We start from the raw sequence: 48,303 nt of genomic DNA, 5'->3' as shown, positions 1-48,303 counted from the left end.
CCGAGTCTGGGGGGCTGGGAGATGTGTATAAGAGGGAGGTGGGTGGGTGGCGTGGTGGTCATCTGTCTCAGGGCTGTGCATCGGTCGTCGGGGCCGGCGGCACGCGGAGTCGGCCGACCAGGACGAAGGCGCAGGCGTAGAGGCCGACGAAGGTCCATGTGACCGCGGCGCCCCGGTGCCGCGGTGCGAGCGCCGGCCTGATGGCACCCATCGGGACGAAGCCGGCGAGCGAGCAGCCGAAGGAACACCCCGCGACGAGGACCCCGAGGAGGCCAGCGGCCAGGGGACGGGGTGTCCCGAGGCGGTCGAGCCCGCCCGGATCGGTAGGACGCGCGCGAGGGAGGAGGGGTTCCGTCGACGTTGACATGTTCGCTCTCGATCGCAGGACTACGTGACATCGGGTATGTTACCCACTCATGTCCCACTCCTCGAACCACGACCCTGCAGCAGACGACATCGCCGCGGCCCTCCGCTCCGGCCCGGTCCGCGTCGACCACACCAACGCCTTCGCCGGCCGGGTGGCGGTGGTGACCGGTGGCGCCTCCGGCATCGGCGAGGCCATCGCCCACGCGCTCGCCGAGCGCGGCGCCCGTGTCGCCGTCGTCGACGTCCGCGCGGAGGCTGCTGCCGCCGTCGCGGCCGACCTCGTCGGTACCGGGCACCTCGGTGCGGCCTGCGACGTGACCGACCAGGCTTCGGTGGATGCCGCGGTCGCGACCGTGATGGCCGCCACCGGCCGTGTCGACGTCCTCGTCAACAGTGCGGGCATCGTGGCCCTCGGAGCGGCCGAGGACCTGGGCGCCGACGCCTGGGCACGGACGCTCGACGTCAACCTCACCGGCACCCACCGGGTGGCGCAGGCGGTGGGGCGGCACATGCTCGACGCCGGGTACGGGCGCATCGTGAACATCGCGTCGCAGGCTGCGCACGTCGGGCTCGACGGACACGCCGCGTACTGCGCGTCCAAGGCCGGCGTCCTCGGCCTCACCCGGGTGCTCGCGCTCGAGTGGGGACGTCGGGGAGTGACGGTCAACACGGTGTCGCCGACCGTCGTGCTCACCGCGCTCGGGCGCTCGGCGTGGGCGAACGACGCGGGCCTGCGCCACCAGGACGAGATCCCGACCGGGCGGTTCGCCACCCCGGCCGAGATCGCGTCGGCCGTGCTCTTCCTCGCGGGCGAGTCCGCAGCGATGGTGAACGGTGCGGACCTCCGGGTCGACGGTGGTTTCACGATCCGGTAGCGCGGGCGGCGTTACGATCGCGGTGCCGTCCGCACGCCCGACGGCACCGCACCCGGGAGGCCCGCGCTCGATGTCTGACAGAACCCCGTCCGCATCGGCACCGGCCGTTCCCACTCCGGTCAGTCCGGACCGGCCCGGGTCGGCGACGCCCGCCCCTGAGGGCCAGCGGTCCCGGTTCCCGCTCGACACCGTCTACCAGGCCGCGCGGATGTACTACCTCGAGGACGCCACGCAGAACGAGATCGCCACCCGTCTCGGGGTGTCCCGTCCCACGGTGAGTCGGCTCGTGTCCGAGGCCCGCCGTGCCGGCCTGGTCCGGATCGAGGTCGTCGACCCGTTCCAGGACGAGACCGTCGCCCTGGCCGAGCGACTGCAGGTGGTGCTCGGGCTCCAGGCCGTGCACCTCGCCGCCGTCACGCACACCGCGACCCTGGGCGTGGACCTCGCCGAACCGGTCGCCGCCGCCGTTGAGGGGATGCGCCTGGCCCCGGGCGACGCCGTGCTGATGTCGTCCGGCAGCACCGTGCACGCGATCGCGCACGGAGCGATGCCTGCGATGCCCGGCGTGCAGCTCGTCCCGACCGTCGGTGGTCAGGCCGACCCGAACCAGTGGTTCCAGACCAATGAGATCACCCGCGCGGCCGCGGAGCGGTCCGGTGCGATCCCGACGTTCCTGTTCGCGCAGGCCCTGCCGTCGGAGGCGCTCCGGGCCTCCCTGGACGAGGACCCCGCGTTCCAGCACGTCGTCGGGCTGTGGAGCCGAGCGAAGGGCGCGATCCTGGGGATCGGCGCGCCGGTCGTGACGCGGGACGCGATGGCCCGCGGGCTGCCGGTCGACGACGACGTGTTCGACCGGGCGACCGGCGACGTCTGCCTCAACTTCACCGGCCCGGACGGTGAACCCATCGAGTTCCCCGGCAGCGACCGCATGGTGCGGACCTCTCGCGAGGTGCTCGCCGCCGTGCCCCACGCGGTCGGCGTCGCCGTCGGCGCGGTCAAGGTGCCGAGCATCATCAGCGCCGTGCGCGGCCGTCTGGTCAACGAGCTGGTCACGGACGCAGCGACGGCCAGGGCGCTGCTCGACGCGCTGGCCTGACCCGTCGGCGGCCCGGTCCGTCAGTGGTCCTGGCCGGCCGGGAGGCCCGGATCACTCAGCGCGCGTGCCGCACGTCCCACAGGTGGTGGACCGGGTCGTGCGCGTAGTACACCGCGAGGGTCGCGACCGTGAAGCCGCTGCCGTCGGAACGACGTCCGGTGCGGTCGAGCTGGTCGTCACGGACGGCGGCGAACGCCCGGGCGGCCCGACGGGCGGCGGCCGTCAGTTCCTCGGTGACCGCCGCGGGGTCCTGCTCGCCGTAGCGCTCGGCGACGGCGGTGGCGTCCTGGTCCCAGTTCGGGAAGAGCGGGTCGTCCTCGGTGAGCATCAGCTCGAGGCGCTCGGTCATCTTCCGGTGCACGTCGCGGACGTGGGCGCCGTACTCGAGCGGTGACCAGGTCGCGTCGTCCGGGCGCTGCCGGACGTCGTCGCGGCGCAACCGCTCCGGCCACCCTGCGGTGTTCGCGTCGATGAGCTCGGGCACGTCGCGGATCGTCGTCGTGCCGCCGTCGAAGCCGCAGTCCGGGCAGGCCGACTCGATGACCCAGGTCCAGTTCTTCGTGTCCGGTTCGATCGCCACGGCCAGACCGTAGCAGTCACCGGACCCGGCAGGGCGGTCCGTAGGGTGAGGCCATGCGACTGCTGCTCGTCCGCCACGGACAGACCCCCGCCAACGTGACCGGCCTGCTCGACGCCGAAGTCCCCGGGCCCGGCCTGACCGACCTCGGGCAGGAGCAGGCGGACGCGCTGCCCGCAGCCCTCGGCGACCGGGTGATCGAGCGGCTCTTCGCCTCGACCATGGTCCGGACGCAGATCACCGCCGCACCGCTCGCGCGTGCGCTCGGCCTGGAGCCCGTGGTGCTGCCGGGCCTCCGTGAGATCGAGGCCGGCGAGCTGCAGGGCAAGCGCGACACCGTGTCGGTGCAGACCTACCTCGCCGCGGCGTACGCCTGGGCCGCGGGGGACCTCGACGAGCGGATGCCCGGCGCCGAGGACGGCCACGCCTTCTTCGGCCGCTACGACGACGCCGTCCGGCAGATCGAGGCGACCGGCGCCGAGGTCGCGGCGGCCTTCAGCCACGGTGCCGCGATCCGGATCTGGGCCGCGGTGACGGCGCAGAACGTCCCGAACGACCTCGGCCGGAACCGGCACCTGGAGAACACCGGCGTCGTCGAGCTCGAGGGCTCGACGACGGACGGGTGGCGCCTCGTGGACTGGGCGGGCGAGCCGATCGGCGGCGACGACCTGGCGGACCTGAGCGCGCAGGACCCGACCGGCGAGCGGTTCTGAGGGGGCCGGTCCGAGCCTCCCGTCCGGGTCCCCGCACAACGCGACGTGGGCGGCTCCACGCAACGACATGTCGTTGCGTGGAGCCGCCCACGTCACGTGTTGCGGAACGGTCAGGCGAGCTGCGACGCCGACGTCAGCGGCACGATGACGCGGTGCGACTCGCGCAGCACGTCGAGGGTGCGCTGGACCTCGTCGGCGCGGTCCTCCGCCGTCCAGCCGAGGGTCTCGGCCATGACGTCGGCGAGCTCGTCGAGCAGGTCGATCGTGACGCCACCGACGAACGCGAGGTTCGTGCGGCGCAGCACCACGTCGACCAGGTGCACGGCCTGCTCGTGCTCGGCGAAGTACCGGACCTCGGCGCGGGTGAGCGTGGCGTCGGACTCGAGCGGCTCGACCGGACCGGTGACCAGCGCGTCGACGACCTCGGCGGCACGGGTGCCGTAGCGGTCGAGCAGACGGTCGACGGTCTCGGATGCGAGGCCGTCGCGGTGCGACTTGATCCACAGGGCTCGCTGCCCGTCGGTGGTGGGGAAGTCCTTGCCACCGCCGATCGGCATGCCGGTCGTGTCGACCTTGCGGGTGATGCCGAGCTTCGTCGTGACGTCGGTCGACAGGTGTGCGGCGAGGGCACGGAAGGTCGTCCACTTGCCGCCCACGAGCGACAGCACGGTGGTGTCCGGCAGGCCGGCGATCGGGGTGTCGACGATCCGGTAGTCGCGGGACACGAAGCCGGGGGCGGTGTCCTCGTGGCGGGGGAGCGGCCGGATGCCCGAGTAGCTGTAGACGATGTGGTCGCGCGTGACCTCGATCTGCGGGAACACGTGCTTCACGAGCCCGAAGAAGTAGTCGATCTCCTCGTCGGTCGTGACGACCGGCTGTGACGGGTCGGCGTCGATGTCGGTCGTGCCGATGAGGACCCGGCCCTTGAGCGGGTAGATGAGGACGATGCGGCCGTCGTTGTTCTCGAAGAACAGCTCGCGGCCCTTCGTCGCCTCGAGCAGCTCGGGGTTGTCGACGACGATGTGGGAGCCCTTCGTACCGCCCATGTACTTCGTGCCGCCGCCGAACGCCTCGTTGGTCAGGTCGGTCCAGGGGCCGGACGCGTTCACGACGACGTCCGCGGTGAACACGAACTCCTCGCCGGTCTCGCGGTCGCGGAGCAGGACACCGCCGTCGCGGGCGCCGACCGCCTCGACGTAGTTCGTCGCACGGGCGGTCGCGTCGGCACCGGTGCCGGTGCCGGCGGCCAGACCGTCCTTGAGGACGTCGAGCGCCAGGCGCTCCGGCTCGTGCACGGAGGCGTCGTAGTAGGTGCCGGTGTACTTCAGGTCGCGGTTCAGCGCGGGCATGTCCTCGAGCGCGGCCTTCTTGGTGCGGAAGACGTGCTTCGGCACGGATCCACCGTCACGCGAGAAGGAGTCGTAGATCGTCATGCCGATCTTGATCAGCATCGCGCCGCGCTCCTTGGTGGAGCGCTGCTTGTGCGTGAGCATGCGCAGCGGGGCGTTCATGATGCCGGAGAAGGTGGAGAAGACCGGCATGGTCGTCTGCAGCGGCTTGACGTAGTGCGGGGCGATGCGGATCAGGCCGTTGCGCTCCTGCACGCTCTCGCGCACGAGGCGGAACTCGCCGTTCTCCAGGTAGCGGATGCCGCCGTGGATCATGTGGCTCGATGCTGCGGAGGCGCCGGAGCCGTAGTCGCTGCGCTCGACGATGGCGACGTCGACACCCTGCAGGGCGAGGTCGCGGAAGGTGGCGATGCCGTTGATCCCGCCCCCGACGATGAGGACCTGTGCGTTCGGGCGTCCGGTGAGGGCGGTGACCGTGTTCCTGGGCTGCGTCTTCTTCGACATGGTCGTTCGCATCGCTTTCTGGGGTCGATTCCGTTGGTACTCCATCGATCGTGCGCTCGTCGGAACGCTTGGGCAACCTGCGTGCACGGACGTGCAGAACGGTTGTCGCGCCTCCGTCCCGTGGTGCGGCAGCGCCAACTGGAGGCGCGGACGGGGTTGCAGACTGCGTGCACGTCCGTGCATGCTCGGATCCATGAGCGATGCCGCCCAGCCCGTGCGCACCCAGCAGGCCCTGCGGGCCGCGCATCTCTACTACCTGCAGGACCTGACGATGGACGCCATCGCCGACGAGCTCGGCACGTCCCGCTCGTCGGTGTCCCGACTGCTGAAGTACGCACGGGACACCGGACTGGTCGACATCCAGATCCGCTCGCCACTCGACCAGGCCGCCGCGCTCAGCCGCAGCATCCGCGCACGCTTCGGCGTGCACGCGCACGTCGTCCCGGTGCCGGACCACACGAGCGACGTGGACCGGCTGGAGCGGGTGGCCCTGTCTGCTGCCCGGATCCTGACGCAGTACATCGAGTCGAACATGGTGATCGGCATCTCGTGGGGCTCGACGGTCAGCGCCGTCAGCCGGTACCTCGTGCCGAAGACGACGCACGGCTCCACGATCGTGCAGGTGAACGGTGCGGCGAACACCCGCACGACCGGCATCGTCTACGCCTCGGAGATCCTCCGGCGCTTCGGTGAGGCGTACGGCGCCCTCGTGCAGCAGTTCCCGGTGCCCGCGTTCTTCGACGACCCCGCCACGAAGGCCGCGCTCTTCCGGGAACGCTCGATCCGCCGCGTGCTCGACCTGCACGAACGGATGGACGTCGTCGTGTTCGGTGTCGGCGCCCCGCAGGCACCGGTGCCGTCGCACGTGTACTCCGGCGGGTACCTGGACCCGGCCGACCAGGACGAGCTCGTCACCGCGCAGGTCGTGGGCGACGTCTCCACGGTGTTCTACCGGGCGGACGGGTCGTGGAAGGACATCGGGGTGAACGCCCGGGCCGGTGCCCCCGACCTCGACACGATCAAGCGCGCACCGCGGCGGATCTGCGTGGTCGCCGGGCGGGAGAAGGCCGCGTCGCTGCGCGGAGCGCTGGCGGCGGGGCTCGTGACGGACCTCATCCTCGACGAGAGCGTGGGGCAGGCGATCCTGCAGAACTGACACCCGGTCCGGAGGTCGGTGCCCCCGCTCCGGGGTGAGCGTCCCGGTCCGGCTGTCGGGGGTCTGATCTACGGTCGGAGCATGGTGCTCCCTCCCGAAGCCGGTCCGTCCGCCGTCCGCTCCTCCGGCACCACGCGGCAACGACCCGTCGAACGGCAGGACACCCGCTCCTACCGACGACTGGCCGGGACGGACATCGACCAGGCGATGGCGTTCTTCACGTCCGACTACGACCTGAAGGCGCCGGTGATCCGCCGCACCCGCCCCGAGACGCTGTGGGACTTCGCCGGTGTCACCGACGAGCGGATGTCGCTCCGGACCTCTCGGTTCGGCGTCGACCTGCGCAGCCAGAGCCAGTCCGACGACGTCATCGTCGCGTGGCTCCGCAGCGGCAGCAGCACCATCACGTTCAACGGACGCTCCGTCGACCTGGTGCAGGGAGTGCCGATGGTCCTGCCGTCGGAGACCTACGACCTGCACCACCGTGACATCGGCCTGAACCTCGTGCACCTGGACCGGAAGTTCCTGACCGATCTGGTCGGCGACGAGACCTTCGCGTTCGAACCGCTCGAGCGCCCGGACCAGGACGGCCTGCGCGTCTGGCAGGAGACCGTCCGCCGACACTCCTCGACGTGGCTGCAGGTCGACACCGAGCTGTCCGCCATCGCCCGCCGGGACATCGCCGAGGCCTTCGCGACCGCCGCCGTCCGCGCGTTCCCGCGTCGCAGCAGCTGGCGCGCCGCGGTCTCCGGCACCGGGCCGGAGCACCAGCGCCTCCGTCGTGCTCTCGACTACGTGCACGCCCACGCCCGCGAGCCGATCGGGACTCCCGAGATCGCCGCGGCCGCCGGTCTCAGTCCGCGCGGTCTGCAGCAGTCGCTCCGCCGCCACCTCGACCAGACCCCGGGTGAACTGCTCCGGTCCGTGCGACTCGACGGTGCGCGCGAAGACCTGCGGCGTGCCGAGCGGGACGAGACCTCGGTGGCCGACATCGCCCGCGGGTGGGGCTTCGGGCACCTCGGACGGTTCTCGGCGGCGTTCCGGTCCCGCTTCGGCGAGCTGCCGAGCGACACGCTGCGATCGCGACCGCGTCACTGAGCAGCATTCGGTGGGAGCGCTCCCGAGTGCCGCCTCGCCGAACATCGTGACACCGAACACCTTCGACCCGGGCGATCGTTCGGCCTGACCGCACCAGCAACGAACACGCGGCTGAATAGTGGGGACCGAGCAACTGCCCACGAAGGAGTCCGTCATGCGCATCGGCATCCCCACCGAGATCAAGAACAACGAGTTCCGCGTCGCCGTCACCCCCGCCGGGGTCGCCGAGTTGACGATGCACGGACACGAGGTGCTCGTGCAGGCCGGAGCAGGGACGGGATCGGCCTTCGATGACGACGAGTACACCGGCGCCGGCGCCACCGTGGTGCCCGACGCCCGTCGGGTCTGGGACCAGGCGGAGATGGTCCTGAAGGTCAAGGAGCCCGTCGCCGCCGAGTACCCGCTGATCCGCGAGGGCCAGGTGCTCTTCACCTACCTGCACCTGGCAGCCGACCGCCCGTTGACCTCGGCACTCGTCGAGTCCGGCGCGACCGCGATCGCGTACGAGACCGTGCAGCTGCCGGACCGCTCCCTGCCGCTGCTCTCGCCGATGTCCGAGATCGCCGGCCGGCTCGCCGCGCAGGTCGGTGCGCACCACCTGATGCGCGCGAACGGCGGACGTGGCCTGCTCCTCGGCGGCGTCCCGGGGACACCGAAGGGCCGTGTCGTGGTGATCGGCGGCGGCGTCGCCGGTGAGCACGCGGCGACGATCGCCCTCGGGATGGGCGCCGAGGTGACGGTCTTCGACATCAGCCTGCCGCGCCTCCGTGCCCTCGACGCGCGCTTCGACGGACGGGTGACGACCCTCCGATCGAGCCCGCTCGCGATCGCCGCGGCCGTGGCGGACGCTGACCTGGTCATCGGGTCGGTGCTGATCCCGGGTGCCTCAGCGCCGAAGCTCGTGACCGACGCGATGGTCGCCGACATGCGACCCGGGTCGGTCCTGGTCGACATCGCCATCGACCAGGGCGGCTGCTTCGAGGGCTCGCGGCCGACCACCCACGACGACCCGACGTTCGCGGTGCACGACGCCGTCTACTACTGCGTGGCGAACATGCCGGGCGCGGTACCCCGCACCAGCACGATCTCGCTGACGAACGCGACGCTGCCCTACGCGGTGGCGATCGCGGACCAGGGGTGGGAGCGCGCGCTCGAGTCCGATCCCGCCCTCGCGCTCGGGCTCAACGTGCACGCGGGCCGGGTGACGAACGGAGCCGTCGCCGCTGCGCACGGGCTGGTGGCCGCCGCACGCTGAGCCCACCGGGGCCCGCCGGCGGGGCGGGGTAGGCTGCCGGGCCCGTCAGCGACGCGAAAGCGACAGATCGGCGCAGATCTCTCGTGTCGATCTGTCGCTTTCGCGTCTGCGTCGGGCGGGGCCGCGCCGGGCGGGCCGCGCCAGGGGCCCGTCCAGTCGGGCGACCGCGACCCACGCGAGCCCCCAGCCGAGCGTGAGCGTCGGCGAGATGCGCCGACGTCCGGTGACGGCCACGAGGACGCCGACGAGCCCAGCGACCGCGGCGACGACGACACCCCAGACGTCCTGGCCCAGGCCGAGACCCGGAAGCCCGCTGCCGACAGGACCGCGGCCGTGTTCGCCGCCGTCGCCACACACCCAGCCGAGGTGGAGCCCGAACGTCCCGTCGGTGACGATCGCCTCGACTCGGCCGGACGGCGTCGTGCGCCCCAGCACCACGAACGCCCAGGCGAGCACGCCGGGCAGCGCGACGATGACCGGTTCGCTGAGCCACAGGTACCCGAACTGCACGGACAGGATCCACGCCGCGTCGAGCATCTCCGGACGCTACGCGGTCCCGCTGCCGTTCGCCCACCGGTTGCCCAGGGTGCGTACGGTGGTGCCGTGACCGTCGAGTTGAACACCGTGTACGTGGACCGCATCGCGCCGACGGCGAGCGGCACGCTCGACGACAGCTTCCGGATGATCGAGGAGCACGGTGCCTCGGCGTGCATCGTGCTCGACCGGCCCGACGCCGTCGAGCTCGGGGACGTCGCGGTGGCCCTCGGGCTGCACGAGCTGGCCGTCGAGGACTCCGCCGAGGGGCACCAGCGGCCGAAGCTCGAGCGCTACGGTTCGACCCTCTTCGCCGTGCTCAAGCCCGCCGTGTACCGGGACGCCGAGGAAGAGGTCGAGTTCGGCGAGGTGCACGCCTTCGTCGGTGAGGACTTCTTCCTGGCCGTCGTGCAGGCGGACCCGCGCGGACCCAGGACCGTGCCGCGCGCCCTGCAGCGGATGAGCGGCAAGCCGGGCCTGGTCACCGCCGGGTCGCAGGCGCAGCTCTGGGCGCTGATGGACTCGATCGTCGACGACTACCGCCCGGTCATCGACGGTCTCGAGGAGGACATCAACCAGATCGAAGGCCAGCTGTTCTCGGGCAGCGCCGGGGTGTCCCGCCGCGTCTACGAGCTGTTCGGCGAGGTCGTCGACTTCCAGCGGGCAGCGCGCCCGCTCATCCGGATGATCGAGGACCTGCACCGCGGCGCCGAGAAGTACCACCTGCCGGTCGAGTTGCAGCGGCGGTTCCGCGACGTCCTGGACCACGTCATCCGGGTCGTCGAGCGCCTCGACACCTTCCGGCAGCTGCTGCAGAACGCGCTGACGGTCGACTCGACCCTGGCCGCGCAGAAGCAGAACGACGACACGAAGCGCATCTCCGGCTGGGCGGCGATCCTGTTCGCCCCGACGCTCATCGCGGCGATCTACGGCATGAACTTCACCCACATGCCGGAGCTGTCGTGGACGTGGGGCTACCCGCTGTCGATCCTCGCGATGGTCCTGTTCGCGGCGGTCCTGTACGCGGTGTTCAAGGTCAAACGCTGGTTCTGACCGCGACACCGCGTCAGTCCGCAGGGCGCCGCCGACGGACCGGGAGGCCCGGATCACCCTCCGCGGGTCGGGACCGGACCGCGGGGGCGAGCCGAGCCTCCCGGCCGTCCCGGCGGAGCGCTCCCACTACGCTTGCCGACATGCCACACAACGGTCACGCCAGCCCGGCCTGGGTGCTGAAGCTCGCCGTGGTCACCGGACTCGTCGGGGTCGCCGGCGGGGCCGCGGGGATCGCCGTGTGGCTCGCGCTCCAGCTCATCCAGTTCGTCGCGTTCGGGTACCCCTTCGCCGGCCACCACGAGGCCGCCGATGCACCGTCGGGCCTGAACCGGTTCCTGGCGATCCTGGCCGCCGGGGTCCTGACCGCGATCGCGTGGTGGGCGATCCGACGCTGGGGACGACCCGTCGTCGGCGTACCCGCGGCGGTCGCCGGCAAGCGGATGCCGTCGCTCGTGACCCTCGGCAACGCGGGCGTGCAGATCCTGGCGGTGGGGCTCGGCGCCTCGATCGGCAAAGAGGTCGCACCGCGGGAGATCGGCGCCTGGGCCGCCCAGCTGCTCACGGTCCGGGCCGGTCTGAGCCGGCGAGAGACCAAGGTGCTCGTGGCCTGCGGAGCGGCGGCCGGCCTGGCGGCGGTGTACGACGTCCCGCTCGGCGGGGCGCTGTTCGCGGTGGAGGTCCTGCTCGGCGAGCTCACCCTCGCCACCGCGCTGCCCGCGTTCGTGACGAGTGCGGTCGCGGCGTTCGTCGCGCGGCTGGTGATCCCGGACGAGGTGCTCTACCACGTGCCCGCGATGCACCTCTCGCCCTCGCTGCTCGTCTGGGCGGTCGTCGTCGGGCCGCTGCTCGGGTTCACCGGTGTCGGGTTCGTCAAGACCACGAACCGGCTGCAGGGCATCGCCCCGACCGGGTGGAAGCTCCTCGTGGTGCTGCCGGTCGTCTTCGCACTCGTCGGCCTGGTCGCGGTGCCGTTCCCCGAGGTGATGGGCAACGGCCGGGCCCTCGGCATCGCGGCCATGAACGCCGACCTCGACGGTCCGACCCTGCTCGGCATGGCACCACTCCTGGCGCTGCTGGTGCTCGGTCTGCTGAAGACCGTCACCACCGCCGCGACGATCGGCGCCGGCGCGGTCGGTGGCACCCTGACGCCGTCGATCGCGATCGGGTCGGCACTCGGCGGGTTCCTCGGTGCCGCCTGGCTGCTGCTCTGGCCGGTGGACGGCGGCAGCATCGCCTCGTTCGCGTTCATCGGGGCGGCCGCGTTCCTGGCGACGACGATGCGCGCACCGTTCACGGCGCTCGTGCTCGTCGTCGAGTTCACGCAGCAGGGGACCGACATCCTCATCCCGTCCCTCCTGGCCGTCAGCGGATCGGTCGCCGTCGGGTACGTGCTGGCCCGCCGCCGCAGCGCCCAGATGGCCTGACGACCCGGCCGTCGGCCCTCGCGGGGACGCTGCTGGGCATCCGGTGGACGAGCCGGACCGACCGGTCGTGCCGTGGTTAGCATCGGCGCCAGGACGCGGAGCACCAGGCGCCGCGGCGAGGTGAGGAGCCGGTCATGGCGGGATTCGACGACATCACGAAGAAGGCCCAGTCCTTCCTGCGGGACGGCAAGGTCCAGGACGCGCTCAAGAGCGAGAAGGCCGAGGGCGTCAGCGACAAGGTGTTCGACGGTGTCGCCGACGCCGTGAAGAAGGCCACCGGCGGCAAGTACGACGACAAGATCGACAAGGCCCGCGACGAGGCGGACAAGCGCGTCGGCAACGAGTAGCCCGGCGCGGCGCTGGCCCGACTGGACTGCACCGGGAAGAACGACCACGATTGACGGGTTGTCTGCCGGAGACGCACAGGAGGGCCAGCACCGTGACGATCGTTGCACCAGCGCCGACGGACGACTCCGTCGAGCCGCTCACCGAGGACGAGGTCGCCCGCATCCGGGCCGACTTCCCGATCCTGCAGCACGAGGTGAACGGGCAGCCGCTCGCCTACCTCGACTCCGGGGCCACGGCTGAGCGACCCGTGCAGGTCCTCGACGCCGAACGCCGCTTCCTCGAGCACGACAACGCCGCCGTGCACCGCGGCGCACACACCCTCGCCGCGCTGAGCACCGACGCCTACGAGGACGCCCGGGCCACCGTCGCCCGCTTCATCGGCGCCGCGAACCCGTCCGAAGTGGTCTGGACGGCGAACGCCACCGACGCCCTCAACCTCGTCGCGTACGGCATCCGGAACGCCAGCGCCGGCCGCGGTGGTCCCGAGGCCGACCGGTTCAGGATCGGTGCCGGGGACGAGATCCTGGTCACCGAGGCCGAGCACCACGCCAACCTCGTGCCGTGGCAGGAGCTCGCCGCGGCCACCGGTGCGACGCTCCGCTGGGTGCCGGTGGACGACACCGGCTGCTGGAGCGCCGCCGACGCACTCGCGCACGTCACCGACCGCACCCGGCTCGTCGCGATCGCCCACGTCTCGAACGTCACCGGCATGATCGCCCCGGTCGCCGAGGTCGTCGCCGCGGCGCACGCGGTCGGGGCCCTCGTCGTCCTGGACGCCTGCCAGTCCGCGCCGCACCGTCCGCTCGACGTGCGCGCACTGGACGTCGACTTCGCCGCGTTCTCCGGGCACAAGATGCTCGGACCGAACGGCATCGGCGTGCTGTGGGGGCGCCAGGCCCTGCTCGACGCGCTGCCGCCGTTCCGCACCGGTGGGTCCATGATCACGACCGTGACGATGGAGCACACCGACTTCATGCCGGCACCCGAGCGCTTCGAGGCCGGGACCCAACCCGTGTCCCAGGCCGTGGCGCTCGCCGAGGCCGTCCGGTACCTGGAACGGATCGGCATGCAGCGGGTGCAGGCGCACGAGGAGCACCTGGCGCAGCGGATGCTCACCGGGCTCACCGCGGTGCCGGGCATCACCGTCGTCGGGCCGCCCGCCGGGGTCGCGCGCAGCGGCCTGGCCTCGTTCGTCGTCGACGGGGTGCACGCCCACGACGTGTCGCAGTACCTCGACGCGCAGGGCATCGCCGTCCGGTCGGGCCACCACTGCGCCCAGCCGCTGCACCGCCGGCTCGGCCTGACCGCCACCAGCCGGGCGAGCACCTACGTCTACACGACCGAGCAGGACGTCGACCGCTTCGTCACCGCCGTCAGCGAGATCCGCGGGTACTTCGGCGCCGACGCGGAGGACGCCTCGTGAGCAGCCTCGACAGCCTGTACCAGCAGGTCATCCTGGACCACGCCAAGGCCCGGCACGGTGACGGCCCGCTCGAGCACGCCGACGCCGAGCACTTCGAACGGAACCCGACGTGCGGGGACGAGATCACCGTGCGGCTGCGTCTGGAGCCCGGCACCGACCGCATCGCCGAGGTCGCCTGGCAGGGGGACGGGTGCTCGATCTCGATGGCGTCCGCTTCGGTCCTGACCGACATGGCCGTCGGGCGGACCGTTCCGGAGCTCCTCGCCGTGACCGAGGAGTTCCGCACGATGATGCGCTCCCGCGGTGGCGGCGAGCCGAACGAGGACGTGCTCGAGGACCTCGTCGCGTTCCACGGTGTCTCGAAGTTCGTCATGCGCGTCAAGTGCGGGATGCTCGCCTGGGTCGCCGCCGAGACGGCGGCGCAGCAGGCGGTCGCGGCGCGCTGAGGCGCGGTCCCGGCCGAGGGCGCGGATCGGCGGCAGCCCACCGGACGGGAGGCGCGGTGCCAGCGGGTGCCGTGCCTCCCGTCGCCGTGTCTCCCGTCTGACGCGCCCGCCTCCGACGCCGATCAGTCGGCGACGTCGGCGACGTCAGCCGGGTCGGGCTGCCGGTCGGCTCCATCGCTGCGGAGCGACCGGACCATGCTCCGCAGGAGTCGTCTGGCGGCTGCGCGGTCGTCCTCGTCGAGGTCGCCGAGCATCCGGTCCTCGACGGAGCGGACGGCAGCGGTCGCCGCGGCCAGGTCCCGCCGCCCACGATCGGTCAGTCGTGCCGGCATGACCCTGCCGGCACGGGCCTCGGTGGGCCTCGTGACGACTCCGTCCCGCTCCAGTGTCCGCAGGAGGACGTTCATCGACTGCCGGGTCACGAACGTGCCGCGGGCCAGTTCGGAGTTCGACGAACCCGGGCGCTGGGCGAGCAGTTCCAGGCAGGCGTAGTGCGTCACGGTCATGCCGAGCGGCCTGAGGACGGCCTCCATCGACGCACGGAGCGCGCTCGCGGTCTCCTTGAGGAGGTACCCGATCGAGGTCGGCAGGTCAACGCCGTGTCCGTCTTGACTCATGTCAGAAGTCTGACATACGCTCGTCCATGTCAGAAGCCTGACATCAACAGAAGGAGCACCCCATGCCCGTCACCGGCCCCGACTTCGTCTCCCTGCAGGTCCGCGACCTCGACGCCTCGCAGGCGTTCTACGAGCGGTACCTCGGCCTGGTCCGCTCGCCCGCCGGCCCCCCGCACGCCGTGGTCTTCACCACGACACCGGTCGCCTTCGCGCTGCGGGACATCGTCCCCGGAACCGACCTCGCCGCGGCGGACCAGCCCGGCGTCGGCGTCGCGCTCTGGCTGCACGGCACCGAGGTCCAGGCGATGCACGACGCTCTGCAGGCCGACGGCCACCGCATCGTCGCCGCGCCGATCGACGGGCCGTTCGGTCGGACGTTCACCTTCGCCGACCCGGACGGCTACCACGTGACGCTGCACGACAAGGCCTGACGCGGTCGTCGGCCCCGCGCGCAGCGCAACGAGCGCGGGGCGGCGGACGTCGGCGTCACGGGGCGTCACGGTCCGTGACGCACCCCCGGTACCCGTCGTACGGTCGCGTCGTGACCACGAACCGCGAGCCCCGGCAGATCCGCTTCAACGCGTTCGACATGAACTGCGTCGCCCACCAGTCCTCCGGACTGTGGCGCCACCCGCGCGACCGTTCCCGGCACTACAACGACCTGTCCTACTGGACCGACCTGGCGAAGACGCTCGAGCGCGGTGCGTTCGACGGCATCTTCATCGCCGACGTCCTGGGCACGTACGACGTGTACGGCGGCACGAACGAAGCGGCGCTCCGCACCGGGTCGCAGGTACCGGTGAACGACCCGATCCTGCTCGTGTCGGCGATGGCGGCCGTCACCGAGCACCTGGGGTTCGGGATCACCGCCGGCACCGCCTACGAGCACCCGTACCCGTTCGCCCGACGCATCTCGACACTCGACCACCTGACGAAGGGCCGCGTCGGCTGGAACGTCGTCACCGGGTACCTGCCGAGCGCCGCACGCAACATGGGGCAGACCGACCAGCTCAGCCACGACGACCGGTACGACGTCGCCGACGAGTACCTCGAGGTCCTCTACAAGCTGTGGGAGGGCTCGTGGGAGGACGACGCCGTCATCGAGGACCGCGAGACCGGCGTCTTCACCGATCCGGCGAAGGTGCACCCGATCGAACACCACGGCAAGCACTTCGACGTGCCGGGCATCCACTTGTCCGAGCCCTCCGTGCAGCGTTCACCCGTCATCTACCAGGCCGGTGCGTCACCGCGCGGCATCCGCTTCGCGGCCGAGAACGCCGAGGCCGTGTTCGTCGGGGCGCCCACCCTGCCGCAGCTCGCGGTGACCGTCGGCAAGATCCGGGACGCACTGGAGGCTGCTGGTCGCGACCGGTACGCCGCCAAGGTCTACACGCTGCTCACCGTGATCACCGACGAGACCGACGAGCTCGCCCAGGCGAAGTACCGCGACTACCTCTCGTACGCGTCCGAGGAGGGCGCGCTCGTGCTCAACTCCGGCTGGATGGGCGTCGACCTGTCGCAGTACGACCTGGACGAACCGCTCGGCAACATCGAGTCCAACGCCATCCAGTCGGCCGCCGCGAACTTGTCCGCCGCGACGGGTGAGGACGGCACCACCTGGACGGTCCGCGACATCGCGCGTCAGACGGCGATCGGCGGCCTCGGCCCGGTCGAGGTCGGCAGCGGGGCGACGATCGCGCAGCGGCTCGTCGACATCCAGGAGCAGACCGACGTCGACGGGTTCAACCTGGCGTACGCGGTGACTCCGGGCACGTGGGAGGACGTCATCGAGTTCGTCATCCCGGAGCTCCGGGCCCGCGGTGCCTACCCCGAGGGGTACCGCGAGGGGTCACTGCGGAACAAGCTGTCCGGGCGCGGGGACCGGCTGCCGGAGGAGCACCGCGGAGCGTCGTTCCGGGTGCGGGAGCCCGCGTCGGCGTGACGGACTGACCGCCGGAGGTCCGGCCGGCGCCCCGCCGACCGGCGAGGGCACGCAGGGCTGACCGGCGAGGCCACGCAGGGGCTCGGTCGTAGGGTGGGCGGGTGATGGAGTCGACGACAGCCGTGCGGGTCGCCGAGCCAGGGTCGCGGGAGTTCGATGCCGCCTGCATCGACCTCTGGGTGGCGGCGGTCGCCGCACGTGACGGTCGCCCCGAGGACCCGGCAGTCCGGGCACGAGCGGCGGAGAAGTTCGCCGCCGGACGCGTCGCCTTCGTGGTCGCGCCGGGGGCAGACGGCGCGGTCCGTGGTTTCGCCCTCGTCACGACACCGGGCAGCGGTGGGGGAGCGAGCCCGTCGGACGCCGCGTACCTGAGCCTGCTCGCCGTCGATCCGTCGGCGCAGGGCAGCGGTCTCGGCCGGGCGCTCCTCGTCGCCGCGGTGCAGGAAGCCCGCGCCGCCGGACACGAGCACTGCATGCTGCACGCGCTCGAGGACAACGCCCCCGCCCTCCGCCTCTACCGCAGCGCGGGGTTCCGGCCGGTCGGCGAGCCGTTCCCGCACGCGCTGAGCGGCCGACCGACGCGGACCTACGTGGTCTGACCCGCGCCTCTCGGCCGGGACGGCACGACCGGCGCCCAGTCGCCCTGCCCGGCGACCCGACCGTCCCCGGAGGACCGACCCGTCACTCGACGCCGGACCCACGGGACGACGTGGTCGCGGTAGTACCGGAGTTCCTCGCCCACCGACGTCTTCGTCGGGTCCGGCACGCGCGGGACCGCGGCCTCCGGACCGTCGGCGATCGCGTGCAGTGCCAGGTCGGCGACCCGCTGGTGTCCGAGCGGGTTCATGTGCAGGCGGTCCTCGGACCAGAACTCGGCGCGGCCGAGGTGCGCGTCGCGTGAGACGTCGACGAACGGCAGCCCGCGCTCGCGACTGAACCCGGTCAGCGCCTCGGCCCAGGCGTCACCGCGGGCGTTGATGAGCCGTCCGAGGGGCAGCCGTGCACTCGGGTCCGCGGGGCTGAGCAGTGCGAGCCGGATCCCATGGGCGGCGACGACGTCCGCGGCCTCGGCCAGGCGTCCGAGCAGCGCGTCGACGTCGTAGCCGGGGCGGAGCATGTCGTTGCCGCCGCCGCAGAAGGTGATGAGCGTCGGTGCCGGGTCGAGGGCGAGGGCGGCGTCCAGTTGCCCGTCGAGGACCCCCGCGAGCAGACGACCGCGGATCGCCAGGTTGGCGTACGACACCGGCCCGGACAGGTGGTCCGCCAGGCCGACTGCCAGGCGCCCCGCCCAGCCGGGGAACGGGACGTCCCCGTCGTCGCCGACACCCTCGGAGAAGCTGTCCCCGATGGCGACGTAGCGGACGGGATCGGTGCGGGCGGGCACGGCGGACATGGTCCTCCTCGGTGAGACTCGGTCGTGGCGTCATCCATCGTGCTCCTCATGCGCAGGCCGTGCTGAGGGAAGGCTGCCCTCACCACGAAATGCCCGGTCAGGGCAGCCTTCCCTTGCTGGTGCGATCAGCTGACAAGTGCTTTCCTTTCCTCATGTCGACCGCTGCTGACCTCGCGCTCCCCGTCACCGGGCACGACGACGCTACGAGCGCCGCCCGCCTGAACTGGTTGCGCGCCGGGGTCCTGGGCGCCAACGACGGCATCGTGTCCGTCGCCGCCGTCCTCGTCGGTGTCGCCGGGACCGGCGCGGCCGCCGGACCGGTCCTGGCCGCGGGTACTGCTGCCCTCGTCGGTGGCGCCGTGTCGATGGCGCTCGGCGAGTACGTGTCCGTCAGCGGCGCCCGTGACGCCCAGCGCACCGGGCAGGCCGCACACCAGGCACAGCTCGAGGCCGAGTCCGAGGACCAGGCCACCATCGCCGCGCACTACCGCGGGCTCGGGGTCTCCCCGGACGTCGCCGACACCGTCGCCGCCGAACTCGTGCGCCCCGAGGTCCGGGGCCGCCGTGCCGCCGCCGCCCTCCGCGACGCCGAGGACGAGGTCGTCAGCCCCTGGCGCGCCGCCTGGGTCTCCGCCGCGACCTTCACCGTCGGTGCCGCCCTGCCGTTCCTCGCGATGCTGCTCGCCCCGGCGTCGAGCCAGATCCTCGTCACCGTCGTCGCCGTCCTCATCGCGCTCGCCGTCACCGGCACCACCGGCGCGACCCTCGGTGGCGCACCCCGCGGTCGGGCGACCGTCCGCGTCGTGCTCGGGGGAGCACTCGCACTCGCTGCCACCTACGGCGCCGGGACCCTGCTCGGGGCACACGTGTCCTGACGCGCGTGCGCGGCGCTCGACGGGCGGGTCGCGTCGCGTCGCGCACGTCGCCTCGCGTCGTGCGCGTGGGTCCGGCCCGAGATGCCGAAATGCCGGCATCTCGCGGGTCGAGACGCCAGCATCTCGGCACCCGGACGATCTGCGTGCGGTGAGTTGCGACATCACGTGACGCGCGGCGGTGAGGTGGGACGTGGGTGCGGGAGCGCGCCGACGGACGGGAGGCCCGGACCGCGTGACCGACGTCGGTCACGTGATCCGGGCCTCCCGTCCGGCACGGCGCCGGGTCAGTCCCCGGCGGTCAGCACCGCCTTCGGCACCCGGTGCAGCGTGACGGCACCGACCGCATCGAACGGGTGCAGCGGGTCCGGAGCGCCGGACCCCGTCGGCCCGCCGAGCTTCGAGTCGCCCACGGCGCTGAGCACCGCGTAGGCGTCGTCCGGGGTCCAGCCGTGCTCGTCGACGAGGAACGCGAAGGCGTCCTCGTACCCGCGGCGGATGCTCTCCTGCACCGGCTCGCCGAGCCCGACGAAGAGCCACTCGTCGTCGGTCTCGATGCGTGGCGCGCGGAGCGCGGGGCCGCCCTTGACCAGGTCGACGGAGACGACGGCGGTGCCCTGCGCTTCGATCGCGACGAACGAGGACTCGCCCTCGGCCATGATCGCGTGGATGTCGCCGATCGACAGCAGCGCGCCCGGTACCCGGACCGGCAGGTACACCGTCGAGCCGGGGCGGGCCTCGGTGACGTCCATGTTCCCGCCCTCGGCGTACGCGGGCATGATCGTGGAGTTCTCGCCCTCCGCCGGTGCGGTGCCGATGCAGCCGATCATCGGCCGGACCGGGAAGGCGTGCCTCTTCGAGACCCGTACGACGCCGCCCTCGATCGGGCAGCGGCGGGTGAAGACCCGGTCGCCCATCACGTGCTGCAACGCTCCGGAGCCGGGCAGCGAGACCGACCAGCCGTGCGTGGTCAGCTCGATGTCGTGGATCGTCACCGCGAGGGTGTCGCCCGGTTCAGCGCCCTCGACGTACACCGGACCCGTCACCGGGTTGATCGGTGCCTGCAGCTGGGCCATGTCGTGGTGCTCGTCGAGTTCGGCGTAGACGGCGTCGGTCGTCTCGAAGCCGATCGTCTCGCCGGTGCCGGGGGCGATCGTCAGCACGGGCTCCCGGTCGGCGGAGTACCCGGGACGGCCGAGCGTGTTCGGCAGGTGGTGGTCGGCGGTCATCGGTGGTCCTCGTCCGTCGAGATCGGGCTGGCGGTCGTGCTGCTGGCGGGTGCGCCGGTGGGGTCGCCTTCACCCAGGGTGCCCGGCTCCTCGGAACCGACATCGGTGGAACGGCCGGTGGAGCGGTAGTACAGGAAGACGCCGGCGCCGACGATGAGCCAGACGATGCCGCCGACCTTCGCCTCGACGGCCGCGTTGAGCAGCACGTACCCGATGATCAGGAACCCGATCAGCGGCACGACCAGGTGCAGCAGCCAGTTGCGCGACTTCCCCTTCACGATGTGGTGCACGAACACCGACACGTGCAGGAGCATGAAGCCGAACAGGGCACCGAAGTTCACCAGCGACGAGATCGTGTCGATCTGCCCGACGAAGAACAGCACCAGGATCGCGGACAGCACCGAGACGACGAGGATCGCGTTCTGCGGGACCTGACGGCCGTTGAGCTTGTGCAGGAAGGCGGGCAGCTGCCGGTCACGGCTCATCGAGAACAGCAGGCGGCTCGTCGCAGCCTGCGCGGCCATGGCGTTCGCGATGCCCACGGCCAGGACGTTGACCGCGAAGAACGCCGTCGCCCACCCGCTCGACGACGCCTGCTCGACGATCGTGAAGAACGCGTTGCCCGCCTCGCTGTCCGAGAAGGAGTCGCGGCCGGCTGCGAGGGCGCTGGCGAGCCAGGTCTGCACGACGAACAGGAACGCGACGATGACGAGCGCCAGGATCATCGCGAGACCGGCGCCGCCGCGGCGGCCGGTGGACTCCTCGGACAGCGTGGAGATGCCGTCGAAGCCCAGGAAGCTCAGCACCGCGATCGACAGCGCGGAGGCGATCAGTGGTGCCGACACCTTCGCCGGGTCGAACACCTGGTCGGTGCTGAAGGACGCTCCCGGAACCGTGCCACCGGTCAGGGCGACGATCGCGATGACGACGAAGACGACCACGAACACGAGCTCGATGAGCAGGAAGATCCGGTTCGCCAGCTTCAGGGACGACACCCCGGCCAGGTTGATGACGGTGTTGATCGCCACGAAGACGAGCGCCCACAGCCACCGCGGGGTGCCCGGGAAGATGCCGACCATGCTCTCGGCCGCGAACACGTAGAGCAGGGTCGGGACGAGCAGGTAGTCGAGCAGGATCGCCCAGCCGGCGAAGAAGCCCGCCGTCGGGTGGATACCACGGCCGACGTACGAGAAGACGCTGCCGGCCAGGGGGATCGACTTCGCCATCTGGGCGTAGGCCAGGGCCGTGAAGATCATCGCGACGAGGCCGACCAGGTAGACGAGCGGCACCATGCCGGACGACGCGTTGTAGACGGTGCCGAAGATCGCCCACGGGGCGATCGGCACCATGAAGACGAGCCCGTAGACGAGCAGGTCGGTGGTGGAGACGGAGCGTTTGAGCTCCTGCTTGTAGCCGTAGGCCTCGAGCTGCTGCTGTGCGGAGAGCTCGCTGTGCTGCTGCGACATGTCGGGTTCCGTTTCGGGGAGGAGGGACGGTGCAGGGATGGGCGGGTCAGCCGGTGGGCTGGGCGTCGTGCTCGGCCAGGAAGGCGCCGATGACGCGACGGAACTCCTGCGGCTGCTCCAGGTGGGTGCAGTGGCTGGCGCCGGGGAAGACGTGCTGGCGTGCGTCCGTGATGTGCTGCACGAACGGCTGCCAGGTGGCGGGGGTCGCTTCGTCGTGCTCACCGGCGACGACGAGGGTCGGGACGTCCACCTGGTCGAGGCGGTCGATGACGGACCAGTCCCGCAGCGAGCCGATGACGTGGAACTCGTTCGGCCCGTTCATCGTGTGGTAGACGGTCGGCTCCGCTTCCATCTGCTCCTCGGAGGCCACGAAGTCCGCGGGCATCGGGACCACTCGGCAGACGTGGCGCTCGTAGAAGACCTGGGTGGCGGCGAGGTACTCCGGGTCCTCGACGGTGCCCGCGGCCTCGTGCCGGGTGAGGGCGTCCTGCACGTCGTCGGGCAGCTGCGCACGGAGTTCCGCCGCCCCGTCGACCCACAGCTGCATGGATGCGGGGGAGTTGCAGATCGACAGGCTCGCGATGCCGCCCGGTCGTCGGACGGCGATCTCGGCTCCGAGCATGCCGCCCCACGACTGCCCGAGGACGTGGTGCTCGCCGAGGTCCAGGTGTGCGACGAGCGCGAGGTACTCGTCGACGAAGAGCTGCGGCTGCCAGAGGTCGGCGGGGGCGTCGGGGCGGTGGCTGCTCCGGCCGCAACCGAACTGGTCGTGGTGCAGCACCGTCCGACCCGTCTCGTCGGCGAAGGCCTCGAGGTTCCGGAGGTAGTCGTGGGCCATCCCCGGGCCGCCGTGCAGCACGACGAGGGGCAGCGCACCCGGGACGGGGCGGTCGGGTTCGGTGATCCGGTACCAGGTCTCGCCGTCCTGGAACGGCATCGTGCTCTCGGTGATGCGGGACATGGGGTGAGCATGGCCCGTTGAAAGGTCCCAGGCAAGACCTTTTCCGCTCGTTTAACGTGGCCGTAACAGGACACCCGGGCGACCGGGGTCAGGGTGGAGGGCGGAAGGGGTGCCGGTGACGGATCGCGCGACGGAGACCCGGGTCGACGAGGTCGAGGACCGGCTCGTGACCGCGGTCGCCGTCGGCGAGTACCTCCCCGGCTCCCGGCTGCCACCCGAACGTGAACTCGCCGGCCTGCTCGGGGTCGCCCGCGTCACGGTCCGCGGCGCGCTCGCCCGGCTCGTCGACCGCGGGTTGCTCGAGACCCGACGCGGCCGGGGCGGCGGGACCTTCGTCCGCGACCAGGAGGCCGGCGCCGCCTCGGACTCGGTGGGGCGCACGCTCCTGGCACGGTGGGCGGGGATCCAGGACACGGCCGACGCGATCGCGATCCTGCACGGTGCGCTCGCCGCGGCCGCCGCCGAACGGATCACCGCGGACCAGGCGGCCGGACTCCGGGAACGACTCGAGGCCTTCCGCACCGCGACCTCGGGGTTCGCCAAGCAGCAGGCCGACGCGGTCCTACACCGCAGCATCATCGACGCAGCGCAGAACGACGTGCTCCGCACCACGCTCGCGTCGCTCGAGTCGCAGATCTCGATCGCGGCTCCGGCGCACCTCTGGGGGACCGTCGACGGGATGGCGGCGATGGAGGCCCGGGCGCTGCGGGACCACGAGGAACTGGTCGACGCAGTCTGTGCGGGACGGGTGGCGGACGCCGGGCGCATCGCACGGCAGCACGTGGGGATCGACGTCGAGTTGCTGGAGCGCGCGATGCTCCGGGCGGGACAGGTGCCGACCGGGCCGGTGTGACGATGCCGGACGGGGAGGGCCGGGACACGGGAGGCCCGTGGCGGAGTCGCCACGGGCCTCCCGTGCTGCTGGTGCTGCTGGTGTGGTGCTGCCGGTGTCGTCCGGGTCAGACGTCGCGGCGCTTGGCGACGGTCATCGCCAGGGCGTTCACGACGACGACCTCGGCCAGGAGCACACCGGCACCGCTCCAGCCGTTGAGCGTGATGCCCTTCGGCGCGGGGGCACCCGAGTCGAACTGGTACAGGTGGGCACCGGCCGCGTCGGGCAGGAACTGGGTCACGTCGTTCAGCCAGTCGAGGTTCGCCAGCCCGGCGACGAGGCTGATGACCACGGGCAGGACCAGCAGGATGCCGAGCGTGATCGCGATGCCGCCCGCGCTCGAACGGACGAGCAGGCCGATACCGAAGGCGAGCAGTGCCAGCAGGGTGACGTCCACCGACGCACCGAGGATCGGCATCCAGACGGACGGGTCGGCCAGGTCGGGTTCGAGTCCCTTGCCGACCTGCAGGGCCGTCGAGATCGCGACGCCGATCCAGTTCGCCACCGCGCTGACGACGAAGGTGGTGACCGCGAGGACGGTCGCCTTCGCGACCAGGGCGCCGAGCCGACCGGGGTCGGCGGTGAAGGTCGACCGGATCTGTCCGGTGGCGTACTCGCCGGTGATGATGAGCACACCGAGCACGCCCACGACCAGGGCGGTCAGGTAGACGCTGATCGTGTTGATGCTGACGATCATGGCGTTCGCGCCGACGGTGCTCTGCTCGGCCCGTCCCGGTTCGAAGGCGGACCCGAGCAGGACGGCCAGGCCGAGGGTCAGGACGGCGATGACGGCGTAGCACCAGAACGTCGACCGGATGCTCCGGAACTTGATCCACTCGCTGCGGACGAGTCGGGTGTAGCCGAGGTGCACGTCGCGCGAGGACAGGTCCCCACGGTGGCGGTGCTGCTGGGTCGTCGGCTGGTCGGTCTTCTGCGGGGCGCTCATCGGGCTCCCTCCGATCGGTACTCGACGTCGTCGCGGGTGAGGGCCATGTAGGCCTCTTCCAGGCTCGCGCCGGTCGGGGTGAGTTCGTGCAGGACGACGCCGGCGCGGGCGGCGATGTCGCCGACGGTCGGTGCGTCCGGTCCGACGACGAGGAACGAGCCGTCCTCGCGCTGGGTGACCGTCGCGTTCGGGCCGATGGCGGTGAACAACTGGTCCGGCATCGGGGTGCGGACGACGACGCGCGCCAGGCTCACGTTGCCCGCGTGGTCACCGGCACCGGCGACGAACTCGGCGATCGGGGCGTCGGCGAGCACCTTGCCACGACCGAGCACGACCACGCGGTCGGCGGTCTGGGCCATTTCGCTCATCAGGTGGCTGGAGAGGAACACGGTCCGGCCCTCCCCGGCCATCCGACGGGCGAGCTGTCGGACCCAGAGGACCCCGTCGGGGTCCAGGCCGTTCACGGGCTCGTCGAGGATCAGGGTCTGCGGATCGCCGAGCAGCGCTGCGGCGATGCCGAGCCGCTGCCCCATGCCGAGCGAGAAGCCGCCGACCCGCTTGCGGGCGACGGACTCGATGCCGGTCATGTCCATGACCTCGTGCACCCGCCGCTTCGGGATGCCGTGCGTCGCGGCGAGCGCGAGGAGGTGGTTGTACGCGCTCCGACCGGAGTGCACCGCCTTCGCCTCGAGCAGTGCGCCGACCTGCCGGAGCGGGTCCCGGTAGCTCCGGTACGGGCGACCGTTCACCGTCGCCGTGCCGGAGGTCGGCTCGTCGAGCCCCATGATCATGCGCATGGTGGTCGACTTGCCGGCGCCGTTCGGGCCGAGGAAGCCGGTGACGCTGCCGGGGTGCACGACGAACGAGACGTCGTCGACCGCGAGCTTGGGGCCGTAGCGCTTGGAGAGGTGCTGTACTTCGATCATCGCCGCCCACCGTACGGGGACGCCGGAGCCGGCCGCCTCCCCCTGGAGGCGGAGATCGCGGCCACCTCGTGATCCTGCCGAGCGCCCCCCGTCGGCGACGGACGAACACCGGTGTCCTGCGCCGAACCCTCCCGCCACTTCGGAACGATCGTTCCAAGGCGGGTGTGATGTCACATGGTCGTCACACAGGGGAAACGGGCGGCGCGACCGAGGTCCGTAGCTTCGTGCCCAGGCAGACGCCGACCTCACCCTCTCCCACTCCGGAGGACGTCATGGCAACAGAAGTCGCGGCACCCGTCGCAGCGCCCCACGCCCCCCTCACGCCGACCGCCCCTGCGGGCGCCGGCCTGATCAAGCCCGGTTACGACCCGGCCCTCACGAACGAGGACCTCGCCCCGCTGCGGAAGCAGACCTGGACCAGCTACAACGTGTTCGCGTTCTGGATGTCGGACGTGCACTCCGTCGGCGGGTACGTCACCGCTGGCTCGCTCTTCGCACTGGGGATCGCCAGCTGGCAGGTGCTCGTCGCCCTGGTCGTCGGCATCCTGATCGTGCAGGTCTTCGCGAACCTCGTCGCGAAGCCCTCGCAGCGCACCGGGGTGCCGTACCCGGTGATCAACCGGGCGGTCTTCGGGGTCCTCGGCGCGAACGTGCCTGCGATCATCCGCGGCCTCATCGCGATGGCCTGGTACGGCGTGCAGACCTTCCTGGCCGCCCAGTCGCTCAACATCGTGTTCCTCAAGTTCATCCCCGGCGCAGCCGCCCTCCTGGAGCCGTCGTTCCTCGGGTTGAACGCGCTCGGCTGGATCTCCTACGCCGTCCTCTGGGTGGCACAGGGCGCCCTGTTCTGGATGGGCATGGACGCGATCCGGAAGTTCATCGACTGGGCTGGTCCCGCCGTGTACGTCGTGATGATCGCGCTCGCCGTGTACCTCGTCGCGACCGCCGGCATCGGCAACATCTCACTGACGCTCTCGGTCGGTGCGCCGATGTCCTTCGGTGCGAGCGTCCCGGTGATGCTGTCCGCGATCGCCCTGGTCGTCAGCTACTTCTCCGGCCCGATGCTCAACTTCGGCGACTTCTCGCGGTACGGCAGGTCATTCGCGGCCGTCAAACGCGGCAACATGCTCGGCCTGCCGATCAACTTCCTGTTCTTCTCGATCCTCACCGTGCTGTGCGCCAGTGCGACCGTCCCGGTGTTCGGCAAGCTCATCACCGACCCGATCGAGACCGTACAGGCCATCGGCGCCCCGTTCGCGATCCTGCTCGGCGGACTCACCTTCGTCACCGCGACGGTCGGCATCAACATCGTCGCCAACTTCATCAGCCCCGCGTTCGACTTCTCGAACGTCGCACCCCGCCGGATCAGCTGGCGGATGGGCGGGATGATCGCCGCGATCGGGTCCGTGCTGCTCACCCCGTGGAACTGGTACGGCAACGACCAGGCGATCCTCTACACGCTCGGCGTCCTCGGGGCACTGATCGGCCCGCTCTTCGGCATCCTGATCGCCGGCTACTACATCGTCGGCAAGCAGCGGGTCGCCGTGGACGACATGTACTCCAAGGACCCGGCCGGCCGGTACTGGTACCGGAAGGGGTTCAACCCGAACGCCATCTGGACGCTCGTCACGACCGGTGCGGTGTCCGTCGCCAGCGCTGTGCTCCCGCCGGCCCTCGGGGTCGTCCCGTGGCTGAGCAGCTACAGCTGGTTCATCGGCTGCGGCCTCGGGCTCGTCGTCTTCTGGGCGCTCGAGCGTCGGTCGCCCGCCATGCCGCTCCTCGACGCAGACGACCCGACGGTCGACGACGGCGCCGCCCTCGGCCGCGCCTGACCGCCCTCGGTCGCGCCTGACCGGGGGACCCTCCCTGCACAGGGGCACCGGCGCACCGACTCCGGCAGGTGCCCCTGTGGACAGCCGGGAGGCCCGCCACCAGCCCGCGAGGATCGTCACCGCCCACGCTCCACCCGCTCCACCGGAAGGACCCACGATGCGCATCCGCGTCGTCAACCCCAACACCACCGTCTCGATGACGGCGGCCATCGGCCGTGCCGCAGCCGCTGTCGCCGGACCGGGAACGGTCATCGAAGCCGTCCAGCCCAGCATGGGTCCGGCGTCGATCGAGAGCCACTACGAGGAAGCGCTGGCCGTGCCGGGGCTCCTCGAACAGGTGCTCGCCGGGGAGCGCGACGGGGTGGACGCCACCGTCGTCGCGTGCTTCGGGGACCCGGGCATCGACGCGGCGCGCGAGATCGCCCGCGGCCCGGTGATCGGCATCGCCGAAGGGGCGTTCCGGACCGCCGCGATGCTCGGTCGGCGCTTCGGCGTCGTGACCACGCTCGAGCGGACGACCGGCCGTGCACGCGAACTCGCCGACCGCTACGGCTGCGCGTCCCTGCTGACCGAGGTCCGGGCGTGCGAGGTCCCCGTGCTCCGGCTCGACGACCCGGCCTCCGGCGCCCGGCAGCTCGTGGTCGACGAATGCCGTCAGGTGATCGCGAACGGCGCCGACGCCGTGGTGCTCGGTTGTGCGGGGATGGCGGAGTTCTGCGCATCGGTGTCCGACGAGATCGGGGCCCCGGTCGTCGACGGCGTCAGCGCCACGACCCTCCTCGCCGAGACACTCGTCCGACTCGGGCTGACCACCGGCAAGCACGGTGAGTACGCGCCGCCGCCGCCCAAACGGTTCACCGGGGCGCTCGCGTCCTTCGAGCTCGACGGCACCCGCGCGATGGTCGGAGCGGACGCATGACGAGCCTCCAGACCGCCGCGGTGGCGGACGCCGTCACGCCCCCCGACCTCGTGCTCCGTGCCCGCCGAACGTGGGTCGACGGCGCCTTCCGGCCCGCCGCCATCGTCGTCCGCGACGGGCGTGTCGCGTCCGTCGAGCCGCTCGACACCGACGTCACCGGGCACCACGACGCGACAGTCCCCGACGCCCACGTCCTGCTGCCCGGGCTCGTCGACACCCACGTCCACGTGAACGAGCCCGGGCGCACCGAGTGGGAGGGCTTCGCGTCCGCCACCCGCGCGGCCGCCCTCGGCGGGGTGACCACCATCATCGACATGCCGCTCAACTCGATCCCGGCCACCGTGGACGTCCCCGCGCTGCAGGTCAAGCGCGCCAGCGCCACCGGACGCGTCGCGGTGGACGTCGGGTTCTGGGGCGGAGCGGTCCCGGACAACGCCGGCGCCCTCGCCGGCCTGCACGACGCCGGGGTCTTCGGCTTCAAGTGCTTCACCGCCCCGTCCGGGGTCGACGAGTTCCCGCACCTCGACCCGACGCAGCTCCGGGCCGCGATCGCCGAGGTCGCCGCCCTCGACGCGCTCCTCATCGTCCACGCCGAGGACCCGGACCACCTCGTCGAGCACGACGCCCTCGGCCCGCGCTACCAGGACTTCCTCGACACCCGACCCGTCCAGGCGGAACGGTCCGCGATCGCCCGCGTGATCGACGGTGCGCGGGAGACCGGTGCCCGGGTGCACGTCCTCCACCTCTCCGACGCCGGCGCGCTCCCGATGATCCGCGCGGCGAAGGACGACGGCGTGCGGATCACGGTCGAGACCTGCCCGCACTACCTGGCCTTCGAGTCCGGCTCGATCCCGGACGGTGCCACGGCCTACAAGTGCTGCCCGCCGATCCGCGACGACGCCAACCGGGACGCACTGTGGGCCGGCCTCCTCGACGGCACCATCGACATGGTGGTCTCGGACCACTCGCCCTCGACCGCCGACCTCAAGGTCGACGACTGGGGCCTCGCCTGGGGCGGCATCGCCGGCCTGCAGGTGGGCTTCCGAGCGCTGTGGACCGAGGCCGCGCGCCGGGGGTTGCCCCTCGAGGCGGTCCTGCCCGCCGTGACCACCGGACCGGCGGCGCTCGCCGGGTTCACCGACCGTGGCCGGATCGTGCCGGGTGCGCTTGCACACTTCGCCGTGTTCGACCCGGACGCCGAGTCCACGATCGACGTCGACGCCCTGGCACACCGGAACCCGGTGTCCGCGTTCGACGGGCTCCAGGTCCGCGGCCGGGTCACCCAGACGTGGCTCCGCGGGCGGCGTGTCACCGGCACCACCGACGGCGTCACGACGGTGGACGTGGTCGCCGGGGAGCTGGTGGACCGTGGCTGAGACACTCACCGCCGCCGACGTGCACGTCGGGTCGACGCCCGACGACGTCCTGTGGGGGCAGCTGCCGAGCCGCGACGACGCCCCCGTCCGCGCGGTCGCCCCGGGCACGGTCGTGACGATCGACACCGTCAGCCACGAAGGGCTGTTGTCCGACCAGGGGTCCGACCCGGTGGCGTTCTTCGGTGGGCACGGCGTCGAACCGGATGCCGTGCTCCAGGACGCGATCGACATCGTGCGGGATCTCGACCGGAACGCCGCCGACGGTCCGCACGTGGTGTCCCGACCGATCGCCGTCACCGGAGCCGAACCCGGCGACGTGGTGTCGGTGGCGATCCTCGCGGCGGTGCCTCGGGTGCCGTACGGGGTGATCTCGAACCGGCACGGACGCGGAGCACTCCCCGGGGAGCTCCCGCGCGGTGACGGCCCCGTCTCGGTGTTCGCCGACGTCGTGACCCGCGACGGCGTCGACCACGGCCGGCTGCCGGTGGTGGCGGGCGGTCCCCGCGTGGTGACCTTCCCGCTCCGACCGTTCCCCGGCATCGTCGGGATCACCGTCGACAGCGACGTCCGGCCGCACTCCGTCCCGCCGGGGGCCCACGGCGGGAACATCGACATCGCCCTGCTGACGGCCGGGTCGACGCTGCACCTGCCCGTGCAGGTGCCGGGAGCCGGTGTGTACGTCGGCGATCCGCACTTCGCCCAGGGCGACGGCGAGGTCGCCCTCACCGCGATGGAGGCCTCGCTCCGCCTGACCCTGCGCCTCGACGTGGTCCCGCGTGCCACTGCGCTCCGGCGCTTCGGCGCCCTGGTCGGTCCGATCGCCGAGACGACCGAGTTCCTCGTGCCGACGGGCATGGACGCCGACCTGGACGAAGCCGTACGCCGATGCGTCCGGGCGGCGATCACCCTGCTCCGGGCACGGTGGGGCGTCGACGAGCACCTGGCGTACGCGTACCTCAGCGCCGCGACCGACTTCCGCATCTCGCAGGTCGTCGACCTCGTCTGCGGCGCGCACGCGACCATCCGCAAAGCGGACTTCGACGCGGTGGTGCCGTGCGGCTGACGGGGACGTGGCCCGCCGGCCTCGAGTCGGCGTTCCACGAGTACGAGTCGGCCCTGATGCGGGACGACACCGCCGTGCTCGACGCGCTGTTCGAACCCGGCCCGGGCACCCTGCGCGGTGACGGCGCCGGCCTGCTGCGCGGGCACGGGCAGATCAGTGCGTTCCGCTCGTCCCGCGGCGGTGTCGCCCGCCGGGAACTCGTCGGCGTGGACGTGCAGGTCCTCGGCCCGGACGCCGTGCTGGTCGTGGGCGAATCGCAGTTCGTCGACGGCGGGCGCGGCCTGCAGACCCAGCTCTGGTGCCGGACCGACGGCGCGTGGCTGATCCGCACGGCGCACGTCACCGGACGCGCCCCGGCGTTCGACCGGTCCGTCTGGCGCGTGCTCGGCGACCCGCTCGTCCCCGGCGGTGGTGCCGACGCCGGCCTCGGTCCTGGTGCTGGCCTCGGTCCTGGTGCTGGCCTCGGTCCTGGTGCTCGCCCCGGTCCCCTCGTCGGGGTCCGGGTGGCGGTGAAGGACCTCTTCGCCGTCCGCGGGCAGGTCATCGGCGCGGGCAACCCGACGTGGCAGGCCGCAGCCGCCGTCGAGCACGAGCACGCCCCCGCGGTCGCGATGCTCCTCGACGCCGGAGCCGAGCTGACCGGCATCGCCCGGAGCGACGAGTTCGCCTACGCGCTCGCCGGCCGGAACGCCCACTCCGGGACGACGCCGAACGGTGCGGCACCACAGCGGATCGGTGGCGGGTCGACCTCCGGTTCGGCTTCGGCGGTCGCGCTCGGGCAGGCGGACCTCGGTCTCGGCACGGACACGGCAGGCAGCATCCGCGTGCCCGCGTCGTACCAGGGGCTCTGGGGGCTCCGGACGACCCACGGCACCGTCTCGCGGAGCGGCGTGCTGCCCCTCGCGCAGACCTTCGACACGGTGGGCTGGCTGACACGTGACCCCGAGCTGCTCCGGCAGGTCGTCGGCATCGCACTCGGTGACACCACTGCGCAGCTGCGCGGTGCCGACGCCGGCGCGATCCGGACGGCTCCGCTGCTCCTGAGCGACGCGCTGCTCGACGCCGCCGAACCCGGCACCCGGAGCGCGTTCCTGGCGTGGGTCGAGCGGACCGGTCGCCCGGTGCGGTCGGTCGAGCTGCCCGACCTGGACGACCTCGCCGAGACGCTGCGGATCGTCCAGGCCGCCGAGGCACACCGGAACCACGGTGACTGGGTCGCTGCGCACCCGGGGGCACTCGGAGCCGACGTCGCCGAGCGGTTCGCGGCTGCGGCGGCCGTCACGGCGGAGCAGGAGTCGGCAGCGCGTGTCCGCCACGTCGAACTCCGGACCGCGGTCCGACGGGTGTTCGACGACGGTGTCCTGGCCCTCCCCACGGTGCCCGGACCCGCGCCGAGCCGCACGGCCGACACCGCTGCCGTGCTGGTCACCCGTCGGGCCACACTCCGCATGACGTCGGTCGCCGGGGTCGGCGGCCTGCCCGCGGTCAGCATGCCGGCGCTGCACCTCCAGGACGCTCCAGTCGGGATCTGCCTCGTCGGACCGCCCGGCGCCGACCTCGCGCTGGTCGACCTCGCGATCGACCTGTCCCCCTCATCCGCAACACGTTCGTAACGCGCGTTCCACTACTCTCGACCGTGGAACGGAAGGATCAACCATGCACCCCGTGAACCCGCCCGCACGTCTCCTGATGGGCCCCGGCCCGATCGACGCCGACCCCCGCGTCCTCCGCGCACTCTCGACCCCGTTGGTCGGGCAGTACGACCCGTGGATGACCGAGACGATGAACCAGACGCAGGAGCTCTACCGCCGGGTGTTCGGCACCGCGAACGAGGCCACCGTCCTCGTCGACGGCACCTCCCGCGCCGGCATCGAAGCCGCCCTCGTCTCTCTGCTCGCCCCCGGCGACAGCGTCCTGGTCCCGGTGTTCGGCCGGTTCGGGCACCTCCTCGCCGAGATCGCCGGACGCGCCGGAGCGACGGTGCACACGATCGAGACCGAGTGGGGCCAGGTGTTCCCGGCCTCGGTGATCGAGGACGCGATCATCCGGGTCCGACCGAAGCTCCTGGCCGTCGTGCAGGGCGACACCTCGACGACGATGAACCAGCCGCTCGACGAACTCGGCGCGATCTGCGAACGGCACGGCGTGCTGTTCTACACGGACGTCACCGCCTCCGTCGGTGGGAACCCGCTCGAGGTGGACGCCTGGGGCATCGACGCCGTCAGCGCTGGACTGCAGAAGTGTCTCGGCGGCCCCTCCGGGAGCGCACCGCTGTCGCTCTCACCGCGAGCGGTCGCGGTGCTCGACGGGCGTCGGAGCGTCGAGGCCGGCATCCGCGAGCCCGGCGACGAGGTGTCCGACCACCCGATCCAGTCGAACTACCTCGACCTCGCGATGATCATCGACTACTGGGGGCCCCGGCGCCTCAACCACCACACCGAAGCGGCGTCGATGCTCTACGCGGCGAACGAGTGCGCCCGGATCCTGCTCGAGGAAGGCCGCGACGCCGTGGTCGAACGGCACGCCCGCGCCGGCCGCGCGATGCTCGAGGGTGTCCGAGGCCTCGGTCTCACGGTGTTCGGGGACGTCGGCCACAAGATGCACAACGTCGTCGCGGTGGAGATCCCCGACGAGGTCCAGGGGGACGCGGTCCGCTCCGCGATGCTCGAGGACCACGGCATCGAGATCGGCACGTCGTTCGGCCCGCTGCACGGACGGGTGTGGCGCATCGGGACGATGGGCTACAACGCACGGAAGGACGCCGTCGTGACGACCCTGGCCGCCCTCGAGCAGTCCCTCCGTCGCGGCGGGAAGTCCGTGCCGCAGGGCGGTGGCGTCGACGCGGCGCTCGACGTCTACGCCGGTCACGGTGCGGAACCCGACGCCGAGCTCGACGCTGAACTCGACGACGGGGTACGCGCGTGAGCGCGGCCGTCCAGGTCCCCGTCGCCAGCGCTCCGGCTCGCGCTGCCGCCGACCGGATCGTCACCCGCTGCGACGAACTCGCCGCGATCAGCGAGACCGCGGGGCACATCACCCGGGTGTACCTGTCGCCCGAACACGCCCGCGCGAACGCCGTCGTCGACAACTGGATGCAAGACGCCGGGCTCGACACCTGGCAGGACGCCGCGGGCAACCTCCACGGGCGGACCGGTCGAGCCGGGCCGGACGTACCCGTCCTGCTGCTCGGGTCGCACCTGGACACGGTGGTCGACGCCGGCCGGTACGACGGGGTCGTCGGTGTCCTCATGGCGATCGAGGTCGCCGCGCGCCTGCAGCAGGCTCGTGCCGAGCTGCCGTTCGCGCTCGAGGTCATCGCGTTCTCCGACGAGGAGGGCACCCGGTTCGGCAAGGCCCTGCTCGGGTCCTCCGCGGTCGCCGGCGTGTGGGACGACTCGTGGTGGGACCTCCGTGACGGGGACGGCACCACCCTCCGTGCCGCCTTCGAGTCGTTCGGGCTGGACCCGGCTCAGGTCGGGCAGGCTGCGGTCGACCCCGCCTCGCTCGTCGGGTACCTCGAAGCGCACATCGAGCAGGGGCCGTACCTCGAGCACGCCGAACAGGCACTCGGCGTCGTCACCAGCATCGCGAGCGCTCGCCGGTTCACCGTGCGGGCGGTCGGCGAAGCGCGTCACGCCGGCGGCACCCCGTACGAGCGCCGCCACGACGCCCTGCTCGCCGCTGCCGAGGCGGCCCTGGCGGTCGAGCGGATCTGTCGCACGGAGCAGCACATCGGCACCGTCGGCACGATGGCCGTCGAACCCGGGGCGGTCAACGTCGTGCCCGGCCTCGCGACGTTCGCGGTCGACCTCCGCGGCGAGTTCGACGACGGACGTGACCGTGTCTGGGACGAGATCGCCGAGGCGTTCCGTGAGATCGGGGCGCGGCGCGGCGTGGACGTCACGCCGACCGAGGTGCACCGGGCACCGGCGGTCTTCTGCGCCCCGCACCTGATGGACGCCGTCCGCGCGGGCATCGTCAGCACCGGTGAGCCGGAACCGATCGAGCTGTTCTCACGCGCGGGGCACGACGCGATGTCCCTCGGCCGGGTCACCGACGTCGCGATGCTGTTCCTGCGCAACCCGGACGGCATCAGTCACCACCCGGACGAGTTCGTCTCTGCCGCCGACGTCGCGCTCGGACTCGACGCGCTCGTCGGAGCGATCGAGCACCTCGCCCGGACGAGCGACACCCTCCCGCCTGCGACGACGGCGGTGGAGGCATGAGCGTCCCCGACGTCCGCGGACGCATCGACTCGGTCTGGGAGCGCCTCTCACCGGCCGAACGCCGGGTCGCCGCGATGATCCGCCACGACCCCGAGCTCCTGCTGGTCGGCACCTCGGCGCAGTTGGCCGCCGAGTCCGGCACCTCGAAGGCGACGGTCTCGCGGCTCGTGCGGTCGCTGGGGTTCCAGGACGCCGCCGAGGTCCGCCAGAACCTCATGTCAGCGCGGGGGACCGGCCTGCCCTGGGCGGCGGAGGACGCCGCCCACGTCGACCAGCGTGCGGTGGAGGCGCGGAACCTCGATGCGGCGTTCGCCTCCCTCGCCCGAGCCGACCGTCCACGCCTCTCCCGACGGATCGTCCGCGCACGGCGGGTCCTGGTCTTCGGCGAGCGCGGCGCGTACCCGATCGCGCTGCAGCTCCGTGCGCAGCTCGCGCAGGTCCGTCCCGACGTCCGCGTCGGGCCGGCACCGGGGCAGCGCCTCGGGGAGGAGGTCGCCGACCTCGACCGCCGCGACCTCGTGGTCATCGTCACGGTCCGGCGGCACGCCGCGGGGGTCGACCGTCTCGTCCGACACTGCGTCGGGACCGGGGCGGACGTCGTCGTCATCGGGGACCCGACAGCCGCCGTCATCGCGGCGCCCGCGACCACCGCGGTGCTCTGCCCGGTCGACTCGCCCTCCGCGTTCGACTCGTTGGCGGCGCTGTTCGCGGTCGTCGCGGCGATCACGAACGACGTGTACGAGGCCTCCGGCCCCTCCGGTCGGACCCGGGTGGAAGCGGTGGCGAACGCCTACGACACGCTCGGTGAACTCGCCGGCTCCTGATCGACGTCACCCGGACCTTCGACGGTGGCAGCCGCGCGGAGCTCGGCGGCGAGCGACCGGTTCCGCTCTCGGATCAACCGCACCAGGTACCGCCGCAACACCAGCCCCTCGGCGATCCGCCCGAGCACGCCGCACGGTGCCCGGAACGTGATCTCGTCCACCATGCGGGTCCCGGTGGGCGTCGCCTCGAACCGGTGCCGGTGCCGGAACCGGGCGAACGGCCCGCGCACCTGTTCGTCGACGAACGTGTGGGGAGCCTCCAGCGCGGTGATCTCGTTCGTCATCCGCCAGACGACCCCGAAGTGGCGGGCACGCCAGGTCACGCTCTCACCGATCCCGATCAGCCCGTCAGTGCGTCCGGCGACGGCCTGCTCACCGGTCGCGGCCATCGACCGCAGGTGCGCGCCGATGTCCAGGGACAGCGCGAACGCCTGCTCGGGCGGCACGGGCAGGTCGGTCACGATCCGGAAAGCAGCGCTCACCCCTCGATCCTGGCGCACGGGCGGCAGGATGGTCACGTGACCGATGCCGCCCTGACCCCGCTCGACCGTGCCGGGAGGCTCGTCCCCGGCCTCGCGCTCGCCACCGGCATCGCCGTGGTCGCGACCGTGATCGGGCGGTTCCTACCGGTCGTCGGAGCGCCGGTCAGCGGGGTGGTGATCGGCGCGGTCCTCGGGACGGTGCGACGTCCGGGTCAGGTGTTCCGGCCGGGGATCACGACCGCGAGCAAGACCGTGCTGCAGTGCGCGGTCGTCCTGCTCGGCGCGCAGCTGTCGCTCGTGCAGGTCGCCCGGGTCGGGGTGCAGTCGCTGCCGGTGATGCTCGGCACCCTCGTCATCTGCCTCGTCGCAGCGTGGGGGATCGGTCGGGCGCTCGGTGTGGTCGGCAACCTCCGGACCCTGATCGGCGTCGGGACGGGCATCTGCGGGGCGTCGGCGATCGCTGCCGTCACCCCGGTGATCGGCGCGGTGTCGATCGAGGTCGCGTACGCCGTGTCGACGATCTTCCTGTTCAACGTGGCCGCGGTCGTCGTCTTCCCCGTGGTCGGGCACGCCCTGGGCATGAGCCAGCACGCGTTCGGGCTGTTCGCGGGGACGGCGGTGAACGACACCTCCTCGGTCGTCGCCGCAGCGAGCACCTACGGCTCGGGGGCGGCGGACTTCGCGGTCGTCGTGAAACTCGTCCGGACGCTGATGATCATCCCGGTGGTCCTCGGCCTCGCGTGGCTCGTCGGACGCCGGGCCGAGCGGTCGGTGACGACAGTGGGGGACGTGGCGCTGGACGGGACCGGGATCGACCCCGCCGTCGCACCCGCTCGACCGAGGTGGTCACCGCGCCGCGTGTTCCGTCTCGTGCCGTGGTTCCTCATCGGCTTCGTGCTGGTGGCCGCCGTGAACTCCACCGGGGTGATCCCGGGGCCTGCGCACCCGGCGATCGCCACGGTCGCCGCGTTCCTCATCACCGTCGCCCTGAGCGCGATCGGCCTGTCCACCGACATCGCCGGGTTCCGCCGCGCCGGGTTCCGGCCGCTGGTCCTCGGCGGGTCGCTCTGGATCGTGGTGTCGCTGTCGAGCCTCGGCCTGCAGGCCCTCACCGGCAGCATCTGACGCCGACAGCCGGCAGACCCCGCCCGGCAGACCCCGCCCGGTACGGTCGGGGGATGGACCTCGACGCCCTCCCCTTCCCCGTCATCGACGGACACAACGACCTGCCGTGGGAGCGTCGCGAGACGCACGGGTCCGGCGTCGAGGGGATCGATTCCGAGACCGACTCGCTGCACACCGACCTGCCGAAGCTCCGTGCCGGTGGGGTCGTCGGCCAGTTCTGGTCGGTGTTCGTCCCGGTCGAGGAGCCCGACCCGGTCCGGACGACGCTGCAGCAGATCGACCTCGCCCATCGCATGATCGAGCGCTACCCGGACGACCTGGCGCTCGCGCGGACCGCCGCCGAGGTGCGGGCGGCGATCGCCTCAGGCCGGATCGCCTCGCTGCTCGGCGCCGAGGGCGGGCACTCGATCGGTGACGACCTGGCCGTCCTCCGCGACTTCGCACGGCTCGGCGTCCGGTACATGACGCTGACGCACAACGACGACACCCCGTGGGCCGACTCGGCCACCGGTGCCCGGGCGCACGGAGGCCTGACCGACCGCGGGCGCGACGTCGTCGCCGAGTTGGAACGGATCGGCATGCTCGTCGACCTGTCCCACACCGCACCCACCACCATGCGGGACACCCTCGACGTGGCCACCCGGCCGGTCGTGTTCAGCCACTCGTCGACGGTGGCGATCGACGACCACCCCCGGAACGTGCCGGACGACGTGCTCGCGCGCTTGGCCGACAACGGCGGCGTGGTGATGCTCACCTTCGTGCCGAAGTTCGTCTCCCGGGTCTGGGCCGACTGGGAAGAGGCCGGCGCCGCCGGCGAACCGCCCCTCGTCACGGTCTCCGACGTCGCGGACCACGTCGAGCACGCCCGCAGCGTCGCGGGTGCGGCACACATCGGCCTCGGCGGGGACTACGACGGCACGTCGGTGCTGCCGTCGGACCTGCGCGACGTCTCGCGGTACCCGGTGCTCGCCGAGGAGCTCCGCCGCCGCGGCTGGGGCGACGGCGATCTGCGGGCGCTGGCGGGCGGCAACGTGCTCCGCGTGCTCGAGGCCACCGACGGCCGGTTCGCACGCACCGCCCACGTCCGCTGATCTGCGGCGCTCGGAGCACCCCCGAACTGGTGCCCCGTCGTCGCGCACCCACGACGTCACACCAGGGATGCGCCCCGGACCGGCTCGCTAAGATCAGGCCGCACACCGAGCCTCCTGGGATGGAGGCCCTGGGACCGACGTGAGGACGCAACGCATGACCGGCACCATCTACGACAACATCTCCCAGGCCTTCGGCAACACCCCGCTCGTGCGGCTGAACCGACTGCCCCAGGAGGGCGGGGCCGAGGTCCTCGCCAAGCTCGAGTTCTACAACCCGGGCGCCAGCGTCAAGGACCGTCTCGGCGTCGCGATCATCGACGCAGCGGAGGAGTCCGGTGACCTGAAGCCCGGCGGCACGATCGTCGAGGGTTCGTCGGGCAACACCGGCATCGCCCTCGCCCTCGTGGGTGCGGCCCGCGGGTACAAGGTCGTCATCACGATGCCCGAGACCATGAGTGTCGAGCGCCGGGCCGTCATGCGTGCGTACGGAGCGGAGATCGTCCTGACCCCGGGCTCCGAGGGCATGAAGGGCGCCGTCGAACGCGCCGGTCAGATCGTCGACGAGACCCCGGGCGCGATCCTCGCCCACCAGTTCGAGACGACCGCGAACGCAGCGATCCACCGTCGGACCACGGCGCAGGAGATCCTCCGCGACACCGAGGAGCACGTCGACGTGTTCGTCGCGGGTGTCGGGACCGGCGGCACCATCACCGGTGTCGGGCAGGTCCTCAAGGAGCGCGTCCCCGGTGTGCAGGTCATCGCCGTCGAACCGGCCGACTCGCCCCTCCTGACCAAGGGCACGGCCGGGCCGCACAAGATCGCCGGCATCGGGGCGAACTTCATCCCCGAGGTCCTCGACCGTTCCGTGATCGACGAGGTCATCGACGTCGAGCTCGACGACGCCCTGCGGGTCGCCCGCGCGCTGGCCACGGAGGAGGGCATCCTCTCCGGCATCTCCTCGGGTGCCATCATCCACGCGGCCCTGCAGGTCGCGGCGCGGCCGGAGAACGCCGGCAAGCGCATCGTCGCGATCGTCTGCGACACGGGGGAGCGCTACCTGTCGACGGTGCTCTTCGAGGGGCTCTCTGCGTGACGAGGCCTCAACGCCGCGGCGTGCTGCGGACGGTCCGGGAGGACCTCGCCGCCGCACGCCGCGGTGACCCCGCCGCGCGCGGGGACCTCGAGAACGCGATCGTCTACTCGGGGCTGCACGCGATCTGGGCGTACCGGGTCACGCATCGACTGTGGGTCGCGCAGGGCCTGCCCGGTTCACGGACGGCGGCTCGGATCCTCGCGCAGGTCGCGCGGACCCTCACGGGCATCGAGATCCACCCCGGTGCCCGCATCGGTCGCCGGTTCTTCATCGACCACGGCTTCGGTGTCGTCATCGGCGAGACGGCGGTGGTCGGCGACGACGTCCTCGTGTTCCACGGCGTGACCCTGGGCGGTCGGGGTGGAGGCCCGGGGCCGGGCTCCAAGCGGCACCCGACGGTGGGCGACCGGGTCGTCCTGGGCGCCGGCTCGGCGCTGATCGGCGGCATCACGGTCGGTGACGACGCCGTCATCGGCGCGGGGACCGTCGTCACGAAGGACGTGCCGGTGAACTCCGTCGTGACCGGGATCGCCGGCACCGCACGTCCGCGGTCCGGACACGAGGGCGTCCCGGAGCTCTGAGGCCGAACTCCCGGGCGTCCCGGGGACTGCCGGGTCAGCTCTTCTCGCAGGCGATCCCGTCGGCGTCGCGGTCCATCTTCTTGTTCGCGTTGTAGAGGGCGTCGTCCTTCTTCACGGTGCCCTTGAGTGCGCGGTACGAGGTCTTGCCGCCGGAGGTCACCTTGTTCTGGGTGACGGACTTCTTGGCGATCCCGCCCGAGTACACCTTGTTGACGGCGGTGCAGTTGGCGTAGGCCTTCGGCGCGGCGGAGGCGCTCGTCGCGGTGCCGGCGACACCGCCGACGGTGAGGGCGAGGGCGACGGCAGCGATGCCGAGGGTTCGAGTGGTCGTCACGGGTTCCTCCTGGAGGTGCGTTCGCCGACCGTCGGGTACGTGCGGCACGACGAGGGTACTGCCGATCCTTGAGGGAACTTCACCCCCACAACGAGGCAGGAACGGGCATCCTGGTGCGATGGACGGGACCACCCTGCACACGATCGTCGCGCGGACCGCGATGGCGCTGCCGGCCGTGACCGAGACGCAGCCGTTCGGCGAGGGGACCGACGTCTACAAGGTGGTCGACAAGATGTTCGCGATGAACGCGGAGCTCCGTGGTGTGGCGATCGTGAACCTCAAGTGCGCCCCACCCCACGGTGCCGCGCTGGTGCGGGACCACCCGGAGATCACCCCGGGCTGGCACATGGACAAGCGGCACTGGATCACGCTGTCGCCGGGGGAGGGGATCGACGAGCAGATGGTCGAGGACCTCGTCGCGAACGCCTGGGACCTCGTCGTCGCCGGCCTGCCGCGTGCCCGCCGCCCGTACGACCCGGGCCGTGGCGCCGGACCGGCCTGACGCGCGCGCCGGACCGCCAGGCCGACGCGGAACCCGCCGGGCCAGCGCGGGCCCCGCGGTCAGACGGCTGCGCGCCGGAGGGCGAGCTGGGCCTCCCGGACGACCTTCGGCGCGAGTCCGCCGCCCGAGGCGAGCACCGCCGTGGCCTGCTCCGCCGTGAGTCCGGCGAACATCTGCCCGATCGTGACCCCGTGCTCGGGGCGGTCCAGCACTGTCACCGCGTTGCCCGCGGCGACCGCACCGGAGCGCCGGACCCGGAAGTACGCGCCGGGACGGCCCTCTTCGGCGAAGCGCTTGACCCACTTGTCGACCTGCATCCGGCGCGCGAAGGTGCCGCAGGGGGTCCGCGGGATCGTGACCTCGAGTTCCAGGGTGTCGCCGATGCGCAGGCGCTCCCCGATGACCAGGCCGGTGACGTCGATGCCCGTCGTCCGGAGGTTCTCGCCGAACAGCCCGGGCGGGATCGGTCGGTCCAGCTGTCCGGCGAAGTACGCGGCGTCCTCGTCGGCGTACACGTAGACGGCCTGGTCCTCGCCGCCGTGGTGCTTGCGGTCCGCCTGCACGTCCGCGTACAGCCCGAGCGGGCGGACGCGGACCGGCCCGTCGACCGGGCGTTTGTCGATGGCGGTGATGCCGATCGTGCCGGAGTCGCGGTGCAGCTGTTCGACGCGGCAGACGGCGGTGACGACGGGCATGGGTCCACCCTGCCGTACGGCGGCCCCGCTGTGCACCTGGCAGCTCGACACGCAGGCCGATCTGCGCCGTCAGCAGGAGGAGGGGACCGTGCAACCGCAGCGACGCCGGACGGATCTCGTCGACGCTCGGATCCATCGGCACCCGGTCCGGCTCAGTACCAGTTGACCGCCTGCGAGTGCGACCACGCACTGCACGGGGTGCCGTAGGAGCCCTCGATGTACTGCAGGCCCCAGGCGACCTGGGTGGCGGCGTTCGTCTGCCAGTCCGCCGCGATCGAGGCCATCTTCGAGCCGGGGAGTGCCTGCGGGATGCCGGTCGCGCCACCGTTCGCGTTGACGGCGCGGTAGTCCCAGCCGGACTCCTTGGTCCACAGGCTGTCGAGGCACTGGAACTGGTCGGATCCCCAGCCGTACTGCGACGACGCCAGCGCGGCGGCTGCCGCCCGCGCGCCGGCGGGGGTGTTCGCCCGAGCCTGGGCCTCGGCGGCTGCTCGCTCCGCCGCGGCACGCTCAGCAGCGGCCTTCGCCGCTGCTGCCGCGTCCGCGGCACGCTTCGCGGCCGCCTCGCGTGCGGCGGCGGCCTGTGCGTCGGCGTGGTCCTGGTCCGCGCTCGCCTGGGCGACGTCCTGCGTGGTGTCGACGGTCGACGCGATCCGTTCGGTCAGCGCCGAGCCGGAGAGCGAGGTGTAGTCGGACAGCGAGGCGATCCGGTGTTCGAGCCGGGAGGTGTCGGTCCCCTCGTTCGCGTCCCGGACGACCGTGCGTGCCGTCGAGATCGTGGCGGCGGCCTGGGCCCGGTCGAGGTCGGTACCGGACAGGTGGGGCGTCGCGGTGGCGCTGGGGACACCGAGCGCCTCGCCGAGTGCGGGCTGCGTGATGGTGAGGGCGCCGCCGGCGATCGCGACGACCGCGGCGCTGCCGGCGATCAGGACGCCGTGCCGACGGAGGGTCCGGCGCATCCGGCGGGACGGGGTGTCGAGGGCTGCGCGGCGGGTGCCGGGGGCCGGGGTGCTCGTGCGGGGAGTGGTTCTCGTCATCGTTTCCGCTTGTCGGCCGGCTCGTGGTGCGGGTCCGTGTGGGCGTCGAGGCGTGGCGTGCGCACGGGTGGTGCGCACGCCGGTCACCGGTGCCCGTCGACCGTCGCGGGGACGGTGAGGGCTCCGGGAGGACAGGAGGGGGGGGGACCTGCTGTCAGCGGCGTCGTCGCGTGGACCCGCGAGCCGGGGGAGGACCGGACGGTGATGTGGGGCCCGTCCGTTCCGCCTCCGAGCGGGTGACGATCACGTCACTCGCGGGGGCGAAGCGGCAACGATGACCTGCGATCCTGGGTGCCCCGTCCGAGTCCACTCCCAGAACCGTCGCGCCACGGTTCGGTAACGGTTCAGTAACGAGCCGGTGGTGATCAGCGTGTGGGGGTCGCCTGGCTCGTCTGGCTCTGTGCGACCCGCTCGAGGGCGTCGAGTGCCTGCGCGATGGAGTCGACGTCGTCGGGGGACAGCTCGGCGATGAGCCCGGCCACGATGCCGGTGCGCTGCGACCGGGCCGCGTCGACGGCGTCCATGCCCGCCTGGGTCGCGCTCACCATGAAGGCCCGGCCGTCACGCGGGTCCGGGTCCCGGACGATGAACCCGCGCTGTTCGAGCTCGGTGAGGATCCGGGTCATCGTGGGCTTGGTGACGACCTCGATCCGCGACAGGTCGCCGGGGCGGAGGGGACCGTGCTGCACGATCGACGCCAGGGCCGAGACGATGCCGTAGCCGAGCGAGGCCGAGTCGGTGCGTGCGCGCCGGTTGATCCGGCCGACGGCCGCGGCGAGGCGGGCGGCGACCTCGGTGCGGTCCGGGTCGAGGTCGGTCATGGTCGCTCCGCGGGTGTCGTTCGGGTGGTGAGCACGATCGTAGCGGTCGGGGAACACGCGTCGAACGGGGGACACGGCTGCGGTCCCGGCCGGCGGCGCCCGATGCCCGGCACACCGCTCGCCCGCCCCGACCGACCGACGGCGATCGTTTCCTGTACGGACGCTCAGGACATCCCGCGAGTCCGGGTCAGCGCTTCTCGCCCGGGAGTAGGTGGATCGCCTCCGTCGCGAGTTCCGCCGCGACGTTGTCGCCGTCCGCGGTGGCTGCCCGCAGGCGTCGGAAGTCCGCGGTCATCTGGTCCCAGTCGAGGAGCTCGTCCAGGTTCGGCAGGCGCAGTCGGAACGCCAGGCCGTCCATCGTGTCCTGGCAGACCCGCCGCAGGTTCTCGTTGCCGCACTCGGCGACGTACAGGGCGAACACCCCGAGGGCGTCGCGGTTCACGGCCGGGACGTCGTGCGCCTCGAGCTCGGTGATGGTCTTGTCGAGCGCTCCGAGGATCCGCTTGCGTGTCGCGGTGCCGAGTCGGGGGACCGCCAGGCGGACGACGCCTCCGAAGAGCACGCCCAGCGTCTGCATGGCCTCGATCACCTCGGCCGGGTCGGGGGTCGTGACCCGCGTGTACCGGTTCGGCGCCATCTCGATGAGTCCGGCGCGCGCGAGCTGGCTCAGTGCCTCGCGGATCGGCGTCCGCGAGACCCCGAGCCAGGCGATGAGCTCGTCGTCGTTCAGGCGTTCCCCGGGCTCGAGCGTGCCGTCCATGATCGCCTCGTGGATCTTCTGACGGACGGTGTCGCGGAGCAGCTTGTGCTCGGTCGGGGCGCTGCTGGGGACCGGCATGGGAGGCCTTCCGGGTTCAGGACGGGTGCCCGCTCACCGTACCTGATGTGGTACCGGACGGTTGCCCGGGCCGAGCGCGCTCGGAGCCCGGTGCCCTCGCAGCCCAGTGCGCTCAGAGCCCGAGCAGGCGGAGCGTCTCCGGGTCCTCGGCCCCGGCGAACCACCGGTCGAGCACGGCGGTGAACGGCGTCGGGTCATCGGCCGCCCGGGCGAAGAGCGTCATCGACGAGCGGGCCTTCACCGCGTCGATCCCGCCGAACAACTCCTCGGCCGAGGTCGCGGGCGCGTCGAGCACCGTCACCGCGACCGTGCGCAGTCGCGGTCCGAGCACCGGGTGCGCCAGGTACGCGCGCGCCTCGGCCAGCCCGGACACCGCGTACCGCTGCGCGGTCGCACTGCGTCCGAGCCCGGCGATCTGCGGCATGACGAACCACATCCAGTGGGAGCGCTTCCGCCCGGCCGCGAGTTCGGCCAGGGCGGTGTCGTGGACACCCCGTTGCGCGGCCACGAACCGGTCGAGACCGTACGGGTCACGTGCTGTGTCGTTCACCGGACCACGTCCCCCCATGCGTACCGGACCGTGGTGCCGTCCACCACGAGGAGCGAGTCAGGCTCGCGGTCGAACAGTCCGGGTAGTCCCACCGCATCGGGGAGGTCACCCTCCAGGCGCTCCAGTCGGGCCGACCGCACCGTGAGGGGCGCGTGCTGTCGCTGCCAGTACAGCGTCTGCGCGAGCAGTCGCGCGTGGATCCCGGCGCGGGTCGTGAGGTCCGCCGCCAGCGCTGAGCGGTCGACCTCGCCGGCCACGACGCGGACCGAGGCGGCGTGGCGGGGGCCGGTCGCGCCTCCCGTCCGACGGGCCTGGCGGACCGCGCGGATCGGGTGCCGGACCCGGTCCGGGTGGCGGACCGACCGGTGCCCGAGGGTCTCGCCGCGGCGACGGGAGCGCGCCCAGGCGAACGTGTAGGGGACGCCGAGCAGCGCGTGCGCGGCGACGATCGCGGGCACGTTCGGGGTGTCCACGGTGAGGTAGGCGATGCCGCGTCGGCCGACGTCGTCGACGGTGAGGACCTCGACCGTGACCTCCGTCATCGAGCCGAGGCGGGTCGACGGCGGGAACGGCGGCACCTGCGTCTCGCGGAATATGTACGAGACGAGGCCCACCCAGGCGCTGCCGTCCACGATGTCCGGCCGCGTGCCCCGGGGGACCAGGCGGGCCAGCGTCTCCGGCTCGCACCGCCAGTGCGCGAAGACGACGTCGTCCCAGGCGTGCACCGTCACCGCCCGGTGTCGGAGGGCGACCGTGGCACGGGTGCGTGGATCGGCGTCACCGGCCCCGAGCCCGGCCGGTGGCTCCTGGCCGTCGTCGGTCATCGGCGTGGGGCGTTCCGGGCGACGCGGACCGCCGACGCGACGAGCGGCGCCTGCAGCGGCAGCCGGAGGACCGCGATCAGGCGTGCCGCCCGGGAGGCCCGTGGGTGCTCGAGCAGGTCGCTCGCCATCTTCACGTTGGCGGGGAACACCGCGAGGAAGAGGGCGGCCGCCGCCCAGCCCGCGCGTCGCCGGGTCGCGGGGACGAGGAGACCGGCGGCGATGCCGAGCTCGGCGAGACCCGAGACGAGCGTCGTGGTCCGGGGCGGCAGGGCCTCCGGGACGATCCGGTCGTAACCTCGGGGCCGGAGGAAGTGGGTCACCCCGGCGCTGCCCAGGAGGAGAGCGAGGACCCCGGCGGTCCTCCTGGCACGTCGTGCGCGTTCGGTCCGGCGTCGCATCGCCCCATCGTGCCCGACCGCACACGGTCCACGCCCAGGTCCGGTCCAGGGGAGCGCAGGTGCGCTCAGGTCAGCGCGGTCGCGACCAGGTCGAGCACCGCCGTGGCGACCTCGGCCTTCGTGCCCGAGGTCTCGCGGACGACCGAGCCGCCGGGGACGAGCACCTCGATGGCGTTCTCCTCGCGCTCGAACCCGTGCGACCAGCCGACGTGGTTCACGACGAGCAGGTCGGCGGGCTTCCGGGCGATCTTGGCGCGGCCGAGTTCGAGGCGCGCCTCGCGGTCGGGTTCGGTCTCCGCCGCGAAGCCCACGACGACCTGACCGGCCCGGCGTGCTGCGACGAGTTCGGCGAGGACGTCGGGGTTCTTCACCAGCTCGAGCGTCATCCGGTCGCCCTGCTGCTCCTTCTTGAGCTTCGACTCGAGCACCTCGGCCGGTCGGTAGTCGGCGACCGCTGCGGTCATCACCAGGACGTCCGCCTCGGGTGCTTCGGCGTGCATGGCGGCGGCGAGCTCCTGCGCGGACCCGACCCGGACGATGCGGACCGCCAAGCCCTCGGTGAGGCCGGGGTCGGTGTTCGCGGCGACGAGGGTGACGACGGCACCGCGGCGGGCGGCCTCGGCGGCGAGCGCCAACCCTTGCCGGCCGCTCGACCGGTTGCCGACGAAGCGGACCGGGTCGAGGGGTTCGCGGGTGCCACCGGCGCTGACGACGACACGGACGCCGGCCAGGTCGCCCTGCTCGCCTCGGGCGCCGGTGTGGAGGCCCGGTGTGGCGTCGAGCGATCCGGTGCGGTCCGGCGCTTCGGCGGCCTCGAGCACCGCGAGTGCCGCGACGACGATGTCCTCCGGCTCCGACATCCGACCGATGCCGGCGTCGTCCCCGGTGAGCGCGCCGACGACCGGCCCGACGACGTGCACGCCGCGGGCGCGCAGGGTGGCGAGGTTCGCCCGGGTCGCGGGGTGCTCCCACATCTGCGGGTGCATGGCGGGGGCGACGACGACAGGGGCTCCGGTGGCCAGGAGGGTGGTGCCGAGCAGGTCACCGGCGAGCCCGGCGGCCATCTTGGCAAGGCTGTCGGCGGTGGCGGGGGCGATCACGACGAGGTCGGCGCGACGGCCGAGCGCGACGTGCCGGACCTCGGCGACGTCGTCCCAGACGCTGGTCGAGACGGGGTTGCGGCTGAGGGCCTCCAGGGTGGGCAGGCCGACGAACCGCAGCGCGCCCTCGGTGGGGACGACGTGCACGTCGTGGCCGCGCTTGACCAGGTCGCGGACGACGCCGACGGCCTTGTAGGCGGCGATCCCGCCCGTGATGCCGACGACGACGGTGCGGGGACGGGCGGGCTGCGTGGCTGCGTCGTTCACAGCGCTCACGCTACCCGGGCGGCTCCGCACGCCGCCGGGTCGGTTCCCGGAGCGCGGGTGGCAGGATCGGCCGCATGTGCACCGTCGTCGTCCGTGTCGATCCCGGCGCGGCGTGGCCCGTGACCGTCCTGGCGCTCCGGGACGAGTCCCCGGACCGGCCGTGGGACCCGCCGGCCGCGTGGTGGCCGGAGCGTGACACCGGCGTCGTCGGCGTCCGGGACCAGCAGGCGGGAGGCGCGTGGCTGGCCGCCTCGGACCGCAACGGCCTGGCCGTGGTGCTCAACCGGTGGGAGTCGACCCCGGGTGTCGACGGCGCCTGGACCACCCGGGGGACCCTGCCGCTGGACGCGGTCGTGGACGACGTCGTCCCGGGCGCGGACGGCGTGCTGCCGACGAGCCGCGCGTTCAACCTGGTCCGTGCCACCGCCGACGGCGCCGAGGTCGTCACCTGGGACGGCACCGCCGTCCGGACGACGGCGCTCGGACCGGGCGTGCACATGGTCACGCACGGGGAGCCGGACGACCCGGCCGCACCCCGGATCGGGCGGTGGCTCGACGCCTTCCGCGCGGTGCCCGCTCCGACCGGGCCTCCGGCCGCCGAACCCGTCGATGAACTCAGCACCACGCCGGATGACGGGTGGGCGCCGTGGTTCGGGGTGCTCGCCGGGTCCACCGCGCTGGCACCGGACGACCGGGACGCGATCCTCCGGGACACGGTCGAGCCGGAGGGGCACTTCGCGACGCTGTCGATCGTGGCCGCGGCGGTCGGACCCGGGCGGACGGTGCTCCGGCACACCAGGCTCGCGGAGCCGGGGGAGCTGCGGCTCGACAGCGCCGGCTGACCAGGGGGTGGCGGGGCGGGGG

The 48,303-nt window shown here is 72.4% G+C and carries 51 protein-coding genes; 30 read left to right on the top strand and 21 right to left on the bottom strand.

Features of this window, described 5'->3' with window-relative positions; all coding sequences use genetic code 11:
- Positions 1 to 67 precede the first annotated feature (67 nt).
- The gene (locus tag DEJ25_RS16905; RefSeq protein ID WP_220033244.1) at positions 68 to 367 is read right to left on the bottom strand and encodes a hypothetical protein; all 300 of its coding nucleotides are present in this window, start codon (positions 365 to 367) and stop codon (positions 68 to 70) included.
- A gap of 49 nt (positions 368 to 416) precedes the next feature.
- On the opposite strand from DEJ25_RS16905, the gene DEJ25_RS15560 reads away from it, so the two are divergent.
- Both DEJ25_RS15560 and DEJ25_RS15555 read left to right on the top strand, forming a co-directional pair.
- Positions 417 to 1,241, top strand: coding sequence for a GolD/DthD family dehydrogenase (locus DEJ25_RS15560; protein ID WP_110904380.1), 825 nt, complete (start codon positions 417 to 419; stop codon positions 1,239 to 1,241).
- A gap of 70 nt (positions 1,242 to 1,311) precedes the next feature.
- Positions 1,312 to 2,337, top strand: a complete 1,026-nt coding sequence (locus DEJ25_RS15555) for a sugar-binding transcriptional regulator (RefSeq protein ID WP_110904381.1) — start codon at positions 1,312 to 1,314, stop codon at positions 2,335 to 2,337.
- Positions 2,338 to 2,392: 55 nt separating this feature from the next.
- Here the strand turns inward: DEJ25_RS15555 and DEJ25_RS15550 are convergent, their stop codons facing one another.
- Entirely contained in the window at positions 2,393 to 2,917 is a 525-nt protein-coding gene (locus tag DEJ25_RS15550) for a DinB family protein (RefSeq protein WP_111045255.1), read from the bottom strand.
- Between the two features lie 53 nt (positions 2,918 to 2,970).
- On the opposite strand from DEJ25_RS15550, the gene DEJ25_RS15545 reads away from it, so the two are divergent.
- Positions 2,971 to 3,627, top strand: coding sequence for a histidine phosphatase family protein (locus tag DEJ25_RS15545; RefSeq protein WP_111045254.1), 657 nt, complete (start codon positions 2,971 to 2,973; stop codon positions 3,625 to 3,627).
- A 110-nt stretch (positions 3,628 to 3,737) separates the two neighbouring features.
- On the opposite strand, the gene DEJ25_RS15540 is transcribed toward DEJ25_RS15545, so the two are convergent.
- Complete coding sequence (locus DEJ25_RS15540) at positions 3,738 to 5,480, bottom strand: glycerol-3-phosphate dehydrogenase/oxidase (RefSeq protein ID WP_181427473.1); 1,743 nt, start codon at positions 5,478 to 5,480, stop codon at positions 3,738 to 3,740.
- Positions 5,481 to 5,673: 193 nt separating this feature from the next.
- Here DEJ25_RS15540 and DEJ25_RS15535 point away from each other — a divergent pair, with 193 nt between their 5' ends.
- The 3 genes from DEJ25_RS15535 (at position 5,674) to ald (ending at position 8,989) form a co-directional block, all read left to right on the top strand.
- On the top strand, positions 5,674 to 6,636 hold the full coding sequence (locus tag DEJ25_RS15535) for a sugar-binding transcriptional regulator (RefSeq protein ID WP_110904392.1): 963 nt from the start codon (positions 5,674 to 5,676) through the stop codon (positions 6,634 to 6,636).
- An 81-nt stretch (positions 6,637 to 6,717) separates the two neighbouring features.
- Positions 6,718 to 7,734, top strand: coding sequence for a helix-turn-helix domain-containing protein (locus tag DEJ25_RS17175; RefSeq protein WP_111045252.1), 1,017 nt, complete (start codon positions 6,718 to 6,720; stop codon positions 7,732 to 7,734).
- A gap of 154 nt (positions 7,735 to 7,888) precedes the next feature.
- Positions 7,889 to 8,989: an alanine dehydrogenase gene (gene ald, locus DEJ25_RS15525; protein ID WP_110904393.1), complete on the top strand. Its 1,101-nt coding sequence runs from the start codon at positions 7,889 to 7,891 to the stop codon at positions 8,987 to 8,989.
- Between the two features lie 45 nt (positions 8,990 to 9,034).
- Here ald and DEJ25_RS15520 read toward each other — a convergent pair whose 3' ends face one another.
- Positions 9,035 to 9,526, bottom strand: a complete 492-nt coding sequence (locus tag DEJ25_RS15520) for a hypothetical protein (RefSeq protein WP_111045251.1) — start codon at positions 9,524 to 9,526, stop codon at positions 9,035 to 9,037.
- 66 nt (positions 9,527 to 9,592) lie between these two features.
- Here DEJ25_RS15520 and DEJ25_RS15515 point away from each other — a divergent pair, with 66 nt between their 5' ends.
- The 5 genes from DEJ25_RS15515 to sufU all read left to right on the top strand — a co-directional run bounded on the left by DEJ25_RS15515 (position 9,593) and on the right by sufU (position 14,217).
- A complete protein-coding gene (locus tag DEJ25_RS15515) occupies positions 9,593 to 10,576 on the top strand; it encodes a magnesium and cobalt transport protein CorA (RefSeq protein ID WP_258366531.1) in 984 nt (327 codons plus the stop codon).
- Positions 10,577 to 10,716: 140 nt separating this feature from the next.
- A complete protein-coding gene (locus DEJ25_RS15510; protein WP_111045250.1) occupies positions 10,717 to 12,000 on the top strand; it encodes a chloride channel protein in 1,284 nt (427 codons plus the stop codon).
- Positions 12,001 to 12,134: 134 nt separating this feature from the next.
- Positions 12,135 to 12,347, top strand: coding sequence for an antitoxin (locus DEJ25_RS15505; protein WP_110902524.1), 213 nt, complete (start codon positions 12,135 to 12,137; stop codon positions 12,345 to 12,347).
- Positions 12,348 to 12,439: 92 nt separating this feature from the next.
- On the top strand, positions 12,440 to 13,771 hold the full coding sequence (locus DEJ25_RS15500; RefSeq protein ID WP_375334568.1) for a SufS family cysteine desulfurase: 1,332 nt from the start codon (positions 12,440 to 12,442) through the stop codon (positions 13,769 to 13,771).
- Entirely contained in the window at positions 13,768 to 14,217 is a 450-nt protein-coding gene (gene sufU, locus DEJ25_RS15495; protein WP_111045249.1) for a Fe-S cluster assembly sulfur transfer protein SufU, read from the top strand. Before DEJ25_RS15500 ends, sufU begins: the two co-directional genes overlap by 4 nt.
- Positions 14,218 to 14,339: 122 nt before the next feature.
- Here sufU and DEJ25_RS15490 read toward each other — a convergent pair whose 3' ends face one another.
- Positions 14,340 to 14,834 (bottom strand): MarR family winged helix-turn-helix transcriptional regulator, encoded by a 495-nt coding sequence (locus tag DEJ25_RS15490; protein ID WP_111045248.1) that lies wholly within the window; start codon positions 14,832 to 14,834, stop codon positions 14,340 to 14,342.
- A 62-nt stretch (positions 14,835 to 14,896) separates the two neighbouring features.
- Between DEJ25_RS15490 and DEJ25_RS15485 the strand changes: the two genes are divergently transcribed.
- From DEJ25_RS15485 to DEJ25_RS15475, 3 genes are all read left to right on the top strand, one after another.
- Complete coding sequence (locus DEJ25_RS15485) at positions 14,897 to 15,265, top strand: VOC family protein (protein WP_111045247.1); 369 nt, start codon at positions 14,897 to 14,899, stop codon at positions 15,263 to 15,265.
- Positions 15,266 to 15,375: 110 nt separating this feature from the next.
- Positions 15,376 to 16,776, top strand: a complete 1,401-nt coding sequence (locus tag DEJ25_RS15480) for an LLM class flavin-dependent oxidoreductase (protein WP_258366530.1) — start codon at positions 15,376 to 15,378, stop codon at positions 16,774 to 16,776.
- Positions 16,777 to 16,880: 104 nt separating this feature from the next.
- Positions 16,881 to 17,375 (top strand): N-acetyltransferase, encoded by a 495-nt coding sequence (locus DEJ25_RS15475; protein ID WP_111045246.1) that lies wholly within the window; start codon positions 16,881 to 16,883, stop codon positions 17,373 to 17,375.
- Here the strand turns inward: DEJ25_RS15475 and DEJ25_RS15470 are convergent.
- Complete coding sequence (locus tag DEJ25_RS15470) at positions 17,363 to 18,169, bottom strand: SGNH/GDSL hydrolase family protein (protein WP_111045245.1); 807 nt, start codon at positions 18,167 to 18,169, stop codon at positions 17,363 to 17,365. The genes DEJ25_RS15475 and DEJ25_RS15470 overlap by 13 nt on opposite strands.
- A gap of 152 nt (positions 18,170 to 18,321) precedes the next feature.
- Between DEJ25_RS15470 and DEJ25_RS15465 the strand changes: the two genes are divergently transcribed.
- Positions 18,322 to 19,044 carry a VIT1/CCC1 transporter family protein gene (locus DEJ25_RS15465; protein ID WP_111045244.1) on the top strand — a complete coding sequence of 241 codons (723 nt, stop codon included), beginning with the start codon at positions 18,322 to 18,324 and terminating at the stop codon, positions 19,042 to 19,044.
- A 284-nt stretch (positions 19,045 to 19,328) separates the two neighbouring features.
- Here DEJ25_RS15465 and DEJ25_RS15460 read toward each other — a convergent pair whose 3' ends face one another.
- The 3 genes from DEJ25_RS15460 to DEJ25_RS15450 are packed head-to-tail and all read right to left on the bottom strand — an operon-like array spanning position 19,329 to position 22,697.
- Positions 19,329 to 20,270, bottom strand: coding sequence for an acetamidase/formamidase family protein (locus DEJ25_RS15460; RefSeq protein ID WP_111045243.1), 942 nt, complete (start codon positions 20,268 to 20,270; stop codon positions 19,329 to 19,331).
- Entirely contained in the window at positions 20,267 to 21,736 is a 1,470-nt protein-coding gene (locus DEJ25_RS15455; RefSeq protein ID WP_258366529.1) for an APC family permease, read from the bottom strand. Before DEJ25_RS15455 ends, DEJ25_RS15460 begins: the two co-directional genes overlap by 4 nt.
- 46 nt (positions 21,737 to 21,782) lie before the next feature.
- Positions 21,783 to 22,697, bottom strand: coding sequence for a proline iminopeptidase-family hydrolase (locus DEJ25_RS15450; RefSeq protein WP_111045242.1), 915 nt, complete (start codon positions 22,695 to 22,697; stop codon positions 21,783 to 21,785).
- Between the two features lie 115 nt (positions 22,698 to 22,812).
- On the opposite strand from DEJ25_RS15450, the gene DEJ25_RS15445 reads away from it, so the two are divergent.
- The gene (locus DEJ25_RS15445) at positions 22,813 to 23,550 is read left to right on the top strand and encodes a FadR/GntR family transcriptional regulator (RefSeq protein ID WP_111045258.1); all 738 of its coding nucleotides are present in this window, start codon (positions 22,813 to 22,815) and stop codon (positions 23,548 to 23,550) included.
- Positions 23,551 to 23,656: 106 nt separating this feature from the next.
- On the opposite strand, the gene DEJ25_RS15440 is transcribed toward DEJ25_RS15445, so the two are convergent.
- Together DEJ25_RS15440 and DEJ25_RS15435 are read right to left on the bottom strand one after the other, a co-directional pair.
- Positions 23,657 to 24,535 carry an ABC transporter permease subunit gene (locus DEJ25_RS15440; protein ID WP_110902533.1) on the bottom strand — a complete coding sequence of 293 codons (879 nt, stop codon included), beginning with the start codon at positions 24,533 to 24,535 and terminating at the stop codon, positions 23,657 to 23,659.
- On the bottom strand, positions 24,532 to 25,461 hold the full coding sequence (locus DEJ25_RS15435; protein WP_111045241.1) for an ABC transporter ATP-binding protein: 930 nt from the start codon (positions 25,459 to 25,461) through the stop codon (positions 24,532 to 24,534). The genes DEJ25_RS15440 and DEJ25_RS15435 overlap by 4 nt, the downstream gene beginning before the upstream one ends.
- A 272-nt stretch (positions 25,462 to 25,733) precedes the next feature.
- Between DEJ25_RS15435 and DEJ25_RS15430 the strand changes: the two genes are divergently transcribed.
- The 8 genes from DEJ25_RS15430 (at position 25,734) to DEJ25_RS15395 (ending at position 35,701) form a co-directional block, all read left to right on the top strand.
- On the top strand, positions 25,734 to 27,293 hold the full coding sequence (locus DEJ25_RS15430) for an NCS1 family nucleobase:cation symporter-1 (RefSeq protein ID WP_111045240.1): 1,560 nt from the start codon (positions 25,734 to 25,736) through the stop codon (positions 27,291 to 27,293).
- A 157-nt stretch (positions 27,294 to 27,450) separates the two neighbouring features.
- The gene (locus tag DEJ25_RS15425) at positions 27,451 to 28,212 is read left to right on the top strand and encodes an aspartate/glutamate racemase family protein (protein WP_110902536.1); all 762 of its coding nucleotides are present in this window, start codon (positions 27,451 to 27,453) and stop codon (positions 28,210 to 28,212) included.
- Positions 28,209 to 29,588 (top strand): allantoinase AllB, encoded by a 1,380-nt coding sequence (allB, locus tag DEJ25_RS15420; protein WP_111045239.1) that lies wholly within the window; start codon positions 28,209 to 28,211, stop codon positions 29,586 to 29,588. Before DEJ25_RS15425 ends, allB begins: the two co-directional genes overlap by 4 nt.
- On the top strand, positions 29,581 to 30,651 hold the full coding sequence (locus DEJ25_RS15415) for an acetamidase/formamidase family protein (protein ID WP_110902538.1): 1,071 nt from the start codon (positions 29,581 to 29,583) through the stop codon (positions 30,649 to 30,651). The genes allB and DEJ25_RS15415 overlap by 8 nt, the downstream gene beginning before the upstream one ends.
- On the top strand, positions 30,642 to 32,264 hold the full coding sequence (locus DEJ25_RS15410; protein WP_258366528.1) for an AtzH-like domain-containing protein: 1,623 nt from the start codon (positions 30,642 to 30,644) through the stop codon (positions 32,262 to 32,264). The genes DEJ25_RS15415 and DEJ25_RS15410 overlap by 10 nt, the downstream gene beginning before the upstream one ends.
- A gap of 43 nt (positions 32,265 to 32,307) precedes the next feature.
- Positions 32,308 to 33,576 carry an alanine--glyoxylate aminotransferase family protein gene (locus DEJ25_RS15405; RefSeq protein WP_111045238.1) on the top strand — a complete coding sequence of 423 codons (1,269 nt, stop codon included), beginning with the start codon at positions 32,308 to 32,310 and terminating at the stop codon, positions 33,574 to 33,576.
- The gene (locus tag DEJ25_RS15400; protein ID WP_111045237.1) at positions 33,573 to 34,877 is read left to right on the top strand and encodes an allantoate amidohydrolase; all 1,305 of its coding nucleotides are present in this window, start codon (positions 33,573 to 33,575) and stop codon (positions 34,875 to 34,877) included. Before DEJ25_RS15405 ends, DEJ25_RS15400 begins: the two co-directional genes overlap by 4 nt.
- A complete protein-coding gene (locus tag DEJ25_RS15395; protein ID WP_110902541.1) occupies positions 34,874 to 35,701 on the top strand; it encodes a MurR/RpiR family transcriptional regulator in 828 nt (275 codons plus the stop codon). Before DEJ25_RS15400 ends, DEJ25_RS15395 begins: the two co-directional genes overlap by 4 nt.
- On the opposite strand, the gene DEJ25_RS15390 is transcribed toward DEJ25_RS15395, so the two are convergent.
- Positions 35,668 to 36,183: an SRPBCC family protein gene (locus DEJ25_RS15390; RefSeq protein WP_111045236.1), complete on the bottom strand. Its 516-nt coding sequence runs from the start codon at positions 36,181 to 36,183 to the stop codon at positions 35,668 to 35,670. The two genes, DEJ25_RS15395 and DEJ25_RS15390, sit on opposite strands and share 34 nt — an antisense overlap.
- Before the next feature lie 36 nt (positions 36,184 to 36,219).
- Between DEJ25_RS15390 and DEJ25_RS15385 the strand changes: the two genes are divergently transcribed.
- From DEJ25_RS15385 to epsC, 4 genes are all read left to right on the top strand, one after another.
- Positions 36,220 to 37,308: a YeiH family protein gene (locus tag DEJ25_RS15385; protein WP_111045235.1), complete on the top strand. Its 1,089-nt coding sequence runs from the start codon at positions 36,220 to 36,222 to the stop codon at positions 37,306 to 37,308.
- A 53-nt stretch (positions 37,309 to 37,361) separates the two neighbouring features.
- Positions 37,362 to 38,399, top strand: coding sequence for a dipeptidase (locus DEJ25_RS15380; RefSeq protein ID WP_111045234.1), 1,038 nt, complete (start codon positions 37,362 to 37,364; stop codon positions 38,397 to 38,399).
- A gap of 154 nt (positions 38,400 to 38,553) precedes the next feature.
- Positions 38,554 to 39,492 (top strand): cysteine synthase A, encoded by a 939-nt coding sequence (cysK, locus tag DEJ25_RS15375; protein ID WP_110902545.1) that lies wholly within the window; start codon positions 38,554 to 38,556, stop codon positions 39,490 to 39,492.
- Positions 39,489 to 40,073 (top strand): serine O-acetyltransferase EpsC, encoded by a 585-nt coding sequence (gene epsC, locus DEJ25_RS15370; RefSeq protein WP_258366527.1) that lies wholly within the window; start codon positions 39,489 to 39,491, stop codon positions 40,071 to 40,073. The genes cysK and epsC overlap by 4 nt, the downstream gene beginning before the upstream one ends.
- A 34-nt stretch (positions 40,074 to 40,107) precedes the next feature.
- On the opposite strand, the gene DEJ25_RS15365 is transcribed toward epsC, so the two are convergent.
- Positions 40,108 to 40,407, bottom strand: a complete 300-nt coding sequence (locus DEJ25_RS15365; RefSeq protein ID WP_220033243.1) for an excalibur calcium-binding domain-containing protein — start codon at positions 40,405 to 40,407, stop codon at positions 40,108 to 40,110.
- Positions 40,408 to 40,525: 118 nt separating this feature from the next.
- Between DEJ25_RS15365 and DEJ25_RS15360 the strand changes: the two genes are divergently transcribed.
- Positions 40,526 to 40,909, top strand: coding sequence for an MmcQ/YjbR family DNA-binding protein (locus DEJ25_RS15360; protein WP_110902547.1), 384 nt, complete (start codon positions 40,526 to 40,528; stop codon positions 40,907 to 40,909).
- Between the two features lie 59 nt (positions 40,910 to 40,968).
- On the opposite strand, the gene DEJ25_RS15355 is transcribed toward DEJ25_RS15360, so the two are convergent.
- From DEJ25_RS15355 to DEJ25_RS15320, 8 genes are all read right to left on the bottom strand, one after another.
- Positions 40,969 to 41,604: an MOSC domain-containing protein gene (locus tag DEJ25_RS15355; RefSeq protein WP_110902548.1), complete on the bottom strand. Its 636-nt coding sequence runs from the start codon at positions 41,602 to 41,604 to the stop codon at positions 40,969 to 40,971.
- 152 nt (positions 41,605 to 41,756) lie between these two features.
- A complete protein-coding gene (locus DEJ25_RS16815) occupies positions 41,757 to 42,641 on the bottom strand; it encodes a phospholipase (RefSeq protein ID WP_181421467.1) in 885 nt (294 codons plus the stop codon).
- 365 nt (positions 42,642 to 43,006) lie between these two features.
- Positions 43,007 to 43,462, bottom strand: coding sequence for a MarR family winged helix-turn-helix transcriptional regulator (locus DEJ25_RS15345; RefSeq protein WP_111045256.1), 456 nt, complete (start codon positions 43,460 to 43,462; stop codon positions 43,007 to 43,009).
- A gap of 187 nt (positions 43,463 to 43,649) precedes the next feature.
- Positions 43,650 to 44,300 (bottom strand): GntR family transcriptional regulator, encoded by a 651-nt coding sequence (locus DEJ25_RS15340; RefSeq protein ID WP_111045232.1) that lies wholly within the window; start codon positions 44,298 to 44,300, stop codon positions 43,650 to 43,652.
- A 112-nt stretch (positions 44,301 to 44,412) separates the two neighbouring features.
- Entirely contained in the window at positions 44,413 to 44,850 is a 438-nt protein-coding gene (locus DEJ25_RS15335; protein WP_110902550.1) for a DUF1810 domain-containing protein, read from the bottom strand.
- A complete protein-coding gene (locus tag DEJ25_RS15330) occupies positions 44,847 to 45,674 on the bottom strand; it encodes a DUF2071 domain-containing protein (RefSeq protein ID WP_111045230.1) in 828 nt (275 codons plus the stop codon). The genes DEJ25_RS15335 and DEJ25_RS15330 overlap by 4 nt, the downstream gene beginning before the upstream one ends.
- Positions 45,671 to 46,072 (bottom strand): hypothetical protein, encoded by a 402-nt coding sequence (locus DEJ25_RS15325; RefSeq protein ID WP_110902552.1) that lies wholly within the window; start codon positions 46,070 to 46,072, stop codon positions 45,671 to 45,673. The genes DEJ25_RS15330 and DEJ25_RS15325 overlap by 4 nt, the downstream gene beginning before the upstream one ends.
- A gap of 65 nt (positions 46,073 to 46,137) precedes the next feature.
- Entirely contained in the window at positions 46,138 to 47,439 is a 1,302-nt protein-coding gene (locus tag DEJ25_RS15320; RefSeq protein WP_110902754.1) for a phosphopantothenate--cysteine ligase family flavoprotein, read from the bottom strand.
- A 74-nt stretch (positions 47,440 to 47,513) separates the two neighbouring features.
- On the opposite strand from DEJ25_RS15320, the gene DEJ25_RS15315 reads away from it, so the two are divergent.
- The gene (locus DEJ25_RS15315; RefSeq protein ID WP_110902553.1) at positions 47,514 to 48,281 is read left to right on the top strand and encodes an NRDE family protein; all 768 of its coding nucleotides are present in this window, start codon (positions 47,514 to 47,516) and stop codon (positions 48,279 to 48,281) included.
- Positions 48,282 to 48,303 lie beyond the last annotated feature (22 nt).

The sequence above is a fragment of the Curtobacterium sp. MCPF17_011 genome (genome assembly GCF_003234145.1).
Taxonomy (GTDB): domain Bacteria; phylum Actinomycetota; class Actinomycetes; order Actinomycetales; family Microbacteriaceae; genus Curtobacterium.
The sequence above is the reverse complement of the archived record's forward strand: the minus strand, read 5'-3'. Positions and strand labels throughout refer to the sequence as shown.

Excerpts from the sequence above, each read along its gene's own strand:
- DEJ25_RS16905 (WP_220033244.1), bottom strand. The coding sequence starts at position 367 with ATGTCAACGTCGACGGAACCCCTCCTCCCTCGCGCGCGTCCTACCGAT.
- DEJ25_RS15560 (WP_110904380.1), top strand. The coding sequence starts at position 417 with ATGTCCCACTCCTCGAACCACGACCCTGCAGCAGACGACATCGCCGCG.
- DEJ25_RS15555 (WP_110904381.1), top strand. The coding sequence starts at position 1,312 with ATGTCTGACAGAACCCCGTCCGCATCGGCACCGGCCGTTCCCACTCCG.
- DEJ25_RS15545 (WP_111045254.1), top strand. The coding sequence starts at position 2,971 with ATGCGACTGCTGCTCGTCCGCCACGGACAGACCCCCGCCAACGTGACC.
- DEJ25_RS15540 (WP_181427473.1), bottom strand. The coding sequence starts at position 5,480 with ATGTCGAAGAAGACGCAGCCCAGGAACACGGTCACCGCCCTCACCGGA.
- DEJ25_RS15535 (WP_110904392.1), top strand. The coding sequence starts at position 5,674 with ATGAGCGATGCCGCCCAGCCCGTGCGCACCCAGCAGGCCCTGCGGGCC.
- DEJ25_RS17175 (WP_111045252.1), top strand. The coding sequence starts at position 6,718 with ATGGTGCTCCCTCCCGAAGCCGGTCCGTCCGCCGTCCGCTCCTCCGGC.
- ald (WP_110904393.1), top strand. The coding sequence starts at position 7,889 with ATGCGCATCGGCATCCCCACCGAGATCAAGAACAACGAGTTCCGCGTC.
- DEJ25_RS15520 (WP_111045251.1), bottom strand. The coding sequence starts at position 9,526 with ATGCTCGACGCGGCGTGGATCCTGTCCGTGCAGTTCGGGTACCTGTGG.
- DEJ25_RS15510 (WP_111045250.1), top strand. The coding sequence starts at position 10,717 with ATGCCACACAACGGTCACGCCAGCCCGGCCTGGGTGCTGAAGCTCGCC.
- DEJ25_RS15505 (WP_110902524.1), top strand. The coding sequence starts at position 12,135 with ATGGCGGGATTCGACGACATCACGAAGAAGGCCCAGTCCTTCCTGCGG.
- DEJ25_RS15490 (WP_111045248.1), bottom strand. The coding sequence starts at position 14,834 with ATGAGTCAAGACGGACACGGCGTTGACCTGCCGACCTCGATCGGGTAC.
- DEJ25_RS15485 (WP_111045247.1), top strand. The coding sequence starts at position 14,897 with ATGCCCGTCACCGGCCCCGACTTCGTCTCCCTGCAGGTCCGCGACCTC.
- DEJ25_RS15475 (WP_111045246.1), top strand. The coding sequence starts at position 16,881 with ATGGAGTCGACGACAGCCGTGCGGGTCGCCGAGCCAGGGTCGCGGGAG.
- DEJ25_RS15470 (WP_111045245.1), bottom strand. The coding sequence starts at position 18,169 with ATGTCCGCCGTGCCCGCCCGCACCGATCCCGTCCGCTACGTCGCCATC.
- DEJ25_RS15465 (WP_111045244.1), top strand. The coding sequence starts at position 18,322 with ATGTCGACCGCTGCTGACCTCGCGCTCCCCGTCACCGGGCACGACGAC.
- DEJ25_RS15460 (WP_111045243.1), bottom strand. The coding sequence starts at position 20,270 with ATGACCGCCGACCACCACCTGCCGAACACGCTCGGCCGTCCCGGGTAC.
- DEJ25_RS15455 (WP_258366529.1), bottom strand. The coding sequence starts at position 21,736 with ATGTCGCAGCAGCACAGCGAGCTCTCCGCACAGCAGCAGCTCGAGGCC.
- DEJ25_RS15450 (WP_111045242.1), bottom strand. The coding sequence starts at position 22,697 with ATGTCCCGCATCACCGAGAGCACGATGCCGTTCCAGGACGGCGAGACC.
- DEJ25_RS15440 (WP_110902533.1), bottom strand. The coding sequence starts at position 24,535 with ATGAGCGCCCCGCAGAAGACCGACCAGCCGACGACCCAGCAGCACCGC.
- DEJ25_RS15435 (WP_111045241.1), bottom strand. The coding sequence starts at position 25,461 with ATGATCGAAGTACAGCACCTCTCCAAGCGCTACGGCCCCAAGCTCGCG.
- DEJ25_RS15430 (WP_111045240.1), top strand. The coding sequence starts at position 25,734 with ATGGCAACAGAAGTCGCGGCACCCGTCGCAGCGCCCCACGCCCCCCTC.
- DEJ25_RS15425 (WP_110902536.1), top strand. The coding sequence starts at position 27,451 with ATGCGCATCCGCGTCGTCAACCCCAACACCACCGTCTCGATGACGGCG.
- allB (WP_111045239.1), top strand. The coding sequence starts at position 28,209 with ATGACGAGCCTCCAGACCGCCGCGGTGGCGGACGCCGTCACGCCCCCC.
- DEJ25_RS15405 (WP_111045238.1), top strand. The coding sequence starts at position 32,308 with ATGCACCCCGTGAACCCGCCCGCACGTCTCCTGATGGGCCCCGGCCCG.
- DEJ25_RS15395 (WP_110902541.1), top strand. The coding sequence starts at position 34,874 with ATGAGCGTCCCCGACGTCCGCGGACGCATCGACTCGGTCTGGGAGCGC.
- DEJ25_RS15380 (WP_111045234.1), top strand. The coding sequence starts at position 37,362 with ATGGACCTCGACGCCCTCCCCTTCCCCGTCATCGACGGACACAACGAC.
- cysK (WP_110902545.1), top strand. The coding sequence starts at position 38,554 with ATGACCGGCACCATCTACGACAACATCTCCCAGGCCTTCGGCAACACC.
- DEJ25_RS15360 (WP_110902547.1), top strand. The coding sequence starts at position 40,526 with ATGGACGGGACCACCCTGCACACGATCGTCGCGCGGACCGCGATGGCG.
- DEJ25_RS15355 (WP_110902548.1), bottom strand. The coding sequence starts at position 41,604 with ATGCCCGTCGTCACCGCCGTCTGCCGCGTCGAACAGCTGCACCGCGAC.
- DEJ25_RS16815 (WP_181421467.1), bottom strand. The coding sequence starts at position 42,641 with ATGACGAGAACCACTCCCCGCACGAGCACCCCGGCCCCCGGCACCCGC.
- DEJ25_RS15345 (WP_111045256.1), bottom strand. The coding sequence starts at position 43,462 with ATGACCGACCTCGACCCGGACCGCACCGAGGTCGCCGCCCGCCTCGCC.
- DEJ25_RS15340 (WP_111045232.1), bottom strand. The coding sequence starts at position 44,300 with ATGCCGGTCCCCAGCAGCGCCCCGACCGAGCACAAGCTGCTCCGCGAC.
- DEJ25_RS15330 (WP_111045230.1), bottom strand. The coding sequence starts at position 45,674 with ATGACCGACGACGGCCAGGAGCCACCGGCCGGGCTCGGGGCCGGTGAC.
- DEJ25_RS15325 (WP_110902552.1), bottom strand. The coding sequence starts at position 46,072 with ATGCGACGCCGGACCGAACGCGCACGACGTGCCAGGAGGACCGCCGGG.
- DEJ25_RS15315 (WP_110902553.1), top strand. The coding sequence starts at position 47,514 with ATGTGCACCGTCGTCGTCCGTGTCGATCCCGGCGCGGCGTGGCCCGTG.